We start from the raw sequence: 55573 nt of genomic DNA on the forward strand, positions 1-55573 counted from the left end.
TCGTAGCCGCCAGTGGCCTCCAACACCACCAGGGCCGGCGCCAGGGCCATGGCCTGGTGGACGAGTTGCTCGATGCCGCTGACGTCATTGGCGAGCTGCCAGGTCTTGGCCTGGTCGCTGCTGGCGACCTCCAGCGTCTGGCTGGAGACATCGATACCGATAAAAACACAGTCGGACACGTCCTCTCACTCCCATCCTTGTCTATGCGAACTTCAAGTTCCTACAACCGTTCGGGCTGCAAGAAAGGACGGTCCGGCTCAGGCGCCCAGTGCTCAGTCACGGGCTTCACGCATCCCAGAGGCCGCTCGGGCTACCCGAGCCGGTCCGAGGCTTAAAGATACAAGGCACGGCGCCGCCCGGAGCGCGCCATCACAACCACCAGGAGACAAGACACATGATCGAGACCCTTCGCCGCCGCAGCGCGGTGCGCGCGGCCCTGGCCGCATTCGCCCTGGCCTGCGCCGCCGGCGCCGTGCCGGCCGCCGAGCCGTGGCCTGCCAAGCCCGTGCGCATCGTCGTCGGCTTCGCGCCCGGCGGCAGCACCGACGTGATGGCGCGCATCGTCGCGCAGTCGCTCGCCGAGTCGCTGGGCCAGCCGGTGGTGATCGACAACAAGCCCGGCGCCAGCGGCAACATCGCGGTGTCGGAGGTGGTGCGCGCCGCCGCCGACGGCCACACCTTCCTGATCGCGCCCACCTCGGTGGAGACGGCCAACCCCTGGCTGTTCAAGTCGAACGTGCTGCCCTCGCGCGACCTGGCGCCGGTGGCCTCGGTGGGCAAGACGCAGATGTACCTCGTCACCAGGCCGCAGATCGAGGCCACCAACGTGCGCGAACTGGTGGCGCTGGCCAAGGCCAGGCCGGGTTCGCTGTCCTTCGCCTCGGCCGGCAGCGGCACGCCGCCGCACCTGGCCTGCGAGCTGTTCAAGCAGGCCAGCGGCGCGCCGATGACGCACGTGCCGTACCGCGGCGCGGCGCCGGCGCTGCAGGACGTGATGGCCGGCCAGGCCGACTTCGTGTGCGATCCCGGCATCGCCTTCCCGCACATCCGCACCGGCAAGGTCAAGCTGCTGGGCATCGTCAGCGCCAAGCGCTCGCCCTTCTTCCCCGACGTGCCGACGGTGGCGGAGCAGGGCGTGCAGGGCGCCGACCTGGACATCTGGTTCGGCATGTGGGCGCCGAAGGGCACGCCGCCCGAGGTGGTGGCGCGCATGAGCCGCGAGCTGGGCAGGGCGCTGGCGCAGCCGGGCCTGAAGCAGCGCTACGGCGACCTGGGCGCGGAGCCGGTGGCGATGGACACCGGCGAATTCCGCGCGCTGCTGGCGCGCGAGGGCGAACAGCTCTCGACCCTGATCCGCGAGCAGAAGATCGCCGCAGAATGAGGGCATGAAAGCCGTCTACATCACCGGCCACGGCGGCAACGAGGTCGTGGCCGTCGGCGAGCGCCCGCTGCCGCCGCGGGCACCGGGCGAGGTGCTGGTGCGCGTGCGCGCTGCCACGCTCAACCGGGTCGACCTGTACATGCGCGACTCCGGCGCGGGCATCACGCACCGCCTGCCGCAGATCATGGGGCTGGACGCCGCCGGCACCGTGGAGGCGGTGGACGAGGGCGAGCCGCTGCTGCGCCCCGGCCAGCCGGTGGTGCTGCATCCGGGCGTGGCCTGCGGCCGCTGCGAGTTCTGCCGCCGCGGCGAGGGCGTGCTGTGCACCCGCATCGCCTATCTGGGCGAGCACCGCGACGGCACGCTGGCCGAGTTCGTCGGCCTGCCGGCGCGCAACGTGTTCCCGATGCCCGAGGGCTTCTCCTGGGCCGAGGCGGCGGCGCTGGGCGTGAATCACCTCACCGCCTGGCGCATGCTGTTCACCAAGGGGCGGCTCCAGCCCTGGGAGACGGTGCTGGTCTTCGGCATCGGCGGCGGCGTGTCGCTGGCCGCGCTGCAACTGGCGCGCGCGGCGGGTGCGCGGGTCATCGTCACCTCGCGCGACGACGCCAAGCTGGCGCGCGCCACCGCGATGGGCGCGGCGCATGCCGTCAACGGCGCCCGGCAGGACGTGGCCAAGGCGGTGATGGACTTCACCGGCGGCCGCGGCGTGGACCTGGTGATCGAGAACGTCGGCCAGGCGGTGTGGGGCAGCGCGATGAAGTCGCTGGTGCGCGGCGGCCGGCTCGTGACCTGCGGCGCCACCACCGGCGACCAGCCGCCGGCGGACATCCGGCGCATCTTCATCCGGCAGCTGCAGATCCTCGGCTCGACGCTGGGCGACCTGCACGAGTTCGCCGCGCTGCTGGACTTCGTGCAGCGGCACGGCATCCGGCCGGTGATCGACTCGACCTGGACGCTGGACGACGCGCATGCGGCGCTGGACCGGCTGGCTTCGGGCGCGCAGTTCGGCAAGGTGGCCGTCGCCGTGGCGGAGGACTGAGCAACGCCACAGCCTGGGTGGCCTGCAGAGTGGCGGTCGATAATCACACTACCGTTGGTAGTACGTTTTGATCGAGTCCGCACCGTGAGCACATCTCCGCAGATCACCCCTCCCGTCGATGTCGTCGTCATGGCCGCCGGCATGGGCACGCGCATGAAGAGCCGCCTGCCGAAGGTGCTGCACCGCCTCGCCGGCCGGCCGCTGATCGGCCACGTGGCGGACACGGCAGTCGGCCTCGGCGCGCGCTCGCTGGTGGTGGTGACGGGCCACGGCGCCGACGAGGTGGAGGCCGGCCTGCGGCAGATCGCGCCGCAGGCGCCGCTCGCCTTCGTGCGCCAGTCGCCGCAGCTCGGCACCGGCCATGCGGTGCAGCAGGCCGCGCCGCACCTGCCTGACGACGGCATCGCGCTCATCCTCTCGGGCGACGTGCCGCTCATCGCCGCCGACACGCTGCGCGCGCTGGTGGCGGCCAGCGGCGGCGAGCGCCTGGCGCTCCTGACCATCGCGCTGGCCGACCCCACCGGCTACGGCCGCGTGCTGCGCGCCGCCGACGGCCGCGTGCAGGGCATCGTCGAGCAGAAGGACGCCACTGAGGCCCAGCGCGCCGTGCGCGAGACGTACACCGGCGTGATGGCCGCGCCCGCCGCGGCGCTCAAGCGCTGGCTCGGCCGGCTCACCAACGACAACGCCCAGGGCGAGTACTACCTGACCGACGTGGTGAAGATGGCGGTGGACGAAGGCATGCCGGTCGTCGCGCAGCAGACGGCGGACGAACTGCAGGTGGCCGGCGTCAACAGCCCCGTGCAGCTGGCCGCGCTGGAGCGCGCCTGGCAGCGCCGCCAGGCCCACCGCCTGATGGAAGCCGGCGTGCGGCTGGCCGACCCGGCGCGCTTCGACCTGCGCGGCGAACTCGTCTGCGCGCAGGACGTGGAGATCGACGTCAACTGCCTCTTCGAGGGCCGCGTCGAGCTGGGCGAGGGCGTGCGCATCGGCGCGCACTGCGTCATCGCCGACGCTCGCATCGAGGCCGGCGCGGTGATCCATCCCTTCACCCACATCGAGGGCGGCAGGGAGGGCGTGACCGTCGGCCCCGGCGCGCTGGTCGGCCCCTATGCGCGGCTGCGTCCCGGCGCGCAACTCGGCGCCGAGGTCCACATCGGCAACTTCGTCGAGGTGAAGAACTCCACGCTGGCCGCCGGCGCCAAGGCCAATCACCTGGCCTACCTGGGCGACGCGACGGTGGGCGAGCGGGTGAACTACGGCGCCGGCAGCATCACCGCCAACTACGACGGCGCCAACAAGCACCGCACGGTGATCGAGGCCGACGTGCACGTGGGCAGCAACTGCGTGCTGGTCGCGCCGGTGACGATCGGCGCCGGCGGCACCGTCGGCGGCGGCTCCACCGTCAGCAAGAGCACGGAGCCCGGCGCGCTCACCGTGGCGCGCGCGCGGCAGGTGAGCTTCGCCAACTGGCAGCGGCCGAAGAAGGCGCCGAAGAAAGGCTGAGGTCTCAACCCACGAGTGGGTTGCGTGCGCGCAGCGCCGGGAACCGGCTGAAGTCCCGATCGGCGCTCCACAGTTCGCGCACGCCGTGCGCCAGGCACAGCGCGGCGATGCGGGCGTCATGCACCAGCGCGCCCTGCACCTTGCCCTTGTCGAGCAGGCCGCGCAGTTGCGGCCAGTGCGCCGCACCTTCCGAGAGCAAGTGCAGGGTGGGCGATTCCATCCAGGCCTCGATCTGATGGATGGCTTCAGCGGGCGTGCTCGGCGGCGAGTACACGCGCGGGTGGGTGACGATGCTGTAGAACTCGTGCAGGCAGGGCCACGGAATCGCCCATGCCGAGCCGCCTTCTGCCAGTTGCCGCACCAGCGGCGCAGCGGCGGCATGGAAGGGGTTGTCGCTGCGGTGTGCGTACACCAGCAGGTTGGTGTCCAGCGCGATCATCAGCCTCGGCCGTGGACGGGGTCGTAGACCAGGTCGCGCACCTGCTCCCAGCTCGCGTTCTGGAATTCCGGCGTCAGGCCGTTGCCCTTCACGCTGCCGTCGCGCAGCCGGAAGGGCTTTTCTTCCTTCTTCTCGGCCATGACCTTGCGCAGGCCCTGCTCGATCAGGGCCTTCATGGTCATGTGGCGGCTCTCGGCGTAGCGCCGGGCCTGCTGGAACAGGGGGTCGGGAAGTTCGATGGTGGTTTTCATATGGGCACCCTCATCAAGGAATATGGGTGCCCGTATTATCCGAAATGAAGCCCCCTCCTGCGATGGCCTCTACCGTCGCCCACTTTCCGGCCCGGCCGGCAGCGGCAGGCGCGGCTCGAACTTGGCCCGCTTGACGCTGAAGAAGGCCTTGACGTTGCGCACGTTGGCGTCGCTGGTGAACAGGCGCTGCGCCAGCGCGTGGTAGGCCGGCATGTCGGGCACGGCGACGACGAGCACGAAGTCCGGCCCCGGCGAGACGCGCCAGCACTGCTGCACCGCGTCGTCGGCGATCACGCGCGACTCGAAGGCGTCGAGCGCGCCGGCGTCCTGCCGGTCCAGGGAGATCTCCACCACGGCCGTCAGCACGGCGGCCAGCCGGTCGGCCGCGAGCAGCGCCACCTCGCGCTCGATCAGCCCCGCCCGGCGCAGCCGCTGCACTCGGCGCAGGCAGGTCGGCGGCGACAGGTGCAGGTCGGCCGCCAGTTGCTGGTTGGTGCGTGAGGCGTCGCGCTGGAGCGCATCGAGCAGGCGCCAGTCGGTGGCGTCAAGGGAGATTATTTCCATATATTGAATATAATTGGAATAAAAATCCATCACATCCGTGTGGCGAGTAATTATTCCGATGATGGTAAAAATTTGGAAGAACATTCCTTATCGCCGGCCCTAGCATTCACCCACGTCCAGCTTCCACCGGAGACTCAGCATGTGCGGCATCGTCGGCGCGGCATCCCATCGGGACATCGTTCCCATCCTGGTCCAGGGCCTCTCGCGGCTCGAGTACCGGGGCTATGACTCCTGCGGCCTGGCGGTCCATGCCAGCGCCCGGGGCCTGGCGCGCACCCGAACCACCTCCCGCGTGGCCGACCTCATGGCCCAGGTGCAGTCGGAGCATGTGCAGGGCCTCACCGGCATCGCCCACACGCGCTGGGCCACGCACGGCGCGCCGGTGGTGCACAACGCGCACCCGCACTTCAGCCACGGCACCGGCGCCGATGCGGAAACGGCCCGCCCGGCGCGGGTGGCGCTGGTGCACAACGGCATCATCGAGAACCACGAGGCGCTGCGCGCGGCGCTGCAGGCGCGCGGCTACCTCTTCTCCAGCCAGACCGACACCGAGGTCATCGCCCACCTGATCGACAGCCACTACCAGGGCGACCTGTTCGAGGCGGTGACGGCGGCGGTGGCGCAGCTGCACGGCGCCTACGCCATCGCCGTGATCTGCCGCGACGAGCCGCAGCGCGTGGTCGGCGCGCGCGCCGGCTCGCCGCTGGTGCTGGGCGTGGGGCAGGGCGAACACTTCCTGGCCAGCGACGCGATGGCGCTGGCCGGCGTGACGGACCAGATCGTCTACCTGGAAGAAGGCGACGTGGTGGACCTGCAGCCCGGCCGCTACTGGATCGCCGGCCGCGACGGCCGCCCGGCCGAGCGCAAGGTGCGCACCGTGCAGGCCCACAGCGGCGCGGCCGAACTGGGCCCCTACCGCCACTACATGCAGAAGGAGATCTTCGAGCAGCCGCGCGCCATCGCCGACACGCTGGAAGGCGTGGAAGGCATCGTGCCCGAGCTGTTCGATGGCATCGGCCAGGACGGGCGCACCGGCGCCAGCGCGCACCGCGTGTTCCAGGCCATCGACAAGGTGCTGATCCTGGCCTGCGGCACGAGCTACTACAGCGGCTGCGCCGCCAAGTACTGGCTGGAGAGCGTGGCGAAGATCCCGACGCAGGTCGAGATCGCCAGCGAATACCGCTACCGCGACTCGGTGCCTGACCCGAAGACGCTGGTGGTCACCATCAGCCAGTCGGGCGAGACGGCCGACACGCTGGCCGCGCTGCGCCACGCGCAGTCGCTGGGCATGCACGAGACGCTGACCATCTGCAACGTCGCCACCAGCGCCATGGTGCGCGAGTGCAAGCTGGCCTACATCACGCGGGCCGGCGTGGAGATCGGCGTGGCCTCGACCAAGGCCTTCACCACGCAGCTGGCGGGCCTGTTCCTCCTCACGCTGGCGCTGGCGCAGGCCAAGGGCCGCCTGCCGGAAGCCGACGAGGCGCGCTGGCTGCACGAGATGCGCCACCTGCCGGTGGCGCTGCAAAAGGTGCTGGCGCTGGAGCCGCAGGTCATCGGCTGGGCCGAGCAGTTCGCGCGCAAGGAGAACGCGCTGTTCCTCGGCCGCGGGCTGCACTACCCGATCGCGATGGAGGGCGCGCTCAAGCTCAAGGAAGTGACCTACATCCACGCCGAGGCCTACGCCGCCGGCGAACTCAAGCACGGCCCGCTGGCGCTGGTGACGGCCGAGATGCCGGTGGTGGCGGTAGCGCCCAACGACGCGCTGCTGGAAAAGCTCAAGAGCAACCTGCAGGAAGTGCGCGCCCGCGGCGGCGTGCTCTACGTGCTGGCCGACGCCGACACCCGCATCGAGAGCGGCGAGGGCATGCACGTCATCCGCATGCCCGAGCACTACGGCCTGCTCTCGCCGCTGCTGCACGTGGTGCCGCTGCAGCTGCTGGCGTACCACACGGCCGGCGCGCGCGGCACCGACGTCGACAAGCCGCGCAACCTGGCCAAGAGCGTGACGGTGGAGTGAGCCGGGAACGCCGCGCCGTGTCCGCCCCGCCTCAGGCGCGGGCGCGCAGCACCTCGGCGTCGTGCGCGATGCGGCGGCGCTCCCGCCCTCTTTTTGTGCATCCCGTCACGCGCGGGCGTCGCCGGGGCGGCTACGATAGCGCCCCCATGCGCACCCCCCACCCCGACACCTCCGAATACGCCGCCCTGCTGGACGTCGTGGCCACGGGCGGGCGCGACCGCAGCTCGCTCAAGCCGGGCCAGGACTTCGACGGCCTGCTGCAGACCGTGTGGCGCCGCCGGGCGCGGGCGACCACGCAGGCCCTGCTGCTCGTGGCGCGGCTGCGCAACCGCCGCCGCTGAGCGCCGCCGGCCCTGTGGCGCGCGCGGCTACTGCCGCGGCATGGGCATCGGCATCATCGGCCGCGGGAAAGGCTGGGGCTGGGGCGCCGGCTGCAGTTGCGGCGCCGGCTCCACCGGCACGGTGGTCACCGTCTCCCGGATCAACCCGCCTCCCATGACGCTGCCATCGATGGTGGTGTTGCCCGCGCCTGTCACGCGCGCCTCGCACTCGGCGCGCTCGGCCGGCGGATGCAGGCCGCAGCGGGCCAGCGCGTTGGCGCGGTAGTCGGGCGCGCTGGTGAGCTGCCCGGCCCGGGCCGCCTGGCGCGCGGCACCGGCCTCGCGCACGCAGGCGGCGCGGTCCTGCTGGTTGTGGCCGCACACGGCCAGTTCCTGCTGGTAGGTGCCGCCGCCCTGCGCGGCGGCGGGCAGCGCCGTGAACAGCGCGCCGCAGGCGATCGCCAGGCCCAGGCCGGGCCGGGCGAGGAAGGAGGTCTTCTTCGTCGTCATGTTCGGGTCCTTTTGCGGTGAAGTCGGCGGGAGGCCGTGGCCGGCCAGGTACGTGTGCCCGCTAGGGCTTGGAGGCAGGCACGGGCGTCACGGTTTCACGGATGACGCCGCCGCCCATCACGCTGCCCTGGGTGGACGAGCTGCCGCCGCCGCGCACGCGCGCCTCGCAGTCGGCTCGGTCGGCCGGCGGCTGCAGCCGGCAGCGCTCCAGGGCGTTGCGCTCGTAGGCGTTCGCGCCGGGGGCGGCCAGGCCGCCGCGCTGCGCTTCCTGGCGCGCCGCGCCGGCCTCGCGTTCGCAGGCGGCCTTGTCCTGCTGCACGCCGTCGCAGCGGGCCCGTTCGGCGGCGACGGCACCGGTCTGCGCGTGCGCGCCCGGCAGCGCCACCGAGGCGAGCAGGGCGGCGGACGCCAGCGCGCGGGGCAGGGAGGAAAAGAGAAGATGCATGGGATGGCTCTCCCGGGAAAGAATGGGTCGCGCCAGTGTGCTCCGGCGGCAAGGACGCGGCTGTGGGACGCCCGGGACTCCAGTCTGGCGGCATCCGCGACGATGGCTGTCGGACAACGGCGCATGCTGCTGCCTGCGCCGCGCGGCGGCGATCAGCCTTCGGCGATGCGCCGCGCCAGGTGCGCCAGCGCCTCCTCCACCTGGTCCACCAGGATCAGCGAGAGGTCGCCGGGGCGCAGCCGGGCCAGCGCGGCGTCGATGGCGGTGAACTCGCCGCGGATCTCCTCGACGTGCGCGGTCCGGCGGGCGCCTTCCAGGCCCTGGCGCAGCAGTGCGATCACCTCGCCGTCGGCGCGGCCGCGCTGGGCGGCGTCCTGGTAGAGGATCACGTCGTCGAAGGCGGCGCCGAGGATGGCGGTCTGGTCGCGGATGTCGCAGTCGCGCCGGTCGCCCGCGCCGCTGATGACGACCGAGCGGCGCTTCGCGGGCAGCGTGTCCACCGCGGCCACCAGCGCCTTCATCGCGTCGGTGTTGTGGCCGTAGTCGGCGATCACGGTGGCGCCGCGGTATTCCATGACGTTGAAGCGGCCGGGCACGCCGGCGGCGTCGTTCATGAAGCTGGCCAGGCCGCTGCGGATGGTGTCCCAGTCCAGCCCCACGGCCCAGGCGGCGGCCACCGCGGCCATCACGTTCTCGACCTGGAAGGGCAGGGTGCCGCCGCGCGTGATCGGCACGCCGGCCAGCGGCACGCGCTCGCGCCAGGCGCCTTCGGCGGCCACCACGGCGTCGCCGTCCACGTACACGGTGCGCCGGCCCTGGGCGCGGTGCGTGGCCATCACCGGGTGCTGCCGGTCGGCGGCGAAGTAGGTGACGCTGCCGGGGCAGGCGGCCGCCATCGCGGCCACGATGGGGTCGGCGGCGTTGAGCACGGCGTGCCCGTCGGGCGCCACGTTGCGCACGACCACGCGCTTGAGCACCGCCAGCTCCTCCACCGAGTCGATGTAGTTCAGGCCCAGGTGGTCGCCGCTGCCGATGTTGGTGACCACGGCCACCGAGCAGCGGTCGAAGCCCAGGCCCTCGCGCAGGATGCCGCCGCGCGCCACCTCGAACACGGCCGCCTGCACGTCGGGGTGCAGCAGCACGTTGCGCGCGCTCCTGGGGCCGCTGCAGTCGCCGCTGTCGGTCTGGCGGCCGCCCACGTACACGCCGTCGGTGTTGGTCATGCCCGTCACCAGGCCGCCGGAGGCCAGCAGGTGGTTGACCAGGCGGGCGGTGGTGGTCTTGCCGTTGGTGCCGGTGACGGCGACCACCGGGATGCGGCCGTCGTCGCCGCTGTCGAAGAGCTGGCCGACGATCGCCTCGCCCACCGGCCGGCCGCGGCCGTACGAGGGGCTGATGTGCATGCGCAGGCCGGGCGCGGCATTCACCTCGACGATGCCGCCGTGCTGCTCCTCCAGCGGGCGGATCACGTTCTCGCACACCATGTCGACGCCGCAGATGTGCAGGCCGACCATCTGCGCGGCGTCGACCGCGCGGGCGGCGATCTCGGGGTGCACGGTGTCGGTCACGTCGGTGGCGCTGCCGCCGGTGGACAGGTTGGCGTTGTTGCGCAGCACCACGCGCTGGCCCAGGGCGGGCACGCTGTCGGGCGCCAGGCCCTGCGCCTCCAGGCGCGCGACGGCGATGTCGTCCAGGCGGATCTTGGTCAGCGAGGTGGCGTGGCCCTCGCCGCGGCGCGGGTCGAGGTTGAGTTCGTCGACCAGTGCGCGCACGGTGCGCACGCCGTCGCCCACCACCTGCGGCGGGTCGCGCCGCGCGGCGGCCACCAGCCGGTCGCCCACCACCAGCAGGCGGAAGTCGAAGCCGGGGAGGAACTTCTCGACCATCACCTCGCCATAGTGGGCGGCGGCCGCATAGGCGGCGTCGAACTGCTCGCGCGTCTGGATGTTGACGGTGACGCCCTTGCCCTGGTTGCCGTCCTGCGGCTTGGCGACCACGGGCAGGCCGATCGCCAGCGCGGCGGCCCAGCCGTCCTCCACGTCCTTCACCGGCCGGCCCAGCGGCACCGGCACGCCGGCGGCGTGCAGCAGCTGCTTGGTCAGCTCCTTGTCCTGCGCGATGGCCTCGGCCACGCCGGAGGTGGCGTCCACCTCGGCCGCCTGGATGCGCCGCTGCCGCGCGCCCCAGCCGAACTGCACCAGGCTGCCGCGCGTGAGGCGCCGCCAGGGGATGCCGCGCGCCGCGGCCGCCTCGACGATGGCGCCGGTGCTCGGGCCCAGGCGCTCGTCCTCGTCCAGCTCGCGCAGTTCGGCGATGGCGGCCTGGGCGTCGAAGGCGGGCGCGCCGGGCCCGCCCAGCGCGGCGGCGATGAGCCGTTCGGCCAACTGCACGGCGCGGCGGCCCACGGCCTCCTCGGTGTACTGCACGGCCACCTGGTAGACGCCTTCCTCGGTGGTGCGGGTGGTGTGGCCGAAGACGACGGCGCAGCCGGCCTGCGCCTGCAGCGCGATGGCCACGTTCTCCAGCACGTGCGCCAGCGCCAGCGGCTGGCCGAGCGCGACGGGGTGCAGCTCGCCCATGCAGGGGAAGAGGGCGCGCAGGCGGTCCTCGAAGCCGGGCAGCCGGCCGATGGCGTTCTCGCCCTCGCCGCGGCAGGCGACGACGGCCTCGATGCAGGTGTGGCGGCTCCACAGGTTGGGGCCGCGCAGGGCGCGGATGCGGGTGATGTCCATGGGGTCAGGCGAGCTGGGGAGAGGCGGCGTCCGGGATGTCCTGGGCGAGCTGCAGCGACGCCAGGGCCGCCTGCAGGTCGGCCTCGAAGGCCTCGATGCCGGCGCCGATGAGGTTGAGCGGGATGCCCATGGCCCAGGCGGCGGCGACGGCCGCCAGCAGGCTGTCCAGGCTCACGCCGGCGTGGGTGGCGCGCCAGGCGGTCAGGCGCCCCAGCCCGGGCAGGAAGGACTCGGTGCCGCTGCTGGCGAGCACCACGCGGTCCTGCCGCACGATGACGGCCCGGCCGCCGGCGTCGCGGTGCGCGGCCAGCGGGGCGGCCTGCGCGTCGGCGGCATAGAGGATCACCGCGCCGTCGCACAGCGGCGCCAGCCCGGCCACGCGCGCGTCGGCGGCGTTGAGCACCGCGGTGCCGTGCGGCAGCACCACGTCGACCTGGGTGCGCAGCACGCGCACCATCTGGTCGCTCTCGTGCACGTCGTGGCGGGCCAGGGCTTCCCAGCCCTCCAGGTCGGTGACGATGCCGATCTCGCAGCGGTCGTAGGGCAGGCCGTCGTCCAGGATGGTCTCGGCGCGGTTCTCGATGACGACCGCATCGACCTTGCGGTTGACCAGCAGGCGGTGGCCGGCCTCCCAGGTGGCGCTGTCGCGCGCGTCGACGCGGCGGCGGTCGAGGAACAGGCCGTCGCGGCAGGCCAGGCCCACGTGCCGCCCGGCCAGGCCCAGCAGCCAGGCCACCAGGCGCGCGAGCACCGGCGTGTCCTGCGTGCCGGCCACGCCGACGACGGGGATGCGGCCGGGCAGATCGGCGTCGTCCTCGGGGAACAGGTGGTCGCAGATCGCGCGGCCCACCGGGCGCGGCGAGCCGACGGCGGGCTTCAGGTGCATCAGCAGGCCCGGGCCGGCGTTGACCTCGACGATCGCGCCGCCCTGCGCCTGCAGCGGCCGGCCGACGTCCTCGCACACCAGGTCGATGCCGGCGATGTCCAGCCCCACCACGCGCGCCGCCAGCGTGGCGGCGTGGGCGACCTCGGGGTGGACCTGGTCGGTGCAGTCCACGCCCAGGTTGCCGTTGCGCTGGATGATGACGACGCGGCCCTCGGCCGGCACCGCGTCGGCGTCGAGGCCCTGGCGCTGCAGTTCGAGCTGCAGCTTGGCATCGGTGTCGGGCACGATCACATCGAGCGGAAACTCTTCCTCGGCGCCGCGGCGCGGGTCGCTGTTGAGCTGGCTGTCGATGAGCTGGCGCACGCTGGCGCGGCCGTCGCCCGTCACGCTGATGACCTCGCCGCGCGCGGCGGCCACCACCTGGCCGCCCACCACCAGCAGGCGGTGCTCCTGGCCGGGGACGAAGCGCTCGACCATCACGTCGCTGCCTTCCGGCTCGGCCACGGCGAAGGCGGCCGTCACCTCCGCGCGCGTGCGCAGGTCGAGCGAGACGCCGCGGCCGTGGTTGGCGTCCGAGGGCTTCACGGCCACCGGCAGGCCGATGTCCTCGGCGGCCTCCCAGGCCTCTTCGGCGCTGGCGACCACCTGGCCTTCGGGCACCGGCACGCCGCAGGCGGCGAGCAGCGACTTGGTCAGCTCCTTGTCGCTGGCGATGGATTCGCCGATGGCGCTGGTGTCGTCGGTCTCGGCCGTCCAGATGCGCTGCTGGCGCGCGCCGTAGCCCAGTTGCACCAGGTTGCCCTCGTTCAGGCGCAGGGCCGGGATGCCGCGGTCGGCCGCCGCGCTGACGATGGCGGCCGTGCTGGGCCCGAGGTAGCAGGCGTCCACGCTGGCGCGCACGGCGTCCACCGCCTGCTGCACGTCGGCGGCGCCGGCCGGGTCGGCGTTGAGCGCGGCCATCAGCAGCCGGTGGCCCTCGGCCAGCGCGGTGCGCGCCACCTGCTCGTCGCGTGCGCGGAACACCATGCGGTACACGCCGTGCTGCGAGGTGCTGCGCGTCTGGCCGAAGCCGGTGGGCATGCCGGCCAGGTTGAGCAGCTCGATCACCACGTGCTCCAGCACGTGGCCGGCCCAGGTGCCCTCGTTCAGGCGCTGGATGAAGCCGCCGCGCTCGCCCACGCCGCAGTGGTGCTCGATCAGCGCCGGCAGCAGGGCCGTCAGCCGCTCGGGAAAACCCGGCACCTGGTTCGACGGAAAGTCCTCCAGCGCGCCGAGGTCCAGCCAGACCTCCAGCACCGGTCGGTAGGTCCAGATGTTCGGGCCGCGCAGGTAGCGGGTGCGCAGCAGGCGGATGTCGTCGAAACGGGGCATGGCGGCGTTGGAGAGAATCGGCGCCCGGCCGGCGCTGCAAGAAAAGGGGTTCCAGCCTTCCGGCCGCGCAAGACAACACGATGCAACATCACGCCCCTGCCCGAACCTTGCCAGAAGCGGCGGCCCCTCCGGTCCCGGACCTCGAAAGCCGCCTGCTGGCTTCGGAGAACGTCCTCGCCGTCCTGCCGGTTGACCTCGATGAACACCTTCGGTTTGCTTCCGGTCAGCTTGTGCTGACCTCTCGGCGGCTGCTGGCGCGCGAAACGGCCGGCGGCTGGAGCGAGTGGGCGCTCACGCCCGGGCTGGCGCTGCGGCAGGCCGACCACGCCGGCGTCGGCGTGCTGGAGCTGGTCGATGGCAGCCGCCTGCTGGCCCGCTGGCGCCACACGCTGGCCGGCCAGGCGCAGGCCATGAAGCTGCTGCGCCTGTTCGACGCGCGGCACGCGGGCGGTGCGGCGCCGGCCGTGCCGGCCGACGAGCCCGCCGCCGACGCCGAACTCCAGTCGCCGCCCTCCACCTGGGTGCTGCTGCGCCTGGGCCGCTTCGCCCGGCCGTACCGCCGGCAGCTGCTCTGGGGCTTCGTGCTGACGCTGCTCTCGACCGCCGCCACGCTGGTGCCGCCGTACCTGACCATCCCGCTGATGGACGACGTGCTGATCCCCTTCCAGAACGGCAAGGCGATCGACCCCGGCTACGTGGCGCTGTACCTGGGCGGCCTGCTGCTGGCGGCGCTGGTCGGCTGGGGCCTGGGCTGGGCGCGCACCTACCTGCTGGCGCTGGTGTCCGAGCGCATCGGCGCCGACCTGCGCACCACCACCTACGAGCACCTGCTGACGCTGCCGCTGGACTACTTCGGCGGCAAGCGCACCGGCGACCTGATGGCGCGCATCGGCTCCGAGACCGACCGCATCAACGTCTTCCTCTCGCTGCACGCGCTGGACTTCCTCACCGACGTGATCATGATCGCCATGACGGCGGTGATCCTGGTGTCGATCAACCCGCTGCTGGCGGTGGTCACGCTGGTGCCGCTGCCCTTCATCGCCTGGATGATCCACGTCGTGCGCGAGCGGCTGCGCACCGGCTTCGAGAAGATCGACCGCGTGTGGGGCGAGGTGACCAACGTGCTGGCCGACACCATCCCCGGCATCCGCGTGGTCAAGGCCTTCGCGCAGGAGCGGCGCGAGGCCGGGCGCTTCCGCGCCGCCAACGCCTACAACCTGCAGGCCAACGACCGGCTCAATCGCACCTGGAGCCTGTTCACGCCCACGGTGACGCTGATGACAGAGATCGGCCTGCTGGTGGTGTGGGGCTTCGGCATCTGGCAGGTGGCGCGCGGCAGCATCACGGTGGGCGTGCTCACCGCCTTCATCGCCTACATCGGCCGCTTCTACACGCGGCTCGACTCGATGAGCCGCATCGTCTCCGTCACGCAGAAGGCGGCCGCCGGCGCCAAGCGCATCTTCGACATCCTCGACCACGTGAGCAACGTGCCGGAGCCGGCCGACCCGGTGCGCGTGCAGCGCCTGGACGGGCGCATCGAGCTGCGCGGCGTGGGCTTCCGCTACGGTTCGCGCGCGGTGATCCACGACCTGAACCTGCTGATCGAGTCCGGCGAGATGATCGGCCTGGCCGGCCACAGCGGCTCGGGCAAGAGCACGCTGGTCAACCTGATCTGCCGCTTCCACGACGTGAGCGAGGGCGCGATCCTGGTCGACGGCACCGACATCCGCCGCTACGCGGTGGCCGACTACCGGCGCAACGTCGGGCTGGTGCTGCAGGAGCCCTTTCTCTTCTTCGGCACCATCGCGCAGAACATCGCCTACGGCAAGCCCGACGCGACGCGCGAGGAGATCGTCGCCGCCGCCCGCGCCGCGCACGCGCACGACTTCATCCTGCGCCTGCCGAACGGCTACGACTCGCTGGTGGGCGAGCGCGGGCAGGGCCTGTCGGGCGGCGAGCGCCAGCGCATCAGCATCGCCCGCGCGCTGCTGATCGACCCGCGCATCCTGATCCTCGACGAGGCCACCTCGGCGGTGGACACCGAGACCGAGAAGGAGATCCAGAAGGCGCTGGACAACCTGGTCAAGGGCCGCACCACCATCGCCATCGCGCACCGCCTCTCGACGCTGCGCAAGGCCGACCGCCTGGTGGTGATGGACCGCGGCGAGATCGTCGAGGTGGGCCCGCACGACGCGCTGATGGCGCGCGGGGGCGCCTACTGGCGGCTGTACCAGGCGCAGCAGCGCCAGGCCGACGAGGAGCCGAGCGAGGGCGCCGCCTCCGAGCGCGCCGCCGTGGCGGCGACGGCCGCGCTCGGCAGCCATGCCGCGCATCCTGCGGGAGACGCATGATGAACAGCCATCACGACATGCCTTCGCCGCAGCTCGAACGCGACGCCTTCGGCGCCCTGCGGCTGGCGGGTTCCGCCGGCGAGCCGGAAGCCGTCACCCCTGTGCGCGCCTTCCCGCTCAGCGCGCCCGGCGAGGGCGTCTCGCTGGTCGGCGCCGACGGCCGCGAGCGCTTCTGGATCGAGCGCATGGACGCCCTGCCGCCCGCCACCCGCGCGCTGATCGAGGAAGCCCTCGCGCCGCGCGACTTCGCGCCCGTGCTGCTGCGGCTGGAGAGCGTCTCCAGCTTCGGCGTGCCCAGCACCTGGCAGGTGCGCACCGACCGCGGCGACACCCGCTTCGTGCTCAAGGCCGAGGAAGACATCCGCCGCCTGGACGGCGGGGCGCTGCTGATCGCCAGCGCGCACGGCGTGCAGTTCCGCGTGCCCGATCCGAAGGCGCTGGACCGGCATTCGCGGCGTCTGCTGGAACGATTCTTGTGAGCCGCAGGACCACCATGCACCGCAGCGCCCTCGTCCTCTTCTCCGGCGGCCAGGATTCCACCACCTGCCTGGCCCAGGCCCTGACCCGCTACGAGCGGGTGGAGACGCTGGGCTTCGACTACGGCCAGCGCCACCGCGTCGAACTCGACGCCCGCCTCCAGGTGCTGGCGCGGCTGCGCGAGGCTTTCCCCGCCTGGGCCGAACGGCTGGGCGAGGACCACGTGCTCGAGGTGGACGTGCTGGCCCGGCTCGGCGGATCGTCCCTCACCGAGGACATCGCCTTCGAGATAGCGCGAAGCGGCCTGCCCAACACCTTCGTGCCCGGGCGCAACCTGCTGTTCCTCACCCTCGCCGGCGCGCTGGCCTACCGCCGTGGCCTCGAGGTGATCGTCACCGGCGTGTGCGAGACCGACTACTCCGGCTACCCCGACTGCCGCGACGACACCATGAAGGCGATGCAGCTCGCCCTGTCGCTCGGGCTGGACCGGCGCATCGTGGTCGAGACGCCGCTGATGTGGATCGACAAGGCCGGGACCTGGCGGCTGGCCGAATCGCTGGGCGGCCGCGCGCTGGTCGACCTCATCGCGGAAGCCACGCACACCTGCTACCTGGGCGACCGCACGCAGCGCCACCCCTGGGGCTACGGCTGCGGCGCCTGCCCGGCCTGCGAGCTGCGCGCGGCGGGGTGGCGGCGCTATGCGGGCAGCGACGCAGGCGCGGCCACACCAGGCCCCTGAACATCCTCCCGGCCCCTGCGCCCGTGCACCGTCCGCAGTAGCATCGACCGCACACGCTGCGAAGGGGACGACATGACCAGGCGCTTCAAGGTCGGCGACCACGTGAGCTGGAACTCCGAGGCCGGCCGCGTTTCGGGGACCATCATCGCCGTGCACACGGCGGACTTCGACTACAAGGGCCACACCCACCGGGCCACTGAAGACGATCCGCAGTACGAGATCAGGAGCGACAGGACCGACCACATCGCCGCCCACCGCGGCAGCGTCCTGCGGCTGGCGTGACGCAGCCCTTCTTCACCATCGGCCACGCCGACCGGCGCATCGACGACTTCATGGCGCTGCTGCGCGCGTCGGAGGTGTCGCGCGTCGTCGACATCCGCAAGATGCCGGGATCGCGCACCCATCCGCAGTTCGACGCGCAGGCGCTGTGCGCATCGCTGGCGGCGCAGGGCATCTCGTACGAGCACGAGGCCGCGCTGGGCGGCCTGCGCGGGCGCAGCCGCGAGGTGGCGGCGGACGTCAACGGCCTGTGGGAGAACCGCAGTTTCCACAACTACGCGGACTACGCGCTCTCGGCGCCCTTCCGGGAGGCGCTGGCGTACCTGATCGACGAGGGGCGGCGGCAGCGCTGCGCCCTCATGTGCGCCGAAGCCGTGTGGTGGCGCTGCCATCGGCGCATCGTCGCCGACCACCTGCTGGCGCACGGGCAGGCGGTCTTCCACATCATGGGGCCGGGGCAGGTGGTGCCCGCGCGCCTCACGCCGGGCGCGCGCGTCCAGGCCGGAGGGGAGGTCGTCTATCCGGCGCCGGCAGGGCCGGATCACGGCGCCTGCACGAACCATTAGGTAAAAACCCCCATCCGTGCGACAATTGCCGGCTTGCCTCGGGCCCAGCCCGTTGCATGCTTCGCGCATCTCCCTTCTTGCACATCGGCTTGCCGCCAGGTTTTCGGACCTTCAGCGCGGCGTATTGACAGCCAGGCGGCCCAGGCCGCCCCTCATGCGTTGGACGGTTGATGTTCTGTTGACCGCCAGCGCACGCGCCCGAACCTGGGCGCGCCGCTGCATCCTTCGAGCTTCTTTTTCGTGAACGACACCCTGCATGACGCGCAGGGCGTGGCCGTGGCCGCGCCTGCCTCCATCGAACAACCTTCCGTCCCGGCCGCGCAAGCCGCCGAGGCGCCCCACGCCTTCGCCGCACTGGGCCTGGCGCCGCAACTCATCGCCGCCGTGCGCGACCTGGGCTACACCGAGCCCACGGCCGTGCAGCAGCAGGCCATTCCGCTGGCCATGTCGGGCACCGCCGACACCGGCGAGGCCGCGCGCTTCATCGACCTGATGGTCTCCAGCCAGACCGGCAGCGGCAAGACCGCGGCCTTCCTGCTGCCCGTGCTGCACACGCTGCTGGCGCAGCAGGAGGCGGCGCACGCCCAGGCGCAGGCCGAGCAGGCCCGCCTGGCGGCCGAGGCCGCCGAGCGCGGCGAGCCGCCGCCCAAGCGTGCCAAGCGCGTCAACCCCACGCATGCGCGCCACTTCAAGCCCGCCGTGCCCGGCGCGCTGGTGCTGTGCCCCACGCGCGAACTGGCCCAGCAGGTGGCGCACGACGCCATCGAGCTGGTGCGCCACTGCCGCGGCCTGCGCATCGCCAACGTGGTGGGCGGCATGCCCTACCAGATGCAGATCGCCCGCCTGCAGAACGCCAACCTGGTGGTCGCCACGCCGGGGCGCCTGCTGGACCTGCAGCGCTCGATGCAGATCAAGCTCGACCAGGTGCAGTTCCTGGTGGTGGACGAGGCCGACCGCATGCTCGACCTGGGCTTCGCCGACGACCTGGCCGAGATCAACCAGCTCACCATCGCGCGCCAGCAGACCATGATGTTCAGCGCCACCTTCGCGCCGCGCATCCAGCAACTGGCCGCGCGCGTGATGCGCGAGCCGCGCAAGGTGCAGATCGACACGCCGCAGCAGAAGCACGCCAACATCAAGCAGGTGCTGCACTGGGCCGACCACTTCGACCACAAGCGCGCGCTGCTCGACCACTGGCTGCGTGACGCCTCGATCCAGCAGGCCGTGGTGTTCGCCAGCACGCAGGTCGAATGCGACGGCCTGGCCAACGACCTGCAGCAGGCCGGCTTCTCCGCCGTGGCGCTGCACGGCGCGCTGAGCCAGGGCCTGCGCAACCGCCGCCTGATGGCGCTGCGCAACGGCCAGGTGCAGATCCTGGTGGCGACCGACGTGGCCGCGCGCGGCCTCGACGTGCCCGCCATCAGCCACGTCTTCAACTTCGGCCTGCCGATGAAGGCCGAGGACTACACCCACCGCATCGGCCGCACCGGCCGCGCGGGGCGCGACGGCATTGCCGTCACCTTCGCCGAGTTCCGCGACCAGCGCCGCGTGTTCGACATCGAGGCCTTCACGCGCCAGCCCTTCAACGCCGAGGTGATCCCCGGCATGGAGCCGACCCGGCGTGCGCCGGTGGCCGGCGCGCCGCGCGGCGCGCACGGCGGCCCGCGCGGCCGCGGCGGCCGTCCGCCGCAGCGCGACGCGCAGGCGCGCGGCGGTCGGGCGACGGGCTGGGGCGAGAGCACCGGCCGCAGCAGTGGCGCAGGCGCCGGCTATCGCGAGGAGGGCGGCCGCCGCGGTGCGCCGCCGCGCGAGGGCGGCAACGGCCGTGGCTGGGGCGGCGGCGCCGGCAAGCGCGCCGGCCACGGCGCACCGGCCGGCCGCGCCTTCGTGCCGCGCGGTCGCTGACAGGCACCGCAACACGACACCGACGCCCGCCACGCGCGGGCGTCGGTGTTTTTGCCTCCTCTTCTTTCGAGCTTCTGGCCTTTCCGGCAGGATTGACCGTCTCGTTTGATAGCGCTATCATAATTTAATGAAGCGCCTCGATCGCAACGCAATTTCCAGGCGCACCGCCCTCGCTGGATACATGCTGCCTCAAGAACTTCACCGCGTCGAAACGGGCGGGGTGAAGAGAGCCGGCGCGCCCGTGGACGCGATGCGCATGAAGGTCGAATGAGCCCGGCATGCACGATGCCCCTCACCGCCGACCTGGCCCGCTTCATCGCGACGCTGCGTCCCGCCGATCTGCCGGCCGGCGCGCTGCCCTTCGTCCGCAGGGCCTTCACCGACACCTTCGGCACCCTGGTGGCGGGCCGCGACAGTGAGGAGGCGCGCATGCTGCGCGGCGTGCTGCAGCCCGCGCCGGGCGAAAGCCGCCTGCTGGTCGACCGGGGGAGTGCGCGCGCGCCCGAGGCGGCCTGGATCAACGCCACCGCAGCCCATGCGCTGGACTACGACGACGCGGCCCAGCGCGGCCACATCAGCGTGGTGGTCGTGCCGGCGCTGCTGGCCGAGGCCGAGGCGCTGGGCGCCAGCGGCGAACGCATGGCCACCGCCTATGCCGCCGGCTACGAGACCTGGGCCGAGCTGATGCGGCGCGAGCCGGACCACCATCACAACCGCAGCTGGCACCCCACCGGCGTGCTCGGCCCTGTCGCCGCCGCCGCGGCCTGCGCGTCGCTGCGCGGCCTCACGCCGGATCAAACGACCCACGCGCTGGGCATCGCCGCCTCGCAGAGCGCCGGCCTGATCGCCAACTTCGGCACCATGACCAAGCCCTATCACGCCGGCCGCGCGTCGCATGCCGGCCTGATGGCCGCGCGGCTGGCGCAGCAGGGCTTCACAGCCGGCGCCGATGTGCTGGAGCATCCCAAGGGCCTGATGCGAGGCATCTCGCCGCAGGGCCGGGTCGACCTCGCGTCGCCGGTGCAGGCCGGCCGCGACTGGAAGCTGCCGGTGGCCGGCGTCAACGTCAAGAAGTACCCGACCTGCTTCGCCACCCACCGCGCGCTGGACGGCATGCTGGAACTGCTGCAGCAGCACGCCCCGCAGCCGCAGGAGGTGCTGCGCGTGGAGGTCACGATCAGCCGCCGCAACCGCTCGACGCTGCGCTTCGCCCAGCCGCAGACGGCGCTGGAGGCGAAGTTCAGCATGCAGTTCGCCATGGCCGCGGCCCTCGTCGCGCGCCGCTGCGGCCTGCCGGAACTGCGCGACGACTTCGTGCTGCGCACCGACGTGCAGGCGCTCATGCGCCGCGTCGAGGTGCTGCCCGAAGACCGCGAAGACGAGACCCGGCCCGGCGAAGCGCCGCAGGACATCGTGCGGCTGCACACGCTCGACGGCCGCGTGCTGACCCGTGCGGTGGACTACGTCCGCGGCGGCCCCGAGCTGCCGCTCGCCCCGGGCGAGCTGGCCGCCAAGTTCGAGGGCTGCCTTGCCGCCGGCGGCCTGCGCGCCGCGCCGCGGCCGCTCTATGACGCCCTGATGACCATCGACACCCTGCCCGGCACCGCCGCGCTCTACGCGCTCGCGGCTGCCTGATTTCCCCCACCTTCCGAGAGAAAGCGAAAGAGACATGCACGCATCGTCTTCCATGCCCACCGGCGCCTACACCCTGCCGGCGGAGATCCAGGAGTTCTGCGAAGTCGCCAGGCGCATCGTGCGCGACGAGCTGATGCCGCTGGAGCAGGAGTGGCTGTCGAGCCCTCACCACGCCTACGGCATGCGCGAGCTGCCCGCGGTGCGCCGGGTGTTCCAGCCCGAGGTGGCCGCCCGCCTGGAGAAGGTGGCCCGCGACACCGGCCTGTTCTACCTGATGGTGCCGGAGGCACACGGCGGCCTGGGCCTGCCGATGCTGGCGCAGGTCGCGATCCTGGAGCAGCTCTACTACTCGCCGATCACGCTGCCCCTGGCCAACGTCGCCAACATCCTGTACGAGTGCAAGGGCGACCAGGTCGAGCGCTTCCTCACGCCGGTGATCGAGGGCACCAAGGTCACGGCCTTCGCCCAGACCGAGCCCAACGCCGGCTCCGACCCGGGCGGCATGATGCAGACGCGCGCCGTGCGCAAGGGCAACGGCTGGGTGCTGAACGGCACCAAGATGTGGATCTCCAACGCCAACGAGTGCGACTTCCTGATGGTGCAGGCGGTGACCGACCCGGAACTGCGCCAGCGCGGCGGCATCACCATGTTCCTGGTGGACCGCCAGAACCCCGGCCTGCGGGTGGAGGTGCCCGGCATCCGCACCTGGCTGTCCGAGGAGGCGAAGCAGCACGTCGTGCACTTCGACGACGTGTACGTGCCGGACGAGGACGTGCTGGGCGAGGTCGGCAAGGGCTTCACGCTGGGCCAGCGCTGGCTCACCATCCACGACCGCCTGCTGCGCGGCCCCTACGCGCTGGGCAAGATGCAGCGCTCGCTGGACATGTCGGTGGACTGGGCCAAGCAGCGCGTCACCTTCGGCAAGCCGCTGTCGGAGCGGCAGGCGATCCAGTGGAAGCTGGTCGACATGCACATCGACATCCAGGCACTGCGCTCGATGACCTACGAGATGGCCGCACGCGCCGACACCGGCGAGGACGTGCGTGCCGAGGCCGCGCTGGTCAAGCTGTGCGCCAGTGAATGGGGCGCGCGCTGCGTGGACCACGCGATCCAGGTCCACGGCGCCATGGGCGAGTCGCTGGACCTGCCGCTCACGCTGTTCTACCGGATCCTGCGCCACACGCAGATCGGCGGCGGTGCCAGCGAGATCCAGCGCATCCTGATCGCGCGCAAGCTGCTGAAGGGCTGAGATGGCGGAGATGGCCCTGGAAGGCGTGCGCGTCCTGGACCTCAGCCAGGGCATCGCGGGTCCGTTCGCGGCGCGGCTGCTGGGCGACTTCGGCGCCGAGGTGACCAAGGTGGAGCCGCCCGGCGGCGAGCCGGGGCGCACGCTGCATCCGTTGCTGCACGAAGGCCCGCAGAGCGAGCGCAGCCTGCTGTTCGCCTACCTGAACTGGAACAAGCGCGGCGTCGAGCTCGACCTCGCCTCCGAGGCCGGCCGCGCTGCGCTGCGCCGCCTGGTCGCGCGCAGCGACATCGTGATCGAGAGCTTCCGGCCCGGCGCCGGCCCCACGCCGCAGGAGCTGCTGGCGTGGAACCCGCGCGCGGTCGTCACCTCGGTCACCGACTTCGGCCGCACCGGCCCCTACGCGCACTACGCCGGCAGCGACCTGGTGCACCAGGCGATGAGCGGCATCATGCAGATCAGCGGCCAGGCCGACCGCGCGCCGCTCAAGCATGGCCTGAACCAGGCCTACCTGTGCGGCGGCATGAACGCCGCCTATGCCGCGCTGGCCGCCTTCACCGCGGCCGAGCGCGACGGCATCGGCGAGCACGTCGACCTCTCGGTGCAGGAATGCCTGGCGTCCGAACTGGTGACCTGCGAGACCTACTACACCTTCATGGGTGCGATCCAGGGCCGCCGGCTGGCGGTGCAGGACCCGTATTCGGGCGCGCCCGTCGAGACGAAGCGCGGCTGGCTGTCCTTCCAGGCCAGCCTGGCGGTGCCCAACGAGACCTTCGCCGAGATCTTCCGCTGCGAGGCGCTGCGCGAGCCGAAGTTCGCCAGCAACAAGCAGCGCTCGCAGCATGTGGAGGAAGTCCGCACGCTGATCGCGGATGCGGTGAAGGACCGCGAGGCCAAGGAGCTGTTCCTGGAAGGATCGCAGCGGCGCGCCCTGATGGGCGTGGTGCAGACCGCGCCCGACCTGCTGGCCTGCGAGCAGCTCGCCGCGCGCGAGGCTTTCGCGGTGGTGGCGCATCCCGGCGGGCGCAGCTTCCGCTTGCCCGCCGAGCTGGCGCGCATGGCCGTCACGCCGACGCGCGTGCGCCGGCGCGCGCCGACGCTGGGCGAGCACACGCGCGAGGTGCTGGCCGGCATCGAAGGCGATACCCCGCAGCAGGCGCCGGCGCCGGCGCCGGCGTCGGCGAAGGAGGGCGCCCGCCTGCCGCTGGAGGGCCTGCGCGTGCTGGACCTCGCCACCGTGATCGCCGTGCCCTACATGGCGGCGCTGCTCAGCGACCTGGGCGCGGAGGTGATCAAGATCGAGTCGCCGCGCAAGCTCGATCCCACTCGGCAGGGCGTGCTCACCACCTACCTGGAGAACGACCCGAAGGTCGACGGCATCAACCGCTCCGGCATGTTCAACGTGGTCAACCGCGGCAAGCGCTCGATCGTGCTGGACATGGGTCTGCCGGAGGCGAAGGAGGTGTTCCGCGAGCTGGTCGCCAAGGCCGATGTCGTGGTCGACAACTTCACGCCGCGCGTGATGAGCGGCTGGGGCCTCGGCCACGAGGAGCTGCTGAAGATCAACCCGCGGCTGGTCTGCCTCTCGAACACCGGCTACGGCTCCACCGGGCCCTGGAAGAACTTCCCCAGCCAGGGCACGACGCTGGAGTCGACCATGGGCATCGCCGCCTACACCGGCTACCGCGGCGACAAGCCCTGGAAGGTGGGCCAGTCCTACCCGGACTTCACCGCCTGCTGGACCGGCCTGGCGGCGGTGTTCGCCGCGCTGCGCCACGTGCGCCGCACCGGCCAGGGCCAGTGGATCGACCTGGGCATGTACCAGGTGGGCGCGGCCATGATCCCGGAGGCGCTGCTGCAGTACCAGCTGGACGGCACGCAGCCGCAGCGCATCGGCAACGAGGACGCGCGGCATGTGCCCAGCGACGCCTATCCCTGCCGCGGCGAAGACCGCTGGGTGGCGATCAGCGTGCAGGACGATGCGCAGTGGCAGGCGCTGGCCCGGCTGATGGCGCAGGACGGCGTGACGGTCGATCCCGCGCTGGCCGGCGAAGCGGCGCGCCGGGACCGCCGCGCAGAGGTGAATGCGCTGGTGGCCGGCTGGGCGCGCGAGCGCGACGGCTTCGCCCTGATGCAGCGCCTGCAGGCCGAGGGCATCGCCTGCGGGCCGGTGATGAACAACCGCGACCTGCTGCTGGACCCGCACCTGCTCGCGCGCGGCTTCCACGAGCGGGTGCAGCTGCCGCAGCCCATGGGTGTGCGGCCCATCATGGGCCGGCCCTGGAAGCTGGCGAACCGTGCCGTGCGCATCCGCCGGCCGGCGCCGCGCTACGGCGACGACGGCCGCGCCATCCTGCGCGACGTGCTGGACATGCCCGAAGCGCGCATCGCATCGCTGTTCGACATCAAGGCGGTGTGCACGGAGCCGACCACGCCCAAGCCCTTCGACGCCATGGGCCTGGCGGAACTGCAGCGGGTGAAGGCCATCCACGCGGTGGAGCCCGACTACAAGCACAAGCTCGGCATCGCGTAGCCTGCGCCCTCAGAGACAAGGAACCCAAGGAGCTGTCATGGCCAACCTCAATATCACGGTCGAAGACCGGGTCGCCGTGTGCGAGTTCAACCGCCCGCACGCGATGAACTCGATCGACCCGGAAATGCGGCAGGAACTCTATGCCTTCTACCGGCGCATCAACGAAGACGACGACATCCACGTGGTGGTCTTCACCGGCGCCGGCGACAAGGCCTTCTGCACCGGCGCCGACCTCAAGAAGACCCTGCCGGACCCGAGCCAGAGCTATGCGCGCCAGTTGCTGGTGGAGCGCGACACGGGCAGCGCCTTCATGGGCCTCGAGACCGACAAGCCCCTGATCTGCGCCGTCAACGGCTACGCGCTCGCCGGCGGCACCGAGCTGCTCGCGATCTGCGACATCGCGATCGCCTCGGAGAATGCCAAGTTCGGCCTCAGCGAGGTGCGGCGCGGCTCCATCCCCTGGGGCGGCAGCATCCCGCGGCTGTCGCGTTCGCTGGCGAAGTCCGACCTGATGCTGCTGCTGACCACCGGCGACACCATCGACGCGTCGGAAGCGCTGCGCATGGGCCTGGTCAGCAAGGTCGTGCCGCATGCGCAGCTCATGCCCGCCGCCCTGGAGATCGCCCGCAGGATCGCGCGCAACGCACCACTGGCGGTGCGCGCGGTGAAGCAACTGGTGACGCGCGGCATGGACATGCCGCTCACCCAGGCGCTCAACATGGACAAGTACATGTACGGCATGCTGAAGGACACCGAGGACCGCGTCGAGGGCCGCAAGGCCTTCGCCGAGAAGCGCGACCCGGTATGGAAGGCGCGATGAGCCCGAGCCCCGCCGCCCTCGAGGGCCTGCGCGTCCTCGACCTGTCCGGCCCCATGGGCAACTACGCCGGCAAGCTGTTCGCCGACATGGGCGCCGACGTCATCCTGGTCGAGCCGCCGCAAGGGACCGCGCTGCGCCGCGAGCCGCCCTTCATCGGCGACGTGCCCGGCATCGAGCGCAGCCTCAACTACGCCTACCAGAACACCAGCAAGCGCGGCATCTGCCTCGACCTCGACACCGCGAGCGGCCAGCGCCTGCTGCGCGAGCTGGCGGCGACGGCCGACCTGGTGATCGAGACCGCGCCGCCCGGCTGGATGGACGCGCGCGGCATCGGCCATGCGGCGCTGTCGATGGGCCGGCCGCAGCTGGTGATGGCGAGCATCACGCCCTACGGCCAGACCGGCCCCTATGCGCAGATGCAGGCGACCGACCTCGTCGGCCTGGCCACCGGCGGCCTGCTCTGGATGGGTGGCTACCAGGGCGTCGCACCGACACAGGCGCATGGCGACCAGGCGTTCAAGTGCGCGGCGATGTACGGCGCCGTCGCCGCGCTGCTGGCCGTCACCGAGGCCGAGCTCGACGGGCAGGGCCAGCATGTCGACATCTCCATGCAGGAGAGCGTGACGCTCGCGCTGGAGAACGCGGCCCAGACCTACGACCTGGAGGGCACCATCCGCAAGCGGCCGCTGGGCGACCAGCGCTTCGCCGGCTACGGCCTGTTCCCCTGCCGGGACGGCTACATCTTCCTCGGCTCGCGCGGCATCGGCACCAGCCCGGCCTGGACGCGCAGCCTGCAATGGTTCAAGGACGAAGGCATGGAAGGCGTGGACCGCCTGTTCGGCCCCGAGTGGTCGGACATGAACTACCTCAAGAGCGACGAGGCGCGCGAGGTCTTCGGCGAGCTGTTCATCCCCTGGGCGCGCGCGCACAGCAAGGCCTGGCTGTATGGCGAAGGCCAGAAGCGCGGCATCCCGCTGGCGCCGGTGAGCACGCCTGCCGACCTGCTGGACAACCCGCAGCTGCGCGCGCGCGGCCACTTCGTCCCCTTCACGCATCCGCTGCTGCGGCAGGCGGCGGACATGCCCGGCGCGCCCTACGTGCTGTCGGGCACGCCCTGGAAGGTGCGGTGCCCGGCGCCCGCGCTGGGCCAGCACACGGGTGAGGTGCTGGGCGAGATCGGCATCGCCGCCGACGAGGTCGCGCGCCTGTATGCCGCGGGAGTGGTCGCATGAGTGAAGAAAAGAAACTGCCCCTGGCCGGCCTGCGCGTGGCCGACTTCTGCTGGATCGGTGCCGGTTCCTACACGACCAAGGTGTTCGGCGACCTCGGCGCCGACGTGATCAAGATCGAGACCTCGACCCGGCTCGACTCGCTACGCCTGGCCGGCCCCTACAAGGACGGCAGGCCGGGCGTCAACCGCAGTGGCTACTTCGCCGACCGCAACACCAGCAAGCGCGGCATCACCATCGACATGAAGCACCCGAAGGCGCTGGCGGTGATCCGGCGCCTGATCGCGAAGAGCGACATCGTCGCCAACAATTTCGCGGCCGGGGTGATGGACAAGTTCGGCCTCGGCTACGAGGACTGCAGGAAGATCCGCGCCGACATCATCTTCATCGGCATGTCGATGCAGGGCTCGCAGGGCCCGCAGTGCGACTTCCGCGGCACCGGCAGCAGCATCGCGGCGCTGACCGGCATCCAGGACCTGAGCGGCCTGCCGGACCGCATTCCCGCCGGCACCGGCACCAACTACCCGGACCATTTGCCCAACCCCTGCCACGCGGCCTTCGCGCTGCTGGCGGCGCTGCGGCATCGCCGCCGTACGGGGCAGGGCCAGTTCATCGATTTCGCGCAGACCGAGCCCATGCTGTCGCTGATGGGGCCGACCTTCCTCGACCTCACCGTCAACGGCCGGCTGCAGCAGCGCCGCGGCAACGACCATCCCTGGGCGGCGCCGCACGGCGTGTATCCGGCGGCCGGCGACGACCGCTGGATCGCCATCAGCGTGATGGACGACGCGCAGTGGGCCGCGCTGGTCGATGCCATGGGCCGTCCGGCCTGGGCGCTGGAGGCGCGCTGGCAGACCATGCCGCAGCGCTGGCGCGGGCGTGCCGAGCTGGACGCCTCGCTCTCGGCCTGGACCGCGCAGCACGACAAGCAGGCGCTGATGCTTCGGTTGCAGGGCGTCGGCGTGCCGGCCGGCGCCGTGCAGGACGCGCACGACGTCACCCGCGTCGATCCGCAGCTGCAGCACCGCGGGCACTGGGTGCGTCTGCCGCATGCAGAAATGGGCGAGTCGATCTACAACAACCTGCCGTTCCGCTTCTCGCGCACGCCGGTCCGGCCGCAGCGTGCCGCGCCGATGCTGGGCGAGCACACGCGCGAGATCCTGCACGGCATGCTGGACCTGTCGAACGCGGAGATCGACGCGCTGGAAGCCGAGCAGGTGCTCAGGTGAGCGGCCGCAGCATGCGCGATCGTGGCGCCATCGTCGGCGTCGGCGCCACGCCGCAGGGCAAGCTGCCCGGCTCGACGGCGCTCTCGCTCGCGGTCGGCGCCTTCCAGCGCGCGCTGGACGACAGCGGCCTGCGCAAGGACCAGATCGACGGGCTGCTCACCTTCTCGGGCCAGACCGCGCCCGAAGGCCAGCAGAACTATCTGCGCGTGGGCGAGACGCTGGGCATCAACCCGCGCTGGACCGGCACCATGTACATGGGCGGGTCCACCGCCGGCGCGCTGGTGCAGCAGGCGGTGCTGGCGATCGAGGCCGGCATGGCGACCCATGTGGCCTGCGTCTACGGCGATGCGGCCGCGACCGGCGGCGGCGTGTTCAACCGGGCCCAGGGCTGGGGCGACTCCTCCGCCATCTGGGGCTTCATGTCGGCCGCGGCCAACTCCGCCATCACCGCCGCGCGCCACATGGCGCTGTACGGCACCACCAGCCGGCAGCTCGGCGAGATCGCGGTGGCCTGCCGCCACCACGCCTCGCTGAACCCCGATGCGGTGATGCGCAAGCCGATCACCCTCGAGGACCACCAGGCCTCGCGCTGGATCGTCGAGCCGCTGCACCTGCTGGACTGCTGCCTGGTCTCCGACGGCGGGGTGTGCATCATCGTCTCCAGCGCCGAGCGCGCACGCGACCTGAAGCAGCCGCCGGTGCTGATCTCCGGCATGGGCCAGGGCTACACCACGCAGATCCTCGAGCGCGAGGACTGGTGGTACGCGCCGCACCAGAAGGCGGCGGTGCAGGACGCCTACCGCATGGCCGGCGTCGGCCCGCGCGACATCGACGTCGCCCAGCTCTACGACAACTTCACGCCCAGCGTGCTGCTGTGGCTGGAGCACGGCGGCTTCTGCGAGCCGGGCGAGGCCGGCGCCTTCGTCGAGGGCGGCCGCATCCGCCTGGGCGGCGAGCTGCCGGTGAACACCGCGGGCGGCAACCTGTCGGAGTCCTTCATGGAGGGCTGGCTGCACATCGTCGAGGGCGTGCGGCAGATGCGCGGCCAGTGCGGCCCGCGGCAGGTGCGGGGGGCCGAGACCTGCCTGGTCACCGGCCGCGGCATGACGCTCAACTGCGCCAATGCGATGGTGCTGCGCGAGGGCTGAACGATGAGCGACTACGACAAGCCCCTGCCCACGCTGACGGACGAGAACCGGCCGTTCTGGGAGTCCTGCAAGGCAGGCCGCCTGAGCTTCCAGAAATGCTCCGCCTGCGGCCACCTGCGCTACCCGATCAGCCCGTTCTGTCCGCAATGCCTGAGCGCCGAGTACGCATGGACGCCCGTGTCCGGGCGCGGCACCGTGTTCTCGTACGTGGTGTTCCACCAGGCCTACCACCCGGGCTTCAAGGGCGACCTGCCCTACAACGTCGCGCTGGTGCAGTTGGAAGAGGGCCCGCGCATGTACGGCAACGTGGTGGGCGTGGCCCACGACGCGGTGCGGATCGGCCACGCGGTCGAGGCCGTGTTCGACCCGGTCACGCCGGAGATCACGATCCCGCGCTTCCGGCCGGCGCGCTGACCCCAGGAGACGACCAGAGATGTACAAGATCGACACGAAGGCGCCGCCCGCGCGCTTCTTCGAGGATTTCCACGAGGGGCAGCAGATGCCCGAAGTCACCAAGGGCCCGATGACGGCCGGCCACCAGGTGCGCTGGGCCGGCGCCTGCGACAACTACGCCTCCGAGTTCCACCACGACGCGGCGGCCGCCCGCGCGCAGGGCCTGCCCGGGCTGCTGCTGTCGGGGCCTCTCATGGCGAGCTACATGTTCACGGAGGTCAAGCACTGGCTGGGCAGCCGCGCCCGCCTGGTCTCGTTCTGGGACCGCAACAGCGCCTCGACCCAGCCGGGCGACACGGCGTGCATCCGCGCCTCGGTCAAGCGCGCGTGGACCGAGGACGGCAAGGGCATGCTGGAGGTCGACTGCCGGATCGTCAACCAGGACGGGAAGCTCACCACGCCGGGCGGGGTGATCGCCGAACTGCCGCTGAAGGAGGGCCGGCCATGAACGCCACGCCTGCCGCCAAGGTCCACGGCGCCGCCACCCTGCGGGTGGAGGACCTCACGCCGGAGCAGCTCCAGGCCGAGCTGAAGGCGCTGGAAGGCCCGCTCGGCCCGCCGGATTCGATGCCGGTCGACGTGCTTTCCATCCGCCGCATGGCGCTGGCCGTGGAGGACCTCGACCCGATCCACTACGACGAGGCCGCCGCCCGGGCGCGCGGCTACCGCGGCATCGTCGCGCCCTGGCCGCTGCTGTGGCTGGTGTTCTTCAACTGCCGCGAGGCGCCGCTGACATTCAGCTTCGGCAAGGCGACGCTGCACGGCGGCGACAGCTACGAGTTCCACGAGCCGCTGGTCGCGGGCGACACGGTGACGGTGAGCGCCGTCGTCAGCGAGACCTCGGTCAAGCAGGGCAAGGCGGGCGCCATGGGCGTCGTCGTCACACGCCGCGAGTTCCGCAACCAGCTCGGCCAGCTCTGCGCCGTGATGCACACCACCAACCTGCGCCGCTAGGGCACGTCCGGTTGACGGACCGGTCGCGGCGGTCCAGACTGGTTTGTTTGGATAGCGCTAACATACATATGGAGACGAAAATCATGGACCGATTCACACGCCGCGCGCTGCTGCTCGCAGGCTCCGCCCTGGCGGCGCCGGCCCTGGCCCTGGCACAGGGCGGCTTTCCGACCAAGCCGGTCCGGATGGTCGTGCCGTTCCCGCCGGGCGGCAGCGTGGACCCGCTGGCGCGCGTGCTGTCCCACCGCCTCGGCGACGCGCTGGGGCAGCAGGTGATCGTGGACAACAAGCCGGGCGGCAACACCGTGATCGGCACCGAGGCGGTGGCCAAGGCGCCGGCCGACGGCTACACGCTGCTGCTCACGGCCAGCTCGCACCTGACCAACCCGCAGCTGCTGCCGACCAGCTACGACCCGATCAAGGACTTCGTGCCGGTGGCCACGCTCAGCACCTCGGACATGATCCTGGTCACCCACCCCTCGGTGCCGGCGGACAACCTGCAGGACCTGCTGGCGCTGGCCAGGGCCAAGCCCGGCGCGCTCAACTTCTCCTCGGCTGGCAGCGGCAACCCCAACCACCTGGCGGGCGAGCTGATGAACCTGATGGCCAAGGTGAAGACCACGCACGTGCCGTACAAGGGCGGGGCGCCGGCCATCACCGACCTGGTCGGCGGGCAGGTGCAGTTCTCCTTCGGCAGCCCGATCATCGTGCTGCCCTTCATCAAGAGCGGCAAGCTGAAGGCGCTCGCCGTCACCAGCCCGAGCCGCATGGACGTGCTGCCGCAGGTGCCCACCATGTCCGAGTCGGGCCTGAAGGGCTACGAGGTGCGCGTCTGGTACGCGCTGCTGGCGCCGGCCGGCACGCCGAAGGCCGTCGTCGCCCGGCTCAACGCCGAGACCGGGAAAATCATGGCCACCGCCGAGATCAAGGAAACGCTCGACGCCGGCGGCATGGAACGCTACGCGGTCGCGCCCGACCAGTTCGAGGCCACCATGAAGCAGGACATGGAGAAGTTCGGCCGCATCATCAAGGCGGCCAACGTGAAGCTCGATTGAGCCGGGACCCGCACGCCCGACGGCGGCGCCGCGCCCTGGACTTCCGGGACCGGCGCGGGACGCCGAGCGCGTGATCCGGCCGCGCCGGCGCCTACTCCAGGCGATAGACCGCCCGCGCGGCGTCCGTGCTGACGAGGCCGTCGAGCACGTCCGCGTCCACCTGCTCACGCGGCCGCTGCGCAGGGTCGCCGATCCCTCCTCCGCCGGGCGTATGCAGGATCACGCGGTCGCCTGCCGGCACGAGCTGCCGGCCCTTGCCGCGCAGCGGCCGGCCAGAGGCGAGGTATGCGCGCCCGGCGCCGCCGCTCCGGCCGCCTTCGGCGCCGCGGGCGGGATGCTCGATCCGCTCGAAAGTCGCGCCGAGCACCATCGGCGCACCGTCGGCGTGCGCCACTTCCACGGTCTGGCCGAGCCCGCCGCGCAGGCGGCCCGCGCCGCCGCTGTCGCACGTGAACTCCTTGCGCCAGAACACGAGCGGCGCCATCGTCTCGATGATCTCGACGGCCGTGTTCTTCACGCCGCTCGGGAACGAGGTGGCCGACAGGCCATCCTTGCCCGGCCGCGCGCCGGTGCCCCCTGAGGTGAAGCTCACGATGGTGAAGCGCCTGGACCGCATGAATTCGGCGGGATCGGTCCCGGGCAGCGGCTGGCCTCCTGCCAGGCGGATGTTCCAGAGGTTGGATGCGCCTTCCGCGGGAACGTGCTCGGGGCGCACCTGCCGCAGGCAGCCGAACACCAGGTCCGGCAGCATCGTGCCCACGATCGCGCGCGACTGGACGGCGAAGGGCGGCTGCGCGTTGAGGATGCAGTTCGCCGGGGCAGCGACGCGCACCACGCCCAGCGAGCCGGCGTTGTTGGGGATCTCGGGCCCGATGATGCAGCGCACGCCGAACGAGCTGTACGCATCGGTGTAGTTCTTGGGAACATTGATGCCGCGTGCGACCGCCGCGGACGTTCCGCTGAAATCGAGGTCGACGCCCTGGTCCGAGATCGTGAGGGCTGCGGCGAGCTCGATCGGATGATCGTAGCCGTCGAGCGTCATCGCGCTCCTCCAGGTGCCGCGCGGCCACTGGCGGACGGCGTTCAGCATCGCCTGGTGCGAGCGCTCGATGATGTGGGCGCCGAGCTCGTCGAGCGCCTCGATGCGGTACTCGTCCATCATGGCGAGCAGCCGGCGCGCGCCGATCTCGTTGCACACCATGAGCGCGTGCAGATCGCCCTCGACCTGCACCGGCTCGCGAACGTTCGCGCGGATCACGCGCAGCAGCGTCGGATCGAGGATGCCGCGATCGGCGAAGCGGACGATCGGCACGTACAGGCCTTCGTGGAAGATCTCGGTCGCGTCGGGGCCGGAGCCGAGTCCCCCGATGTCGACGACGTGCAACGTGGAAGCGAACAGGGCGACGAGACGGCCGTGGCGGTGCACGGGCGTCACGAAAGTGAAGTCGTTGAGGTGCCCCGTGCCCTTCCAGGGGTCGTTGGTCGCGAAGACATCGCCGGGCTGCATCGTGTCGGCCGGGAACTCGGCCAGGAAATGCCGGACGGCGTCCGCCATCGAGTTCACGTGGCCGGGTGTACCGGTCACGGCCTGGGCCAGCATGCGGCCGTCCGGCAGGAACACGCCGGCCGAGAGATCCCCGGCCTCGCGTGTCGATGCGCCGAACGCCGTGCGCACCAGGGTCTGGGCCTGCTCCTCCACGACCGAGAGCAAGCGGTCCCACATCACCTGGAGACGGATGGGACTGGACGGCGCTTTCATGCCTGCGGCTCCCTGCGCTCGAGCCGGAGGTGCCCGAGCGCATCCTGCCGCGCGACGAACCCGGCGGGCACCACGGTGGTGGTCTGGTCTTCGCTCACCAGCGCAGGCCCGATGACGCCCGCGCCGGGTGCCAGCGTGGCGCGCTCGAACACGCCGGCTTCCACCCAGTCCGACGCCACCGCATCGAAGATGCGCCGCCGCGACTGCGGGCGCACCGTTGCCGCATCCGGCGGCAGGGTGGCGGTCTGCAGTGCGGGCTGGGCGGTGCCGACGGTGACGGACCAGCTCATGACCTCCACCATCAGGTCCGGAATCACCCGCCCGTAGAGCGCGCCGTAGCTGCTTTCGAAGCGCTGCCGCAACTCGGCCGTGCGCTCCTCGGAAAGTTCGCCCTCGGGCAGATCGACCATGATCTCGTGGCCTTGTCCGACATAGCGCATGTAGGCGACGCGCCGGCGCCGCAGCGCGTCGCTGGCGGGTGCCGCACGGCGCACCGCCTCGGTCGCCTCCTGTTCCATCTCATGCAGCAGTGCGTCCACGGCGGATCCGTCGAGGCCCTCGAGCCGCTGGTGCATGCTGCGCAGCGACTGCCATGCAACGGGCGCCCACAGGAACCCGAGCGCCGACCCCACGCTCGCGGATGCAGGCACGATCACCCGCGTGATGCCGAGCCGTGCGGCGAGCTGTGCGGCGTGCAGCGGCGCAGCGCCGCCGAAGGCGATCATCGTGTAGTCCTCCACCGTCTTGCCCAGCTCGACGGCGTGGATGCGCGCCGCGTTGGCCATGTTCTCGATGACGATCTCCAGGATGGCAGCCGCGCCGTGCACGGCGTCGCAGCGCAGCGGCCCCGCGACCTCCCGATCGATCGCGGCCTCGGCGAGCGCCGGCTGCAGCGTCACCTTGCCGGAGGCGAAGCGGCCTGGATCCAGCACGGCTGCAACGCAATCGGCGTCGGTGACCGTCGGATGTGCGCCGCCCCGGCCGAAGCATGCAGGGCCCGGATCGGCGACGGCGCTTTCCGGGCCGACCAGCACGCGGCCCAGTGCGTCGACCCGCGCGATGGAGCCACCGCCGGCGCCGATCTCCACCATCTCGATCACCGGGATGCGCACTGGCAGGCCGGAACCCTTCATGAACCGGTACATGCGGCCGATCTCGAAGCTGCGCGAGAGTTCCGGTTCGTAGTCGTCGATGAAGCAGACCTTGGCGGTCGTGCCGCCCATGTCGAACGACAGCGCCTTGCGTATGCCGCACTGCTGCGCCACCTGCCTCGCGAGAATCGCTCCGCCGGCGGGCCCCGACTCCACCAGCTTGATGGGCTGGGCTGCTCCCAGGGCCATGCTGGTGATGGCGCCGCCCGAGGTCATCAGGTAGGAGGGGCAGTCCAGGCCGACCGCCGCAAGACGCTTGCCGAGACGGCCGAGATAGCCGGCCACGACGGGCTGCACGTAGGCATTCGCGCAGGCGGTCGACGTGCGTTCGTACTCCCGCACCTCGGGGCACACGTCGGAGGACAGGGTGATGTACAGATCGGGCTGCATTTCCTGCAGCAGGTCGCGGACGCGCCGTTCGTGTGCGGGGTTGGCATAGCTGTGCAGGAATGCCACCGCAACGCTCTCGATGCCGTGCCGGCGCAGCTCGGGGGCGAGTGCGCGCACCGCATCCTCGTCCAGTGGCAAGAGCACCTCCCCCCGCACATTCATCCGCTCGGGCACGCCGAAGCGCAAGTGGCGCGGCACGAGCGGCGGCGGCTTGTCCTGCGCGAGGTCGTATTGCGCGTAGCGGTTCTCGTGCCCGATCTCCACCACGTCGCGGAATCCCTGTGTCGCCAGCAACGCCGTTCGCGCCCCCTTGCGCTCGATCAGCGCGTTGGCGGCAAGAGTGGTTCCCAGGATGAACAGCGAGATGGCAGCGGCGGGCAGGCCCGCGTGCTCCAGCACTTCCGCGATACCTGTCATCACGCCGTCTTCCGGCGCCCGCGGCGTGGTCAGCGCCTTGGCGGTGAAGCGCCGGTCTCCGGCCTGCAGGACGACGTCGGTGAAAGATCCGCCGATGTCGACCGCCAGCAGATGGCGCGTGGCATCGCTCATTGCGGCTGGATGCCGAGCGCGCGGATCAGCGCCGCGCTCTGCGCTGTTTCCGCATTGATGAAGGCGTTGAACTTCTCCGCCGATCCCGACATCGGCTCGAAGTTCTGCTTCGCATAGAACTGCCGCATCTCGGGCGTTCCCATCACCGTGTTGACGGCCTCGTTCAGCCTAGCGATGACGGGCTTCGGCGTTCCGGCCGGTGCGGCAACGCCGAACCATGTCGTCCGCTCGAATCCCGGGACACCGGATTCGCCGACGGTCGGCACGTCGGGCCGGGAAGGCACGCGCGCCGCGCCCGTCACCGCAAGCAAGCGCAGCTTGCCGCCGTCCACGAGGGGCAGCGCACTGGACAGCACCGGAAAGCAGACGTCGACCTCTCCCGAAGCCGTTGCAGCCAACGCCTCCGCTGCGCCCTTGAACGGCACATGCAGCATGTCGGTCCGGGTGGCCTGCTTGAACTGCTCGGCGGCCAGGTGCAGCGAATTGCCCACGCCCGGCGACCCGTAGGTGAGCCTGCCGGGCTTCGACCGCGCCAGCGCGATCAGCTCGCGGACATTGTTCGCCGGAAGGCCTGGATGGACGACCAGCGCCAGCGGCCCGCCCACGACGGGAGCGACGCCGACGATGTCGCGTCCGAGGTCGTACGGCAGCTTGGCGCGCAGCGCGGGCACCACGGTGTCGGCGATGGAGACCAGCAGCAGCGTGTAGCCATCTGCAGGCGCAGTGGCGACCTTCTCGACCGCGATCGCACCCGTGGCACCCGGCTGGTTGAGCACGACCACCTGCTGCCCGAGAAGTTCGGTGAGCTTCTGCGCGAGCAGCCGCGCGACCTGGTCCGTGCCGCCCCCGGCGGAGTAGCCGACGTACAACCGGATCGGGCGGTCGGGATAGGCTTGCGCGAACACGCGCGGGAACGGCAACGCGACGCCGGCGAGCGCTGCAAGCACGTCACGGCGCGAGGGAAGCAACTGCTTCATGGTGTACCTCGTCTGCAGAGGGGGTGCATCGCGCCTGCGCGCACCTGCGGGCCGCGCGGTGTGCGGTGGGGCGGCCTTGATGGCCCGCAGCATTCATCTATCATTGGAAATGATACCGCTATCAATTGGCCGCCCGGGCCAGGGTCAACCCGGACTTGAACGTCGAAAGGAGCTGAAGATCGTGTTCGAGAAAATTTCCACCCAATGGATCGACATCGCCCCCGGCGGCTGCCAGGGCCTGCTGGCGCTGCCGCCGGCCGGCACCGGCCCGGGGCTGGTGCTGTTCCAGGAGATCTTCGGCGTCAACGCGCACATCCGCGCCGTGGCCGAGCAGTACGCGCTGGACGGGTTCGTCGTCCTCGCGCCCGACCTGTTCTGGCGCCAGGCGCCGAAGGTGCAGCTCGGCTACGAGGGCGAAGACCGCGACCGCGGCATCGGGCTGATGAAGAAGCTCGTTCCCGAGGAACTGCAGGCGGACGTGAAGGCCGCCGTGGCGGCACTGCGCGCGCGCCCCGAGACGGCGGGCCGCAAGGCCGGCGCGATCGGCTACTGCATCGGCGGCCGCCTGGCGTTCACCGCCGCGGCGCTGACCGATGTCGACGCCGCGGTGGCCTACTACGGAGGCGGCATCCACGACCAACTGCAGTTGGCCGCCTCCATCGAGTGCCCCATGCAGTTCCACTACGCGGAGAACGATGGCGGCATCCCGCTGGCGGCGGTCGACAAGGTGCGCGAGGCGATGGGCGCACGCGCCGAGGTCTTCGTGTACCCCGGCGCCACGCACGGATTCAACTGCTGGGACCGCAGCGCCTACCACCCGGCGAGCGCCATGCTGGCGCACGGCCGGGCGCTGACGTTCCTGGCCGAGAAGCTGGCGTAGGCCGGCGGTCCGGGTGCGCCTCACATCCGCCCGGCCGCCGAGCCGCAGTCCAGCGCCAGCGTGTGGCCGGTGATCGCGCCGGCGGCCGGCGAGGCGAGGAACAGCGCCGCCTCGGCGAAATCCTCCGGCTGCACCAGCCGCCCGAGCGGCAGGCCGCCCACCAGGCCGGCGACCGCGGTGCCGACGTCGTCGTTCACCTTGGCCAGGTGCGCCCGCAGGAAGGGCGTGTCGGTCGGCCCCGGCGCGATCGCGTTGACGCGCACGCCGCGCGGCCCGAACTCCAGCGCGAGCGATTTCACCAGGCCGCCCAGCGCGTGCTTGGAAGCGGTGTAGACGCTGCGCTGCGCCCGGCCCATGAGGCCGCTGACCGAGCCGGTGAAGATCAGGCTGGCGCGCGGGCTCTTCACCAGGCTGCGCAGCGCCGCCTGGGCCGAGAAGATGCTGCCGCTGACGTTCACGTCGATCACGCGGCGCAGTTCCCCGGGGTCGGCCTGCAGGAAATCGCCTGCATAGCTGAGGCCCGCGTTCGCCAGGAACACATCGACCGGCGCGCCCAGGAAGCGCTCGGCCGCGCCCACCAGCGCCGCGCAGTCGGACGGCATCGACACGTCGCAGCGCATGCCGATGGCAGCAGGCAGACCGCGTGCGACGGCCTGCGCCGCGGCTTCCTCGATGTCCGACACGACGACCCGCGCACCGGCCTGTGCGAAGCGGCGCGCGGCCACCGCGCCCATGCCGCTGCCCGCCCCCGTGACGACGACGCCCCAGCCGGTGAAGCCGCTCATGGCGTCAGCTTGATGTTGGCGGCCTCGATCACGCGGGCGAACTCGGCCGTGTCGCTCTTCATCGCCGCGGCAAACTCGTCGGGCGTGGTGGTCCAGGGGATCTGCCCCTGCGACAGCAGCCTTTCGCGCACGTCCGGCATGGCGAACACCCGGCCGATGTCGGCCGCGATCCTGTCGATGACCGGGCGCGGCGTGGCTGCCGGCGCCAGCACGCCGAGCCAGGACTTCATGCCGAAGCCGGGCAGCCCCGCCTCGGCGAAGGTCGGCACGCCCGGCATCAGGGGCAGCCGCGTTTCGGCGGTCGTGCCCAGCGCTTTCAACTGGCCCTTCTGCAGGTAGGGGATGGCCGTGATCGGCACCGCGAAATACAGCTGCACCTGGCCGCTCAGCAGGTCCGTCATCAGCGGGCCGCCTCCCTTGTAGGGCACGTGCAGCATCTTCGTGCCGGTGAGCATGCCGAAGAGCTCCATCGCGATGTGGTTCGCGTTGCCGTTGCCGGCCGAGGCGTAGCTGTACGTGCCGGGATGGGCCTTCGCGTCGGCGATGAACTCCTTCAGCGTGTCCGCCTTGACCGAGGGATGCGCGACCAGCACGAACTCCGCCTTGTAGATCGGCGTGACCGGCGCGAAATCCTTGACGCTGTCGTAGGGCAGGTTGGAGAACAGCAGCGGGTTGCTGGCGTGCGTGCTGGCGGTGAGCAGCAGGGTGTAGCCGTCCGGCGCCGCCTTGGCGACCACGTCGGTGCCGATGATGGTGCTGGCGCCCGGCCGGTTGTCGACCACCACCTGCCGGCCCCAGAGCTGGGTGAGCTTGTCGGCCATCAGCCGGGCCACCGGGTCGACGCTGCCGCCCGGCGGGTAGGGGACGACCAGCCGCACCGGGCGGTTCGGGTAGTCGCTGCTGCCCTGGGCCCGGCCGGGCAGGGGCAGGCCCGCTGCCAGCGCCGCGGCCGACAGGGCGAAGAGGAAGCGCCGCTTGCCTTGCATGGACGCCGCCATCAGCGCGGGTCGCCGTCGAGGCGCGCGATCCAGCCTTCGTGCTCTCGGCCGGCGGCCGGAAAACGCTCCAGCACCTGCGGGTCGTGGCCGGGGATCACCAGTTGCGGCGCGTCGGCGAGGGCGTAGATGCGCCGGTACGCCTCCATCATGTCCGCCACGTTGTAGACGGCGGGGAAGGGCCGCTTGCCCTCCATGTTGGCGTAGAAGTGCGAGGCATCCGAGGCCAGCACCATCCAGCCCTTCTCCGTGCGGACCCGCACCACCTGCAGGCCTGCCGTGTGGCCGCCCATGTGGTGCACCGTGATGCCGGGGGCGATCTCGTCGTCGCCGTCGTGGAAGGCGACGCGGCCCTTGAAGACCTTGTGCACCATGCTGGCCACGTCGTCGGGCTCGAAGTGCAGGGCCAGCGGGTGGTGGCACATGCAGCGGCCGGTGCAGAACGACATCTCCTTGTCCTGCACGTGGTAGCGCGCCTGCGGGAACAGGTCGCGGTTGCCGGCGTGGTCGTAGTGCATGTGGGTGATGACCACGTCCTGCACGCCCGCCGGGTCGATGCCCACCGCCTGCAGGCCCTCGTGGATGGGCCGGGTGATGTGACGGCCGCGCTTGTCGGCGCCGGCCTGGTCGAAGCCCGTGTCCACGAGGAAGGTGCGGTCCTTGCCCACCACGGCCCAGACGAAGTAGTCCAGCGGCATCGGCACGTCGTGGGTGTCGCCGCCGATGAAGTTGGCGGGCGAGCGGCGCTCGTGGCGCGCGTACTTGATCGCGTAGACGCGGTAGGTCTCGGTGGGGTGAATCACGGTGTCCTTCGGGTCGGGTTGTCTCGCCGTCATGATATCGCTATCATTCATCGCTGTCCCGGTCGCATTTCCCCGCTGCAGGTCAAGTCCGCACTTGACGGCAGGGCGCCCGGCACCTTAGATTGATAGCGGTAACATAAATCCGGCCATCGCTCGGACCGGCGCCGGAACTGGAGACACGCATGAGCTTCGGATGCCTCGTCCGCCGCGCAGCCGCGGCCCTGTTTTCGCTGCCGGTCCTGGCCGGGTTTGGACCTTCGCCCGCGTGGGCCGACACGCAGCCCTGGCCCACGCGGCCGATCCGCTGGATCGTGCCCTACACGGCAGGGGGCCTGTCGGACTCGATCGCTCGGCTGGTCGCGCAGAAGCTCTCCGATCGGCTGGGGCAGCCCGTCGTGATCGAGAACAAGACCGGCGCGGGCGGCAACATCGGGACCGAGCTGGGCGCCAAGGCGGCGCCGGACGGCTACACCATCGTGCTGGGCAACCCCGGGCCGGTGACGGTCAGCCAGAGCCTGTACGGCAACCTGCCCTACGCGCCCGAGAAGGACCTGGCGCCGATCAGCCTGCTGCTGGCCTACCCCAACGTGCTGATCGTCAGCCCCGGCGTGCCGGCCACCACGCTCAAGGAATTCGTCGACTACACCCGTGCGCAGCCGCATCCCGTGGCCTACGCGACGGCAGGCATCGGCACCTCCCTGCACCTGGCCGGCGAACTGTTCGCCCGCACCACCGGCGCCAAGCTGGTGCACGTACCGTACAAGGGAGGCGCCAACTCGCGCATGGACCTGATGAGCGGGGTGATCCCGGTGACCTTCGAGGTGATCTCCGGCTCGCTGCCGATGTTCGCCTCCGGCAAGCTGCGGCCGATCGCCGTGACCTCGGCGCAGCGTTCCTTCATGCTGCCCGACGTGCCCACGGTGGCCGAGTCCGGCTACCCGGGCTTCGAGGTCGAAGGCTGGATCGGCGTGCTCGCACCGGCCGGCACCCCACCGGAGATCCTGAACCGCTACGCCACCGAGATCGCCGCCATCATGCGCATGCCCGACGTCGCCGCCAAGGCGAAGGAGTGGGGCGCCTATGTGCCGACCCTCGGCCCCGACCACTTCGGGCGCTTCATCCATGCGGAATCGGCCCGCTGGCGCGAGGTGATCCGCGCCGCCGGCATCAAGGTCGACTAGCCCTTGCGCTTCATCCCACCGCCTGCGGCGGCGTCCGCCGCGGGCCCCCACGTTCCATCGAAGGAGAAAAACATGCTCAAGAGTCCGGGATGCGCGAGGCGCACCGTCGCCGCGGCAGCCGTCGCATTCGCCGCGGGTTCGGCGCTGCCCGCATGGGCGCAGTACTCGGGCGACGTCATCAAGGTCGGCTTCCTCACCGACATCTCCGGCGTCTATTCCGACAACGACGGCCAGGGTGGCGTCGAGGCCATCAGGATGGCTATCCAGGACTTCGGCGCGGTCAACGGCAAGAAGGTCGAGTTCCTCTACGCCGACCACCTCAACAAGGTCGACGTCGCCTCGTCGAAGGCGCGCGAGTGGTTCGACCGCGACGGGCTGGACATGCTGGTGATCGGCGCCAATTCCGGCGCCGCGCTGGCGCTGGCCAAGCTCTCGGCCGAGAAGAAGAAGCCGATGTTCGCCATCACCGCGGCCACCGCGCGGCTGACCAACGAGGAATGCACGCCCTACACCGTGCACTACGCCTACGACACGGTGTCGGTGGCGCGCGGCACCGGCGGCGCGATCGTCGACGCCGGCGGCAAGGACTGGTTCTTCCTCACCGCCGACTACGCCTTCGGCACCTCGCTGGAGAAGGAGACGGCCGACCTCGTCAAGGCCCGGGGCGGGCGCGTGCTCGGCAGCGTCAAGCACCCGGTGGGCGCCACGCCCAACTTCTCGGCGCTGCTGCTGCAGGCGCAGGCCTCCAAGGCCAAGATCCTCGGGCTGGCCACCAGCGGCGACGACCTGATCAACGCGATCAAGGTGGCCAACGAGTTCGGCATCAACAAGACGATGAGCCTGGCGGCCATCCTCACCCACATCACCGAGATCCACGCGCTGGGCCTGAAGCTCACCCAGGGCATGTACCTCACCGACGGCTGGTACTGGGACCAGAGCGACGCCTCGCGCGCCTGGGCCAGGCGCTACTTCGACAAGATGAAGAAGATGCCCAGCTCGATGCAGGCCGGCGACTACTCGGCGGTGACCACCTACCTGAAGGCGGTCAAGGCCGCAGGCACCGACGACGGCGACAAGGTGATGGGCGTGCTCAAGTCCACCCCGATCAGCGACATGTTCACCAGCCACGGCGTGATCCGCACCGACGGCCGCATGGTCTACGACATGTACCTGCGCCAGGTGAAGACGCCGGCCGAGTCGAAGTACCCGTGGGACTACTACAAGACCATCCGCACCATCCCGGGCGACCAGGCCTACACCACCAAGGCGGAGAGCAAGTGCGCGCTGTGGAAGTGACGGCCTGCCTGCTGCGCTGCTGACCCCTCCGATGGACATCTTCGGCATTCCCCACCAGGCGCTGCTGGCCCAGCTCTTCCTCGGGCTGGTCAGCGGCTGCTTCTACGCGCTGCTCTCGCTCGGGCTCGCGGTCATCTTCGGCCTGCTCAACGTCATCAACCTCTCGCACGGCGCGCTCTACATGCTGGGCGCCTTCCTCACCTGGATGGGGCTGAGCTACGCGGGGCTGAGCTACTGGACCATGCTGGTGCTCACGCCGCTGCTGGTCGGCGCCTTCGGCATCCTGGTCGAGACGACGCTGCTGCGCCGGCTCGCGCGGCTCGACCATCTCTACGGCATGCTGCTGACCATCGGCATGGCACAGGCGCTCGAAGGGCTGTTCCACTCGCTCTACGGCGTCAGCGGGCGCTCGTATGCGGTGCCCGAACTGCTCGGCGGCGCCACCGACATCGGCTTCATGGTGCTGCCGAACTACCGCGCCTGGGTGGTCGTGGTCTCGCTCACGGCCTGCTTCGCCACCTGGTTCGTGATCGAGAAGACGCGCCTGGGCGCCACGCTGCGCGCCGGCACCGAGAACCCCCGCCTGGTCGAGGCCTTCGGCGTCAACGTGCCGCTGCTGGTCACACTCACCTACGGGCTGGGCGCCGCGCTCGCCGGGCTGGCCGGCGTGCTGGCCGCGCCGATGTCGCAGGTCTCGCCGCTCATGGGCAGCAACCTGATCGTGGTGGTGTTCGCGGTGGTGGTGATCGGCGGGCTGAGCTCGATCCTCGGCGCCATCCTCACCGGCCTGGGCCTGGGCCTGGTCGAGGGCATCACCGGCGTCTTCTATCCCCAGCTGTCGGCCACGGTGGTGTTCATCGTGATGGCGATCGTGCTGATGCTGCGGCCGGCTGGCCTGTTCGGGCGGCAGAAGTGAGGCGCGCGATGATGAGTCCTCGCCGGCTGGGCTACGCGCTCCTGCTCCTCGCGCTGCTGGCGGCGCCGGCGGTGGTCTACCCGGTGCTGGCGATGAAGGTGCTGTGCTATGCATTGTTCGCCTGCGCCTTCAACCTGCTGATCGGCTTCGCCGGGCTGGTCTCCTTCGGCCATGCCACCTACTTCGGCGGGGCCGCCTACCTGTGCGGCTATGCGCTCGCCTCGCTCGGCCTGCCGACGGAGCTCGGCATCCTGGCCGGCACCGCCGCCTCGGCCTGCATCGGCTTCGTCGTCGGCTCGCTGGCGATCCGGCGCCAGGGCGTGTACTTCTCGATGATCACCCTGGCGATGGCGCAGATGCTGTACTTCTTTTACCTGCAGGCGCCGTTCACCGGCGGCGAGGACGGCCTGCAGGCCATCCCGCGCGGCAGGCTGCTGGGCGTGGTCGACCTCGGCAGCGACCTCGCGATGTACTACCTGGTGCTGGCCATCGTCGTCGGCGGCTTCGTGCTGGTGGTGCGCACCGTGCACTCGCCCTTCGGGCAGGTGCTGCAGGCGATCAAGGAGAACGAGCCGCGCGCGCTCTCGCTGGGCTACGAAGTCTCGCGCTACAAGCTGCTGGCCTTCGTGCTCTCGGCCGCGCTCGCCGGCCTGGCCGGCTCGACCAAGAGCGTGGTGCTCGGCTCGGCCACGCTGACCGACGTGCACTGGGCCATGTCGGGGCTGGTGATCCTGATGACCCTGATCGGCGGCATGGGCACCTTCATCGGGCCGGCGTTCGGTGCCGCGGTGATCGTGCTGCTGGAGGACAAGCTCGGCGACATCGGCAACTTCCTCGCCGCGGCCACCGGCGTCGAGTGGTTCCGCGCCATCGGCGTGTCGGTGCCGCTGGTCACCGGGCTGATCTTCATGGTCTGCGTGATGACTTTCCGCAAGGGCATCGTCGGCGAGTTCGCGCACCTCCTGCGCGCCGGGCAGGCGGCGCAGGCCGCGCCGACGCGCAGGGAAGAGGAGGCGCAGCATGCCTGACGCCATCCTGCGCGCCGAGGGCCTGTGCAAGGACTTCCGCGGCTTCCGCGCCGTCGACCGCCTCGACCTGCAGGTGCAGCGCGGCCACATCCACGCGCTGATCGGGCCGAACGGCGCCGGCAAGACCACCTGCTTCAACCTGCTGACCAAGTTCCTCGAGCCGAGCGCCGGCCGCATCTTCTTCAACGGGCGCGACATCACCCGCGCGACGCCGGCGCGGATCGCGCGGCTGGGCGTGATCCGCTCGTTTCAGATCTCGGCGGTGTTCCCGCACATGACGGCGCTGCAGAACGTGCGCGTCGGCCTGCAGCGGCGGCTGGGCACCTCTTTTCACTTCTGGCGGCCGGCGCGCACGCTGGACCGGCTGAACGCGCGCGCGATGGAGCTGCTGGCGCAGGTCGACCTCCAGGATTTCGCCGGCACCGCGGCCGCCAGCCTGCCCTACGGGCGCAAGCGCGCGCTGGAAATCGCCGCGACCCTGGCGATGGAGCCCGAGCTGATGCTGCTGGACGAGCCCACGGCCGGCATGGGCATCGAGGACGTGGCGCGCGTCACCGCGCTGATCAAGCGCGTGTCGGCCGGCCGCACCATCCTCATGGTGGAGCACAACATGAGCATCGTGGCCGGCATCTGCGACCGCATCACGGTGCTGCAGCGCGGCAGCGTGCTGGCCGAGGGCCGCTACGACGAGGTGGCGGCCGACCCGCGCGTCGCCGAGGCCTACATGGGCACCGCCCATGCGCAGGAGGAAGCGCCATGACGGGGATGCCCGGGAAGCTGCCGCGCGAGGCGCAGGCCGATCCGGTCATCGAGCTGCGCGGCCTGCATGCCTGGTACGGCGAATCGCACGTGCTGCACGGCGTCGACCTGCATGTGAACCGCGCCGAGGTGGTCACGCTGCTCGGGCGCAACGGCGCCGGCCGCACCTCCACGCTGCGCGCGATGATGGGCCTGACAGGCACCCGCAAGGGCTCGATCCGCATCCGCGGTGTCGAGACCATCGGCCTGCCCACGCGCCGCATCGCGCATCTCGGCGTGGGCTACTGCCCGGAAGAGCGCGGCATCTTCGCCTCGCTCTCGGCCGAGGAGAACCTGCTGCTGCCGCCGGTGGTCTCCCCCGACGGCCGCGGCATGCCGCTGGAGCGCATCCATGCGCTGTTTCCCAACCTGCGCGGGCGCGCCGCGGCGCAGGGCACGCGCCTGTCGGGCGGCGAACAGCAGATGCTGGCGATCGCCCGCATCCTGCGTGCCGGGGCCGACCTGCTGCTGCTCGACGAGATCTCCGAGGGCCTGGCACCGGTCATCGTGCAGGCGCTGGCGCGGACGATCCGCGCCCTGCGCGGGCAGGGCATGACGATCGTCATGGTGGAACAGAACTTCCGCTTCGCGGCGCCGATCTCGGACCGCTTCTACGTGATGGAGGGCGGGCGCGTGGTCGACGCCTTCGCCGCGCACCAACTGCAGGAGCGGACGCCCTCGCTGAGCGCGCGCCTCGGCGTGTGAGGCGCCGCCAGCACCATGCCAACGGGGCCGCCGCGGCCCAGTGAAAGAGAGACGAACGATGAGCAATTGGCAGCGCGCCGGCGCGCTCGACGACATCCAGGAAGAAGCACCGCATGCGGTGGAGATCGGCGGCAAGGCCATCGCGCTGTACCGCTTCGGCGACGAGGTCTGCGCGGTGGGCGACACCTGCCCCCACCAGGGCGACGTGAAGCTGTCCGAGGGCTACTTCGAGGGCGACACCATCGAGTGCCCGATGCACCAGTCGTGCTTCAACGTCCGGACCGGCAAGGTGCTGGGCCCGCCGGCGCGCGACGACCTGCCGGTGTACCCGGTGCGCATCGAGGACGGCCAGGTCCTGGTCGACACCGAAGGCTGAGCGGGCGCCGCCTTCGCGGCGCCGCGCTCCGGGGGCAGGGCGCGCTGCCATGCGCTAACACGGGCCCCTCACGTATCATCCCCCGATGCAGAACGTATCAAAGGCCGAGGCGGCGGCGCGGCGCAGGCGCCGCGGCCGCCGTCCCGCTGGAGGGGTGTGACGTGGCAGAAGGAAGAGTCCGTACGGGAGGCGGCGAGGCCCGCATGCGCGACGTGGCGCGCGCCGCCGGCGTGTCGCTGATGACGGTTTCGCGCGCCCTGCGCGAGCCGCACAAGCTGTCCGAGGAAACGCGCAAGATCGTGCTCGACGCCGTCCAGAAGATCGGCTACGTGCCCAACAGCATCGCGGCCAACCTGGCGTCCAACCGCTCCAGCGTGGTGGGGCAGATCGTGCCGAGCATCCGCAACTCGCTGTATGCCGAGACGGCCAAGGGCACTTCCGACGTGCTGCGCAGCGCGGGCCTGCACCTGCTGCTGGCCGACAGCGGCTACTCGTTGCAGGAAGAGGAAGCGCTGATCGGCGCCATGCTCTCCCAGCGCGTGTGCGGGCTGATCCTGCACAACACCGACCACACGCCCCGTGCGCTGCAGATGATCGAGCGCGCCGGGGTGCCGGTGATCGAGACCGGCGACATCCCGCGCAGGCCGCTGGACATGGTGGTGAGCTATTCCAACGCCGAGGCGGCCAAGGCCATGACGCTGCACCTGGCGGCGCGGCGCTACCGGCGCATCGGCTTCGTCAGCCTCGACACCAGGATCAACCGGCGCGCGCGCGAGCGCCAGCGCGGCTACCTCGCGGCGCTCAAGAGCCTGGGCATCCCGAAGGATCCGGCGCTGATCGCCGAGGTCGAGCCCGGCCTGACCTCCGGCGCCCACGCACTGGTCGACATGATGACCCGTGCGCCCGACGTGGAGGCGATCTTCTTCGCCGGCGACGTGCTGGCCATCGGCGCCCTGTTCGAGACCCAGCGGCGCGGCTGGAAGGTGCCGGGCCGCGTGGCGATCGCCGGCTTCGACGATCTCGACATCCTGCAGCACACCGTGCCGCGGCTGACCTGCCTGCGGCTGCCGCGGCTGGAGATCGGCCGGCGCAGCGCCGAGGCGCTGCTCGACCGCATGCGCGGCACGAAGAACCCGGTGCGCGTCGACCTGGGCTTCGAGGTCATCCAGCGCGAGAGCACCTGAGCGGCCGGGCCGGGCCCGGCCGGCGGCGCGCGCATCGGCCTCGGCTTGCGCGCGCTTCTTTTTCGATGATAATGTTAACGCTATCAGTTCTGAACCACGGTCCGGGCTGGCCTTCCTATCCAACTGAAACGGAACACACGACGATGAAAGGGAAAACCGCGCTGATCACCGGTTCCGCAGCAGGCCTGGGCTTCGCGATCGCCGAGGCGCTGGCGCGCGCCGGGTGCGACATCGTCCTGCACGGCATCGAGTCCGCCGAAAGCGTGCAGCCGCAGCAGGCGCGGCTCGAGCGCGAGCACGGCGTGGGCGTCGCCTACATCCGGTCCGACCTGGCCGACCCGGGTGCGGCCGAACGGATGATCGCGCAGGTGCGGGCGCTGCACGGGGGCATCGACGTCCTGGTCAACAACGCCGTCACGCGGCACTTCGCCGGCGTGGCCGAGTTCCCCGCCGAACGCTGGGACCGGGCGCTGGCGGTGAACCTCAGCGCCGCCTTCCACACCATCCGCCTGAGCCTGCCCGGCATGCGGGAGCGCGGATGGGGGCGCATCTTCAACATGACCTCGGTCTACGGGTCGCGCGCGGTCGCCAACCGGATCGACTACGTGACGACCAAGACCGCGCTGATCGGCCTGACGCGGTCGGTCGCGATCGAGACCATCAACCAGGGCATCACCTGCAACGCCATCTGCCCCGGCGCGGTGCTCACGCCGACCAGCGAACTGCGCATCGACGCGCTGATGGCCGAGACCGGCCTCGAGCGCGAGGCCGCGACAGAGCGCTTCCTCGCCGGCAAGCAGCCGATCCAGCGCTTCGTCGATGCGGCCCACGTGGCGCAGCTCCTGGTGTTCCTCTGCGGCGAGGCCGGCACCGACATCACGGGCGCGGTGCTCCCGGTGGAGGGCGGATGGCTGGCGAGCTGAACACGGCGGACGCGGCCGCCGGCGCGAGCGACGCGCTGGCGCGTTTCGCCTCGCAGTTGCACTGGGAGGACATCCCCCCCGGGGTGCAGCACGAAGCCCGGCGCGCGCTGGTCAACTTCTTCGCCACCGCGCTGGCGGGCTGCCGCGACCCGGCCATCGAGGTGGCCGCGCGGGTCTTCCGGCCGTTCGGCGCCGAGGGCGCCTGCACCGTGATCGGTCGCCGCGAGACCACCAATGCGCTGCATGCCGCCTCGCTCAACGCGATGAGCGGCAACGTCTTCGACTACGACGATACGCATCTGCCGACCATCATCCATCCGACCGCGCCGGTCGCACCGGCGCTGTTCGCTCTGGCGCAGATGCGCCCGGTGACCGGGCGCGACCTGCTGCTGGCCCTCGTGGCCGGGGTGGAGATCGAGTGCCGGCTCGGCAACGCCATCTCGCCCGGGCACTACCAGCGCGGCTGGCACATCACCTCCACCTGCGGCGTGTTCGGCGCGGCGGCCGCCTGTGCGCGCGTGCTCGGGCTGGACGCGCGCCGCACGCTGTGGGCGCTGGGCAATGCCTCGGCGCAGTCCTGCGGCCTGGTCGAGAACCTCGGCAGCATGGCCAAGAGCATCGGCGTGGGCAACGCGGCCTCCAACGGCCTGCTCTCGGCCCTGCTGGCGGCGCAGGGCTTCGAAGGGCCGGCCATGCCGATCGAGGGGCCGCGCGGCTTCCTGCGCGTGACCGGCGAACGGCCCGACTTCGCCTCGCTGACCGAAGACCTCGGCCGGCGCTGGGCGCTGTCGAGCAACACCTACAAGCCCTACCCCTGCGGCGTGGTGCTCAACCCGGTCATCGAGGCCTGCCTGGCGCTGCATGCCGAGGCGCCGGTGGCGCCGGACGCGATCGAGCGGGTCGAACTGCGCGGCCATCCGCTGCTGCGCGAGCGTACCGACCGGCCTGCACCGCATTCGGGCCGCGAGGCCCAGGTCAGCGCCCAGCACGCGGTGGCCGCCTGCCTTTCCAGCGGCCAGGCCGGGCTGGATCAGTTCAGCGACGGCGCCGTCGCGGCGACGGCGCGCCACGGCCTTGCCGGGCGCCTGTCGTTCATCGACGATGCGGCCCTCGGCGTCGAATCGGCGACGGTGACGCTGCACCTGCGCGACGGCACGGTGCGCTCGCGGCACGTGGCCGCCGCCCGCGGCAGCCTCGCGACGCCGCTGGGCGACAAGGACCTCGAACGCAAGCTCATCGACCTCGCGGCCTGGGGCGGCAGCGGTTGCGCGCCGCAGCCGCTGATCGATGCCCTGTGGTCGCTCGACTGCCGCGGCGACGCCGGCACACTCATGCGGCTGGCAGCCTGAGCGCCACGCCGCCTTCTTCCCGACGAACCCTCTCTTCACATCTCCAGGAGCAACGAATGAACAAGGAACTCTACGAACAAGGTCTGAAGGTCCGCCGCGCGGTCGTCGGCGACGCCTACGTCGACGCATCGCTGAAGAGCGCCGACGACTTCAGCATGCCGATGCAGGAACTGGTCACGCAGTACTGCTGGGGCGACGTCTGGTCGCGCCCGGGCCTGGACCGCAGGAGCCGCAGCCTGCTGAACCTCGGCATGATCGCGGCGCTGAACCGCAACGAGGAGCTCGCCACCCACGTGCGCGGCGCGATCAACAACGGCCTGACCAAGGAAGAGATCTGCGAGGCCTTCCTGCAGGTGGCGGTGTACTGCGGCATGCCCGCCGGGCTGACCTCGTTCAAGGTGGCGCGCCAGGTCTTCAAGGACATGGGCATCTGAGGCGAGGGCGCAGCATCATGTCCGAACAGAAAACCATCGGCTTCATCGGCGTGGGCGTGATGGGCAACCCCATCGCGCGGCACCTCATCGCCAAGGGCCACACCGTGCTGGCCTGCGACAAGAGCGACCGCGCCGTGGCCGCCATCGTCGCGGCCGGCGCCAGGGGCGCGGCCAGCGTGTCCGAGGTGGTCGACCAGGCCGCGATCGTCTTCACCAGCCTGCCCAGCCCCGCGATCTTCACCGAGGTGGTGCTCGGCGCGGGCGGCGTGAAGGACGGCAAGGCGGTGAAGATCATGGTCGACCTGTCCACCGTCGGCTCGCGCGCCACCAGCCAGGCGGCGGCAGGCCTGCTCGAGAAGGGCATCGACCTGGTCGATGCGCCGGTCAGCGGCGGCGCGGCGGGCGCGGAGAAGGGCACGCTGGCCGTGATGGCGGCCGGGCGCCCCGAGGCCGTGGCGCAGGTGCGCGAGCTGCTGGAAGCCTTCGGCAAGCTCTTCGTCGTCGGCCCGCAGGCCGGCCAGGCGCAGTTGCTGAAGCTGCTCAACAACATGCTCTCGTCGACCGCCTTCGCGATCACTTCCGAGGCCTTCGTCGCGGGCGTGAAGGGCGGGCTCGACCCCGAGGTGATGATGGCCGCGATCAACGCCGGCAGCGGCCGCAGCGGCGCCTCGCAGGACAAGTTCATGAAGCAGGTGATGCCGCGCAGCTTCGACTTCGGCTTCCCGATCAGCAGCGTGTGCAAGGACATCGGCCTGGCGATCGAGGAGTGCGAGGCGCTCGGCGTGCCGATGTGGGTCGGCAACACGGTGCGCCAGCTCTGGAATTTCGCCGGCCGGCAGGACGGCATGCAGCGCGACATGACCGAGCTGGTGAAGTCGATCGAGCACTGGTCCGGGCTGGACGCGGCCGGCGGCCCGAAGGGCTGAGGCCGGCGCCGCAGGGCGCCGCGCATCGCAGCGCGCACAACGAGACAAGCCGGAAGGAAGACCGCTCATGAGTTCATACCTGGTCGGCGACCTGGTCGCCGAGTTCCTGGCCTGCTGCGGCGTGCAGGCGGCCTTCGGCATCATCTCCGTGCACAACGTGCCGGTGCTCGACGCGGTGGCGCGGCAGCAGCGGCTGCGCTTCGTGATGGCGCGCGGCGAGATGGGCGCGGCCCACATGGCCGACGGCTTCGCGCGCGCCTCGGGCGGCCTGGGCGCGCTGATCACCAGCACCGGCCCCGGCGCGGCGAACGCCGCCTCGGGCCTGCTGGAGGCGGGCTTCGCCGGCTCGCCGGTGTTGCACATCACCGGGCAGAGCCCCACGCGCACGCTGGGGCGCGGACAGGGCGCGGTGCACGACGTGCCCGACCAGCTGGGCATGCTGCGCGCGGTGTCCAAGGCGGCATGGCGCGTGCATTCCCCGCAGGAGGCGCTGGGCGTGCTGACGCGCGCCGCAGTGGAGGCGCTGAGCCCGCGCCAGGGGCCGGTGAGCGTGGAGATCCCCTTCGACGTCCAGCGCAGCGCGGTCGAGCGGCCGGCGGCCTTCGACCGCTTCGTGCTGCCGCTGCCGCCGCGCCGCGTGCCGCAGGGCGCGGAGCTCGACGCGCTGGTGGAACGCGTGGCGCGCGCCAAGCGGCCGATGCTGTGGCTGGGCAACGGCGCGCGCGAGGCAGGTGCGGCGGCGGCGCGGCTGCTCGGCCTGGGCTTCGCCGCGGTCAACAGCCAGGCGGCGCACGGCATCGTGCCCGGCGATCATCCGATGAACCTGGGCGCGCTCAACGGCAGCCGCCACAGCAGCCCGGACCCGGTGGTCGAGGCGCTGTTCGAGACCTGCGACCTGCTGCTGGTGGCGGGTTCGCGGCTGCGCCTGAGCGAGACCCGCGAGGGCCAGTGCCGGCTGCCGAAGAGCCGGGTGCAGATCGATCTCGACCCCGCCGCCGAGGGGCGCACCTATGCGAGCGAGCTCTTTGTCTGCGGCGACAGCGCGGCCACGCTCGATGCGCTGGCGCAGCGCCTCGAGGGCCGGCTGCAGGTGGACCCGGCGTTCGCGGCCGACGTCGCGGCCGCGAAGCGGCAGGCGGAGGACGCGTTCCGGGCCACCCTGGGGCCCTATGCGGAGTTCCCCGGGCAGTTGCGCGCGGTGATGCCGCGCGACGCGCTGTGGGTGCGCGACGTGACGCTGCACAACGGCTCGTGGGGCAACAAGGCCTTCCCCATGTACGGCCCCCACGACGGCATGTTCCCCATCGGGCTGGGCATCGGCCAGGGCCTGCCGCTGGGCATCGGCGCCGCCGTGGCGGCCCATGCCGCGGGCCGCAAGGTGGTGATGATGGCCGGCGACGGCGGCTTCGCGATGAACATGACCGAGCTGTGGACCGCGGTGCAGGAGCGGCTCGACATCGTGGTGCTGGTGATGAACGACGGCGGCTACGGCGTCATCAAGCACATCCAGGACAGCGTCTACGGCGGCCGTCGCCACTACGGCGACCTCCTGTCGCCCGACTTCGGCCGGCTCGCCGCGCTGGCGGGCATGCCCCACTGGAAGGTGGGCGCGGCGCAGGAGCTCGGCGACAAGGTCGGCCAGGCGCTGGCGGTGCGTGGGCCCGCGATGGTGGAGGTGGACATGGCCGCGATCGGCGAATTCCCCGCCTACGTGGTGCCGATGAAGTGAGCCGGCGAGGCAACGAGAAGGAGTACACAGCATGTCCGACCTGCCCGGCCGCATCGCGATCAAGGAAGAGGGCCCGCGCGAGGGCTTCCAGTTCGAGAAGGGCGAGATCCCGACCGCGCGCAAGATCGCGCTGATCGACGCGCTCTCGGGCACGGGCCTTAGGCAGATCCAGCTGGTGAGCTTCGTGCCCGCGAAGAACGTGCCCGGCATGGCCGACGCCGAGCAGGTGGTGGCCGGCTTCACCCGCGCGCCCGGCGTGGCCTACACCGGGCTGTGGCTCAACGAGCGCGGCCTGGAGCGCGCCATCGCCACCGGCAAGCTCGACATCAGGGGCCACCTCAACCTGACCGCCTCCGAGACCTTCCTGCTGCGCAACCAGAAGCGCACCCTGGCCGAGAACCTGGAGGCGCTGCACGGCATCGCGGCGATGTACCGGCGGCGCCAGGTGCCGATGGACCGCATCTCGATCGCGGCGGCCTTCGGCTGCAACTTCGAGGGCGACATCCCCGTCGGCGTGCTGCTCGCCCAGGTGCGCCAGATGCTGGCGGTGGCGCGCGAGCACGGCTTCGAGGTCCGGACCCTGTCGCTGGCCGACACCATGGCCTGGGCCACGCCGCTGTCGATCAAGCGGGTGGTGGGTGCGGTGCGCGAGGCGCATCCCGAGCTGCAGATCGGCCTGCACCTGCACGACACCCGCGGCATGGGCATCGCCAACGCCTGGGCCGGCCTGGAGATGGGCGTGGCCCAGTACGACGCCGCCGTCGGCGGGCTGGGCGGCTGCCCCTTCGCCGCGCACAAGGGCGCGGCGGGCAACGTCTGCACCGAGGACCTGGTATTCATGTGCGAGGAAATGGGCATCGAGACCGGCGTCGACCTCGAGGCGCTGCTGGAGGCCGCGCGGCTGGCCGAGGACATCGTGGGCCATCCGCTGCCCGGTGCCGTGAAGACCGGCGGCAGCCTGCGCACGCTGCGCGCCGGCATCGCCGCCGCGGCGGCCGCCTGAGCACCGATGCCGCCGTCCCATGACCGGCCGCGCGCGCTCGACGGCGTGCGCGTGCTCGACCTGAGTCAGGGCATCGCGGGCCCGTTCGCGGCGCGCCTGCTCGGCGACCACGGCGCGGAGGTGACGAAGGTCGAGCCGCCCGGCGGCGACGCGGCGCGCCGGCTGCCGCCCCTGGCGCCCGGGGCGCCGGAGGGCGAGCGCAGCCTGCTGTTCCAGTACCTCAACTGGAACAAGCGCGGCATCGTGCTCGACCTCGGCGACGCGGCGGCGCGCCGGCAGCTCGCGGCCCTGGTGCGTGGCAGCGACATCGTCATCGAGAGCTTCCGTCCGGGCGTGCTCGCGGGCTGGGGCCTGGCGCCGGCGGAGATGCTGCGCCTGCAGCCGCGGCTGGTGGTCTGCTCGGTCACCGACTTCGGCCTGCAGGGCCCCTATGCGGACTTCCGCGGCAGCGACCTGGTCCACCAGGCGATGAGCGGCATCATGCAGATCAGCGGCCGGGCCGACCGCGAGCCGCTCAAGCACGGGCTGTCGCAGGCGTACTTCTGCGCCGGCCTCAATGCCGCCTATGCCGCGCTGGCCGCGCACCTGGCGGCGCAGCGCGACGGCATCGGCGACCACGTGGATCTGTCGGTCCACGAGTGCCTGGTCTCCGAGCTGGTGATGTGCGAGACCTACTACTCCTTCATGGGCGCAGTGCAGGGCCGCCGCCTGGCGGTGCAGGACCCGTTCGCCGGCGGCCCGATCGCCACGCGGCGCGGCTACGTGGCGATCCAGTCGGGCGGGCCGACGCCGCTGGAGGCCTATGCCGACCTGCTCGGCGACGAGGCCTTCCGCGATGCCCGCTTTGCGAGCAACGGCCAGCGCGCCCAGCACGTGGACGAGGTGCGCCAGGCGGTGGAGCGCGCGGTGCGCGGGCGCGATGCGAAAGAGATCTTCCTCGAGGGCTCGAAGCGCCGGCTGCTGGTGGGCATGGTGCAGACCGCGCCCGACCTGCTGGCCTGCGAGCAGTTGGCGGCGCGTGGCTTCTTCGCCGAGCTGACCCACCCGGCGACGGCGGCGCACGGCGCCTTCCGCTTCCCGGCCGAGCTGGCCCGCCTGTCCGCCACGCCGACCTCGGTGCGCCACCGCTCGCCGCTGCTGGGCGAGCACACGGCCGAGGTCCTGGGTGCGCTCGGCGCCGCGACCCCCGAGCCGCCGCCCGCCGGCGCGCGGGCGCGGCGGCCGCTCGAAGGCCTGCGCGTGCTCGACCTCTCCACCGTGGTGGCGGCGCCCTACATGGCGGCGCTGCTCGGCGACCTGGGCGCGGAAGTCATCCGGATCGAGGCGCCGCACAAGCTCGACCAGACGCGC

Annotated in this window: 52 protein-coding genes and 1 pseudogene (1 of these 53 cut by a window edge); 39 read left to right on the forward strand and 14 right to left on the reverse strand. The window is 71.5% G+C overall.

Features of this window, described 5'->3' with window-relative positions; translation table 11 throughout:
* Positions 1-179, reverse strand: a pseudogene (locus Q392_RS34185) (IS110 family transposase); the annotation flags it as partial.
* A gap of 215 nt (positions 180-394) precedes the next feature.
* Between Q392_RS34185 and Q392_RS08740 the strand changes: the two are divergent.
* From Q392_RS08740 to glmU, 3 genes are all read left to right on the forward strand, one after another.
* The gene (locus Q392_RS08740; protein WP_038204916.1) at positions 395-1381 is read left to right on the forward strand and encodes a tripartite tricarboxylate transporter substrate binding protein; all 987 of its coding nucleotides are present in this window, start codon (positions 395-397) and stop codon (positions 1379-1381) included.
* 4 nt (positions 1382-1385) lie between these two features.
* Entirely contained in the window at positions 1386-2423 is a 1038-nt protein-coding gene (locus Q392_RS08745; RefSeq protein ID WP_038204919.1) for a zinc-binding dehydrogenase, read from the forward strand.
* Positions 2424-2552: 129 nt separating this feature from the next.
* Entirely contained in the window at positions 2553-3929 is a 1377-nt protein-coding gene (glmU, locus tag Q392_RS08750; RefSeq protein ID WP_051953110.1) for a bifunctional UDP-N-acetylglucosamine diphosphorylase/glucosamine-1-phosphate N-acetyltransferase GlmU, read from the forward strand.
* Positions 3930-3933: 4 nt separating this feature from the next.
* On the opposite strand, the gene Q392_RS08755 is transcribed toward glmU, so the two are convergent.
* The 3 genes from Q392_RS08755 to Q392_RS08765 form a co-directional block, all read right to left on the reverse strand.
* The gene (locus Q392_RS08755) at positions 3934-4368 is read right to left on the reverse strand and encodes a TA system VapC family ribonuclease toxin (RefSeq protein WP_038204924.1); all 435 of its coding nucleotides are present in this window, start codon (positions 4366-4368) and stop codon (positions 3934-3936) included.
* Positions 4368-4619, reverse strand: a complete 252-nt coding sequence (locus tag Q392_RS08760) for a type II toxin-antitoxin system VapB family antitoxin (protein ID WP_038204927.1) — start codon at positions 4617-4619, stop codon at positions 4368-4370. Before Q392_RS08760 ends, Q392_RS08755 begins: the two co-directional genes overlap by 1 nt.
* 69 nt (positions 4620-4688) lie before the next feature.
* On the reverse strand, positions 4689-5183 hold the full coding sequence (locus Q392_RS08765; RefSeq protein ID WP_038204929.1) for an Lrp/AsnC family transcriptional regulator: 495 nt from the start codon (positions 5181-5183) through the stop codon (positions 4689-4691).
* A gap of 139 nt (positions 5184-5322) precedes the next feature.
* Here Q392_RS08765 and glmS point away from each other — a divergent pair, with 139 nt between their 5' ends.
* Complete coding sequence (gene glmS / locus Q392_RS08770; RefSeq protein ID WP_038204932.1) at positions 5323-7203, forward strand: glutamine--fructose-6-phosphate transaminase (isomerizing); 1881 nt, start codon at positions 5323-5325, stop codon at positions 7201-7203.
* A gap of 146 nt (positions 7204-7349) precedes the next feature.
* On the forward strand, positions 7350-7544 hold the full coding sequence (locus Q392_RS08775) for a hypothetical protein (RefSeq protein WP_038204947.1): 195 nt from the start codon (positions 7350-7352) through the stop codon (positions 7542-7544).
* A 27-nt stretch (positions 7545-7571) separates the two neighbouring features.
* Here the strand turns inward: Q392_RS08775 and Q392_RS08780 are convergent, their stop codons facing one another.
* The 4 genes from Q392_RS08780 to Q392_RS08795 all read right to left on the reverse strand — a co-directional run bounded on the left by Q392_RS08780 (position 7572) and on the right by Q392_RS08795 (position 13467).
* A complete protein-coding gene (locus Q392_RS08780; RefSeq protein WP_051953112.1) occupies positions 7572-8033 on the reverse strand; it encodes a hypothetical protein in 462 nt (153 codons plus the stop codon).
* Between the two features lie 61 nt (positions 8034-8094).
* A complete protein-coding gene (locus Q392_RS08785) occupies positions 8095-8478 on the reverse strand; it encodes a hypothetical protein (RefSeq protein ID WP_038204950.1) in 384 nt (127 codons plus the stop codon).
* A gap of 152 nt (positions 8479-8630) precedes the next feature.
* A complete protein-coding gene (gene cphA, locus Q392_RS08790) occupies positions 8631-11210 on the reverse strand; it encodes a cyanophycin synthetase (protein ID WP_038204953.1) in 2580 nt (859 codons plus the stop codon).
* 4 nt (positions 11211-11214) lie between these two features.
* The gene (locus Q392_RS08795; RefSeq protein WP_038204969.1) at positions 11215-13467 is read right to left on the reverse strand and encodes a cyanophycin synthetase; all 2253 of its coding nucleotides are present in this window, start codon (positions 13465-13467) and stop codon (positions 11215-11217) included.
* Between the two features lie 80 nt (positions 13468-13547).
* Between Q392_RS08795 and Q392_RS08800 the strand changes: the two genes are divergently transcribed.
* The 18 genes from Q392_RS08800 to Q392_RS08880 all read left to right on the forward strand — a co-directional run bounded on the left by Q392_RS08800 (position 13548) and on the right by Q392_RS08880 (position 32086).
* A complete protein-coding gene (locus Q392_RS08800; RefSeq protein ID WP_051953114.1) occupies positions 13548-15818 on the forward strand; it encodes a cyanophycin metabolism-associated ABC transporter in 2271 nt (756 codons plus the stop codon).
* Positions 15818-16297: a cyanophycin metabolism-associated DUF1854 family protein gene (locus tag Q392_RS08805; RefSeq protein ID WP_038205400.1), complete on the forward strand. Its 480-nt coding sequence runs from the start codon at positions 15818-15820 to the stop codon at positions 16295-16297. Before Q392_RS08800 ends, Q392_RS08805 begins: the two co-directional genes overlap by 1 nt.
* Positions 16298-16311: 14 nt before the next feature.
* Entirely contained in the window at positions 16312-17034 is a 723-nt protein-coding gene (gene queC, locus Q392_RS08810; RefSeq protein WP_038204976.1) for a 7-cyano-7-deazaguanine synthase QueC, read from the forward strand.
* Positions 17035-17106: 72 nt separating this feature from the next.
* Positions 17107-17316 (forward strand): hypervirulence associated TUDOR domain-containing protein, encoded by a 210-nt coding sequence (locus Q392_RS08815; protein WP_038204977.1) that lies wholly within the window; start codon positions 17107-17109, stop codon positions 17314-17316.
* Positions 17313-17879: a DUF488 domain-containing protein gene (locus Q392_RS08820; protein WP_038204981.1), complete on the forward strand. Its 567-nt coding sequence runs from the start codon at positions 17313-17315 to the stop codon at positions 17877-17879. The genes Q392_RS08815 and Q392_RS08820 overlap by 4 nt, the downstream gene beginning before the upstream one ends.
* Before the next feature lie 240 nt (positions 17880-18119).
* Positions 18120-19784, forward strand: a complete 1665-nt coding sequence (locus Q392_RS08825) for a DEAD/DEAH box helicase (RefSeq protein WP_084216947.1) — start codon at positions 18120-18122, stop codon at positions 19782-19784.
* A 127-nt stretch (positions 19785-19911) separates the two neighbouring features.
* Positions 19912-20055, forward strand: coding sequence for a hypothetical protein (locus tag Q392_RS33620; protein ID WP_211260218.1), 144 nt, complete (start codon positions 19912-19914; stop codon positions 20053-20055).
* Positions 20056-20069: 14 nt separating this feature from the next.
* Positions 20070-21419: an MmgE/PrpD family protein gene (locus Q392_RS08830; RefSeq protein WP_169748290.1), complete on the forward strand. Its 1350-nt coding sequence runs from the start codon at positions 20070-20072 to the stop codon at positions 21417-21419.
* Positions 21420-21453: 34 nt separating this feature from the next.
* Entirely contained in the window at positions 21454-22668 is a 1215-nt protein-coding gene (locus tag Q392_RS08835; RefSeq protein WP_084216948.1) for an acyl-CoA dehydrogenase family protein, read from the forward strand.
* Between the two features lies 1 nt (position 22669).
* The gene (locus Q392_RS08840) at positions 22670-25198 is read left to right on the forward strand and encodes a CaiB/BaiF CoA transferase family protein (RefSeq protein ID WP_038204984.1); all 2529 of its coding nucleotides are present in this window, start codon (positions 22670-22672) and stop codon (positions 25196-25198) included.
* Positions 25199-25235: 37 nt separating this feature from the next.
* Positions 25236-26018 carry an enoyl-CoA hydratase/isomerase family protein gene (locus Q392_RS08845; RefSeq protein WP_038204996.1) on the forward strand — a complete coding sequence of 261 codons (783 nt, stop codon included), beginning with the start codon at positions 25236-25238 and terminating at the stop codon, positions 26016-26018.
* Complete coding sequence (locus Q392_RS08850) at positions 26015-27250, forward strand: CaiB/BaiF CoA transferase family protein (protein ID WP_051953123.1); 1236 nt, start codon at positions 26015-26017, stop codon at positions 27248-27250. The genes Q392_RS08845 and Q392_RS08850 overlap by 4 nt, the downstream gene beginning before the upstream one ends.
* Positions 27247-28476 carry a CaiB/BaiF CoA transferase family protein gene (locus Q392_RS08855; protein ID WP_038205002.1) on the forward strand — a complete coding sequence of 410 codons (1230 nt, stop codon included), beginning with the start codon at positions 27247-27249 and terminating at the stop codon, positions 28474-28476. The genes Q392_RS08850 and Q392_RS08855 overlap by 4 nt, the downstream gene beginning before the upstream one ends.
* A gap of 11 nt (positions 28477-28487) precedes the next feature.
* Positions 28488-29624: a thiolase family protein gene (locus Q392_RS08860; RefSeq protein WP_038205413.1), complete on the forward strand. Its 1137-nt coding sequence runs from the start codon at positions 28488-28490 to the stop codon at positions 29622-29624.
* Between the two features lie 3 nt (positions 29625-29627).
* A complete protein-coding gene (locus Q392_RS08865; protein ID WP_038205005.1) occupies positions 29628-30038 on the forward strand; it encodes a Zn-ribbon domain-containing OB-fold protein in 411 nt (136 codons plus the stop codon).
* Between the two features lie 19 nt (positions 30039-30057).
* Complete coding sequence (locus Q392_RS08870; RefSeq protein ID WP_038205007.1) at positions 30058-30525, forward strand: hotdog family protein; 468 nt, start codon at positions 30058-30060, stop codon at positions 30523-30525.
* Positions 30522-31031 carry an FAS1-like dehydratase domain-containing protein gene (locus Q392_RS08875; RefSeq protein WP_038205022.1) on the forward strand — a complete coding sequence of 170 codons (510 nt, stop codon included), beginning with the start codon at positions 30522-30524 and terminating at the stop codon, positions 31029-31031. The genes Q392_RS08870 and Q392_RS08875 overlap by 4 nt, the downstream gene beginning before the upstream one ends.
* Before the next feature lie 83 nt (positions 31032-31114).
* The gene (locus Q392_RS08880) at positions 31115-32086 is read left to right on the forward strand and encodes a tripartite tricarboxylate transporter substrate binding protein (protein ID WP_038205024.1); all 972 of its coding nucleotides are present in this window, start codon (positions 31115-31117) and stop codon (positions 32084-32086) included.
* A 91-nt stretch (positions 32087-32177) separates the two neighbouring features.
* Here the strand turns inward: Q392_RS08880 and Q392_RS08885 are convergent, their stop codons facing one another.
* The 3 genes from Q392_RS08885 to Q392_RS08895 are packed head-to-tail and all read right to left on the reverse strand — an operon-like array spanning position 32178 to position 36912.
* Positions 32178-33845, reverse strand: coding sequence for a hydantoinase B/oxoprolinase family protein (locus tag Q392_RS08885; protein WP_038205027.1), 1668 nt, complete (start codon positions 33843-33845; stop codon positions 32178-32180).
* Positions 33842-35935 (reverse strand): hydantoinase/oxoprolinase family protein, encoded by a 2094-nt coding sequence (locus tag Q392_RS08890; protein WP_038205029.1) that lies wholly within the window; start codon positions 35933-35935, stop codon positions 33842-33844. Before Q392_RS08890 ends, Q392_RS08885 begins: the two co-directional genes overlap by 4 nt.
* Positions 35932-36912 carry a Bug family tripartite tricarboxylate transporter substrate binding protein gene (locus Q392_RS08895; protein WP_038205032.1) on the reverse strand — a complete coding sequence of 327 codons (981 nt, stop codon included), beginning with the start codon at positions 36910-36912 and terminating at the stop codon, positions 35932-35934. The genes Q392_RS08890 and Q392_RS08895 overlap by 4 nt, the downstream gene beginning before the upstream one ends.
* A 193-nt stretch (positions 36913-37105) precedes the next feature.
* Between Q392_RS08895 and Q392_RS08900 the strand changes: the two genes are divergently transcribed.
* The gene (locus tag Q392_RS08900) at positions 37106-37792 is read left to right on the forward strand and encodes a dienelactone hydrolase family protein (RefSeq protein ID WP_038205415.1); all 687 of its coding nucleotides are present in this window, start codon (positions 37106-37108) and stop codon (positions 37790-37792) included.
* A gap of 20 nt (positions 37793-37812) precedes the next feature.
* Here Q392_RS08900 and Q392_RS08905 read toward each other — a convergent pair whose 3' ends face one another.
* The 3 genes from Q392_RS08905 to Q392_RS08915 are packed head-to-tail and all read right to left on the reverse strand — an operon-like array spanning position 37813 to position 40408.
* Positions 37813-38577: an SDR family NAD(P)-dependent oxidoreductase gene (locus tag Q392_RS08905; protein ID WP_038205035.1), complete on the reverse strand. Its 765-nt coding sequence runs from the start codon at positions 38575-38577 to the stop codon at positions 37813-37815.
* A complete protein-coding gene (locus Q392_RS08910) occupies positions 38574-39563 on the reverse strand; it encodes a tripartite tricarboxylate transporter substrate binding protein (RefSeq protein ID WP_038205419.1) in 990 nt (329 codons plus the stop codon). The genes Q392_RS08905 and Q392_RS08910 overlap by 4 nt, the downstream gene beginning before the upstream one ends.
* An 11-nt stretch (positions 39564-39574) precedes the next feature.
* A complete protein-coding gene (locus tag Q392_RS08915; protein WP_051953128.1) occupies positions 39575-40408 on the reverse strand; it encodes an N-acyl homoserine lactonase family protein in 834 nt (277 codons plus the stop codon).
* 149 nt (positions 40409-40557) lie between these two features.
* Here Q392_RS08915 and Q392_RS08920 point away from each other — a divergent pair, with 149 nt between their 5' ends.
* The 15 genes from Q392_RS08920 to Q392_RS08990 form a co-directional block, all read left to right on the forward strand.
* Positions 40558-41556, forward strand: a complete 999-nt coding sequence (locus Q392_RS08920) for a Bug family tripartite tricarboxylate transporter substrate binding protein (RefSeq protein ID WP_084216951.1) — start codon at positions 40558-40560, stop codon at positions 41554-41556.
* 72 nt (positions 41557-41628) lie between these two features.
* Positions 41629-42852, forward strand: a complete 1224-nt coding sequence (locus tag Q392_RS08925; RefSeq protein WP_038205038.1) for an ABC transporter substrate-binding protein — start codon at positions 41629-41631, stop codon at positions 42850-42852.
* Between the two features lie 31 nt (positions 42853-42883).
* Positions 42884-43768 (forward strand): branched-chain amino acid ABC transporter permease, encoded by an 885-nt coding sequence (locus Q392_RS08930; RefSeq protein ID WP_038205041.1) that lies wholly within the window; start codon positions 42884-42886, stop codon positions 43766-43768.
* Between the two features lie 8 nt (positions 43769-43776).
* Positions 43777-44796, forward strand: a complete 1020-nt coding sequence (locus Q392_RS08935; RefSeq protein WP_425425174.1) for a branched-chain amino acid ABC transporter permease — start codon at positions 43777-43779, stop codon at positions 44794-44796.
* Positions 44789-45556: an ABC transporter ATP-binding protein gene (locus Q392_RS08940; RefSeq protein WP_038205045.1), complete on the forward strand. Its 768-nt coding sequence runs from the start codon at positions 44789-44791 to the stop codon at positions 45554-45556. The genes Q392_RS08935 and Q392_RS08940 overlap by 8 nt, the downstream gene beginning before the upstream one ends.
* Positions 45553-46299 (forward strand): ABC transporter ATP-binding protein, encoded by a 747-nt coding sequence (locus Q392_RS08945; RefSeq protein WP_245610677.1) that lies wholly within the window; start codon positions 45553-45555, stop codon positions 46297-46299. The genes Q392_RS08940 and Q392_RS08945 overlap by 4 nt, the downstream gene beginning before the upstream one ends.
* A gap of 58 nt (positions 46300-46357) precedes the next feature.
* Positions 46358-46675 carry a non-heme iron oxygenase ferredoxin subunit gene (locus Q392_RS08950; RefSeq protein WP_038205047.1) on the forward strand — a complete coding sequence of 106 codons (318 nt, stop codon included), beginning with the start codon at positions 46358-46360 and terminating at the stop codon, positions 46673-46675.
* A 161-nt stretch (positions 46676-46836) separates the two neighbouring features.
* On the forward strand, positions 46837-47859 hold the full coding sequence (locus Q392_RS08955) for a LacI family DNA-binding transcriptional regulator (RefSeq protein ID WP_245610678.1): 1023 nt from the start codon (positions 46837-46839) through the stop codon (positions 47857-47859).
* A gap of 143 nt (positions 47860-48002) precedes the next feature.
* Positions 48003-48782: an SDR family oxidoreductase gene (locus Q392_RS08960; RefSeq protein ID WP_038205053.1), complete on the forward strand. Its 780-nt coding sequence runs from the start codon at positions 48003-48005 to the stop codon at positions 48780-48782.
* Positions 48767-50131 (forward strand): MmgE/PrpD family protein, encoded by a 1365-nt coding sequence (locus Q392_RS08965; protein ID WP_038205055.1) that lies wholly within the window; start codon positions 48767-48769, stop codon positions 50129-50131. Before Q392_RS08960 ends, Q392_RS08965 begins: the two co-directional genes overlap by 16 nt.
* Before the next feature lie 56 nt (positions 50132-50187).
* Positions 50188-50565 carry a 4-carboxymuconolactone decarboxylase gene (gene pcaC / locus Q392_RS08970; protein WP_038205057.1) on the forward strand — a complete coding sequence of 126 codons (378 nt, stop codon included), beginning with the start codon at positions 50188-50190 and terminating at the stop codon, positions 50563-50565.
* A gap of 17 nt (positions 50566-50582) precedes the next feature.
* Entirely contained in the window at positions 50583-51491 is a 909-nt protein-coding gene (locus Q392_RS08975) for an NAD(P)-dependent oxidoreductase (RefSeq protein WP_038205060.1), read from the forward strand.
* A 67-nt stretch (positions 51492-51558) separates the two neighbouring features.
* Complete coding sequence (locus Q392_RS08980; protein WP_038205062.1) at positions 51559-53220, forward strand: thiamine pyrophosphate-binding protein; 1662 nt, start codon at positions 51559-51561, stop codon at positions 53218-53220.
* Positions 53221-53251: 31 nt separating this feature from the next.
* Positions 53252-54223 carry a hydroxymethylglutaryl-CoA lyase gene (locus Q392_RS08985; protein WP_038205065.1) on the forward strand — a complete coding sequence of 324 codons (972 nt, stop codon included), beginning with the start codon at positions 53252-53254 and terminating at the stop codon, positions 54221-54223.
* Positions 54224-54229: 6 nt separating this feature from the next.
* Positions 54230-55573 carry the 5' portion of a CaiB/BaiF CoA transferase family protein gene (locus Q392_RS08990; RefSeq protein WP_038205068.1) on the forward strand. The gene runs 1206 nt beyond the window's last position, so the window shows 1344 of its 2550 coding nt (coding positions 1-1344); it begins with the start codon at positions 54230-54232; its stop codon lies off the right edge, out of view.

Source organism: Xenophilus azovorans DSM 13620, assembly GCF_000745855.1.
Taxonomy (GTDB): Bacteria; Pseudomonadota; Gammaproteobacteria; order Burkholderiales; family Burkholderiaceae_C; genus Xenophilus; species Xenophilus azovorans.

What these genes read in the sequence shown, in the direction of transcription:
- Q392_RS08740 (WP_038204916.1), top strand. Translation starts at nt 395, where the DNA reads ATGATCGAGACCCTTCGCCGCCGCAGCGCGGTGCGCGCGGCCCTGGCC.
- Q392_RS08745 (WP_038204919.1), top strand. Translation starts at nt 1,386, where the DNA reads ATGAAAGCCGTCTACATCACCGGCCACGGCGGCAACGAGGTCGTGGCC.
- glmU (WP_051953110.1), top strand. Translation starts at nt 2,553, where the DNA reads ATGGCCGCCGGCATGGGCACGCGCATGAAGAGCCGCCTGCCGAAGGTG.
- Q392_RS08755 (WP_038204924.1), bottom strand. Translation starts at nt 4,368, where the DNA reads ATGATCGCGCTGGACACCAACCTGCTGGTGTACGCACACCGCAGCGAC.
- Q392_RS08760 (WP_038204927.1), bottom strand. Translation starts at nt 4,619, where the DNA reads ATGAAAACCACCATCGAACTTCCCGACCCCCTGTTCCAGCAGGCCCGG.
- Q392_RS08765 (WP_038204929.1), bottom strand. Translation starts at nt 5,183, where the DNA reads ATGGAAATAATCTCCCTTGACGCCACCGACTGGCGCCTGCTCGATGCG.
- glmS (WP_038204932.1), top strand. Translation starts at nt 5,323, where the DNA reads ATGTGCGGCATCGTCGGCGCGGCATCCCATCGGGACATCGTTCCCATC.
- Q392_RS08775 (WP_038204947.1), top strand. Translation starts at nt 7,350, where the DNA reads ATGCGCACCCCCCACCCCGACACCTCCGAATACGCCGCCCTGCTGGAC.
- Q392_RS08780 (WP_051953112.1), bottom strand. Translation starts at nt 8,033, where the DNA reads ATGACGACGAAGAAGACCTCCTTCCTCGCCCGGCCCGGCCTGGGCCTG.
- Q392_RS08785 (WP_038204950.1), bottom strand. Translation starts at nt 8,478, where the DNA reads ATGCATCTTCTCTTTTCCTCCCTGCCCCGCGCGCTGGCGTCCGCCGCC.
- cphA (WP_038204953.1), bottom strand. Translation starts at nt 11,210, where the DNA reads ATGGACATCACCCGCATCCGCGCCCTGCGCGGCCCCAACCTGTGGAGC.
- Q392_RS08795 (WP_038204969.1), bottom strand. Translation starts at nt 13,467, where the DNA reads ATGCCCCGTTTCGACGACATCCGCCTGCTGCGCACCCGCTACCTGCGC.
- Q392_RS08800 (WP_051953114.1), top strand. Translation starts at nt 13,548, where the DNA reads ATGCAACATCACGCCCCTGCCCGAACCTTGCCAGAAGCGGCGGCCCCT.
- Q392_RS08805 (WP_038205400.1), top strand. Translation starts at nt 15,818, where the DNA reads ATGAACAGCCATCACGACATGCCTTCGCCGCAGCTCGAACGCGACGCC.
- queC (WP_038204976.1), top strand. Translation starts at nt 16,312, where the DNA reads ATGCACCGCAGCGCCCTCGTCCTCTTCTCCGGCGGCCAGGATTCCACC.
- Q392_RS08815 (WP_038204977.1), top strand. Translation starts at nt 17,107, where the DNA reads ATGACCAGGCGCTTCAAGGTCGGCGACCACGTGAGCTGGAACTCCGAG.
- Q392_RS33620 (WP_211260218.1), top strand. Translation starts at nt 19,912, where the DNA reads ATGAAGCGCCTCGATCGCAACGCAATTTCCAGGCGCACCGCCCTCGCT.
- Q392_RS08830 (WP_169748290.1), top strand. Translation starts at nt 20,070, where the DNA reads ATGCCCCTCACCGCCGACCTGGCCCGCTTCATCGCGACGCTGCGTCCC.
- Q392_RS08835 (WP_084216948.1), top strand. Translation starts at nt 21,454, where the DNA reads ATGCACGCATCGTCTTCCATGCCCACCGGCGCCTACACCCTGCCGGCG.
- Q392_RS08840 (WP_038204984.1), top strand. Translation starts at nt 22,670, where the DNA reads ATGGCGGAGATGGCCCTGGAAGGCGTGCGCGTCCTGGACCTCAGCCAG.
- Q392_RS08845 (WP_038204996.1), top strand. Translation starts at nt 25,236, where the DNA reads ATGGCCAACCTCAATATCACGGTCGAAGACCGGGTCGCCGTGTGCGAG.
- Q392_RS08850 (WP_051953123.1), top strand. Translation starts at nt 26,015, where the DNA reads ATGAGCCCGAGCCCCGCCGCCCTCGAGGGCCTGCGCGTCCTCGACCTG.
- Q392_RS08855 (WP_038205002.1), top strand. Translation starts at nt 27,247, where the DNA reads ATGAGTGAAGAAAAGAAACTGCCCCTGGCCGGCCTGCGCGTGGCCGAC.
- Q392_RS08860 (WP_038205413.1), top strand. Translation starts at nt 28,488, where the DNA reads ATGCGCGATCGTGGCGCCATCGTCGGCGTCGGCGCCACGCCGCAGGGC.
- Q392_RS08865 (WP_038205005.1), top strand. Translation starts at nt 29,628, where the DNA reads ATGAGCGACTACGACAAGCCCCTGCCCACGCTGACGGACGAGAACCGG.
- Q392_RS08870 (WP_038205007.1), top strand. Translation starts at nt 30,058, where the DNA reads ATGTACAAGATCGACACGAAGGCGCCGCCCGCGCGCTTCTTCGAGGAT.
- Q392_RS08875 (WP_038205022.1), top strand. Translation starts at nt 30,522, where the DNA reads ATGAACGCCACGCCTGCCGCCAAGGTCCACGGCGCCGCCACCCTGCGG.
- Q392_RS08880 (WP_038205024.1), top strand. Translation starts at nt 31,115, where the DNA reads ATGGACCGATTCACACGCCGCGCGCTGCTGCTCGCAGGCTCCGCCCTG.
- Q392_RS08885 (WP_038205027.1), bottom strand. Translation starts at nt 33,845, where the DNA reads ATGAAAGCGCCGTCCAGTCCCATCCGTCTCCAGGTGATGTGGGACCGC.
- Q392_RS08890 (WP_038205029.1), bottom strand. Translation starts at nt 35,935, where the DNA reads ATGAGCGATGCCACGCGCCATCTGCTGGCGGTCGACATCGGCGGATCT.
- Q392_RS08895 (WP_038205032.1), bottom strand. Translation starts at nt 36,912, where the DNA reads ATGAAGCAGTTGCTTCCCTCGCGCCGTGACGTGCTTGCAGCGCTCGCC.
- Q392_RS08905 (WP_038205035.1), bottom strand. Translation starts at nt 38,577, where the DNA reads ATGAGCGGCTTCACCGGCTGGGGCGTCGTCGTCACGGGGGCGGGCAGC.
- Q392_RS08910 (WP_038205419.1), bottom strand. Translation starts at nt 39,563, where the DNA reads ATGCAAGGCAAGCGGCGCTTCCTCTTCGCCCTGTCGGCCGCGGCGCTG.
- Q392_RS08915 (WP_051953128.1), bottom strand. Translation starts at nt 40,408, where the DNA reads ATGACGGCGAGACAACCCGACCCGAAGGACACCGTGATTCACCCCACC.
- Q392_RS08920 (WP_084216951.1), top strand. Translation starts at nt 40,558, where the DNA reads ATGAGCTTCGGATGCCTCGTCCGCCGCGCAGCCGCGGCCCTGTTTTCG.
- Q392_RS08925 (WP_038205038.1), top strand. Translation starts at nt 41,629, where the DNA reads ATGCTCAAGAGTCCGGGATGCGCGAGGCGCACCGTCGCCGCGGCAGCC.
- Q392_RS08930 (WP_038205041.1), top strand. Translation starts at nt 42,884, where the DNA reads ATGGACATCTTCGGCATTCCCCACCAGGCGCTGCTGGCCCAGCTCTTC.
- Q392_RS08935 (WP_425425174.1), top strand. Translation starts at nt 43,777, where the DNA reads ATGATGAGTCCTCGCCGGCTGGGCTACGCGCTCCTGCTCCTCGCGCTG.
- Q392_RS08940 (WP_038205045.1), top strand. Translation starts at nt 44,789, where the DNA reads ATGCCTGACGCCATCCTGCGCGCCGAGGGCCTGTGCAAGGACTTCCGC.
- Q392_RS08945 (WP_245610677.1), top strand. Translation starts at nt 45,553, where the DNA reads ATGACGGGGATGCCCGGGAAGCTGCCGCGCGAGGCGCAGGCCGATCCG.
- Q392_RS08950 (WP_038205047.1), top strand. Translation starts at nt 46,358, where the DNA reads ATGAGCAATTGGCAGCGCGCCGGCGCGCTCGACGACATCCAGGAAGAA.
- Q392_RS08960 (WP_038205053.1), top strand. Translation starts at nt 48,003, where the DNA reads ATGAAAGGGAAAACCGCGCTGATCACCGGTTCCGCAGCAGGCCTGGGC.
- Q392_RS08965 (WP_038205055.1), top strand. Translation starts at nt 48,767, where the DNA reads ATGGCTGGCGAGCTGAACACGGCGGACGCGGCCGCCGGCGCGAGCGAC.
- pcaC (WP_038205057.1), top strand. Translation starts at nt 50,188, where the DNA reads ATGAACAAGGAACTCTACGAACAAGGTCTGAAGGTCCGCCGCGCGGTC.
- Q392_RS08975 (WP_038205060.1), top strand. Translation starts at nt 50,583, where the DNA reads ATGTCCGAACAGAAAACCATCGGCTTCATCGGCGTGGGCGTGATGGGC.
- Q392_RS08980 (WP_038205062.1), top strand. Translation starts at nt 51,559, where the DNA reads ATGAGTTCATACCTGGTCGGCGACCTGGTCGCCGAGTTCCTGGCCTGC.
- Q392_RS08985 (WP_038205065.1), top strand. Translation starts at nt 53,252, where the DNA reads ATGTCCGACCTGCCCGGCCGCATCGCGATCAAGGAAGAGGGCCCGCGC.